This is a genomic window from Mesorhizobium sp. M2D.F.Ca.ET.226.01.1.1, assembly GCF_004022705.2.
Lineage (GTDB): Bacteria > Pseudomonadota > Alphaproteobacteria > Rhizobiales > Rhizobiaceae > Mesorhizobium.
Map to the genome: position 1 here is coordinate 19,484 of NZ_RZOY02000022.1, position 50,765 is coordinate 70,248.

At 59.1% G+C, this 50,765-nt stretch carries 32 protein-coding genes, 9 pseudogenes and 1 riboswitch; of the genes and pseudogenes, 17 read left to right on the forward strand and 24 right to left on the reverse strand.

Going from position 1 to position 50,765, the window contains the following annotated elements; genetic code table 11:
• Together EN869_RS31780 and EN869_RS31785 are read right to left on the reverse strand one after the other, a co-directional pair.
• Positions 1-1,175, reverse strand: a 1,175-nt coding sequence (locus tag EN869_RS31780) for a beta-ketoacyl-[acyl-carrier-protein] synthase family protein (RefSeq protein ID WP_135916121.1), incomplete at its 3' end; no start/stop codon positions are given.
• Positions 1,176-1,457 (reverse strand): acyl carrier protein, encoded by a 282-nt coding sequence (locus EN869_RS31785; RefSeq protein ID WP_029356603.1) that lies wholly within the window; start codon positions 1,455-1,457, stop codon positions 1,176-1,178.
• Positions 1,458-1,893: 436 nt separating this feature from the next.
• On the opposite strand from EN869_RS31785, the pseudogene EN869_RS35705 reads away from it, so the two are divergent.
• Positions 1,894-2,231 (forward strand): annotated as a pseudogene (locus EN869_RS35705) (LysR family transcriptional regulator); the annotation flags it as partial.
• A 442-nt stretch (positions 2,232-2,673) separates the two neighbouring features.
• Here the strand turns inward: EN869_RS35705 and EN869_RS31790 are convergent.
• Positions 2,674-3,896 (reverse strand): annotated as a pseudogene (locus EN869_RS31790) (IS110 family transposase).
• Between the two features lie 258 nt (positions 3,897-4,154).
• Between EN869_RS31790 and EN869_RS35305 the strand changes: the two are divergent.
• Positions 4,155-4,360, forward strand: a pseudogene (locus EN869_RS35305) (integrase core domain-containing protein); the annotation flags it as partial.
• A gap of 238 nt (positions 4,361-4,598) precedes the next feature.
• Positions 4,599-5,516 (forward strand): LysR family transcriptional regulator, encoded by a 918-nt coding sequence (locus EN869_RS31795; protein WP_063170390.1) that lies wholly within the window; start codon positions 4,599-4,601, stop codon positions 5,514-5,516.
• Positions 5,517-5,564: 48 nt separating this feature from the next.
• Here EN869_RS31795 and EN869_RS31800 read toward each other — a convergent pair whose 3' ends face one another.
• The 11 genes from EN869_RS31800 to EN869_RS31850 all read right to left on the reverse strand — a co-directional run bounded on the left by EN869_RS31800 (position 5,565) and on the right by EN869_RS31850 (position 17,495).
• Positions 5,565-6,368: a TIM barrel protein gene (locus EN869_RS31800; RefSeq protein ID WP_029356612.1), complete on the reverse strand. Its 804-nt coding sequence runs from the start codon at positions 6,366-6,368 to the stop codon at positions 5,565-5,567.
• A 164-nt stretch (positions 6,369-6,532) separates the two neighbouring features.
• Positions 6,533-7,594: a LacI family DNA-binding transcriptional regulator gene (locus EN869_RS31805; protein WP_126097315.1), complete on the reverse strand. Its 1,062-nt coding sequence runs from the start codon at positions 7,592-7,594 to the stop codon at positions 6,533-6,535.
• Between the two features lie 275 nt (positions 7,595-7,869).
• A complete protein-coding gene (locus EN869_RS31810) occupies positions 7,870-9,153 on the reverse strand; it encodes a dicarboxylate/amino acid:cation symporter (protein WP_210326678.1) in 1,284 nt (427 codons plus the stop codon).
• A 392-nt stretch (positions 9,154-9,545) separates the two neighbouring features.
• Entirely contained in the window at positions 9,546-10,307 is a 762-nt protein-coding gene (locus tag EN869_RS31815; protein WP_024505871.1) for a sulfotransferase, read from the reverse strand.
• Between the two features lie 289 nt (positions 10,308-10,596).
• Positions 10,597-11,385, reverse strand: a complete 789-nt coding sequence (locus tag EN869_RS31820; RefSeq protein WP_029356621.1) for an ABC transporter permease — start codon at positions 11,383-11,385, stop codon at positions 10,597-10,599.
• Between the two features lie 3 nt (positions 11,386-11,388).
• A complete protein-coding gene (nodI, locus tag EN869_RS31825) occupies positions 11,389-12,303 on the reverse strand; it encodes a nodulation factor ABC transporter ATP-binding protein NodI (protein ID WP_024505873.1) in 915 nt (304 codons plus the stop codon).
• Positions 12,304-12,563: 260 nt separating this feature from the next.
• Entirely contained in the window at positions 12,564-13,889 is a 1,326-nt protein-coding gene (gene nodC / locus EN869_RS31830; protein ID WP_032899868.1) for a chitooligosaccharide synthase NodC, read from the reverse strand.
• A 15-nt stretch (positions 13,890-13,904) separates the two neighbouring features.
• Entirely contained in the window at positions 13,905-14,564 is a 660-nt protein-coding gene (nodB, locus tag EN869_RS31835; protein ID WP_126097314.1) for a chitooligosaccharide deacetylase NodB, read from the reverse strand.
• Entirely contained in the window at positions 14,561-15,151 is a 591-nt protein-coding gene (locus EN869_RS31840) for a NodA family N-acyltransferase (protein WP_024505875.1), read from the reverse strand. Before EN869_RS31840 ends, nodB begins: the two co-directional genes overlap by 4 nt.
• Before the next feature lie 853 nt (positions 15,152-16,004).
• Positions 16,005-17,213, reverse strand: coding sequence for a beta-ketoacyl-[acyl-carrier-protein] synthase family protein (locus EN869_RS31845; protein WP_135906886.1), 1,209 nt, complete (start codon positions 17,211-17,213; stop codon positions 16,005-16,007).
• Positions 17,214-17,495 (reverse strand): acyl carrier protein, encoded by a 282-nt coding sequence (locus EN869_RS31850; RefSeq protein WP_029356603.1) that lies wholly within the window; start codon positions 17,493-17,495, stop codon positions 17,214-17,216.
• Positions 17,496-17,865: 370 nt separating this feature from the next.
• Here EN869_RS31850 and EN869_RS35310 point away from each other — a divergent pair.
• Positions 17,866-17,994 (forward strand): annotated as a pseudogene (locus EN869_RS35310) (LysR family transcriptional regulator); the annotation flags it as partial.
• A gap of 104 nt (positions 17,995-18,098) precedes the next feature.
• Here the strand turns inward: EN869_RS35310 and EN869_RS31855 are convergent.
• Positions 18,099-18,245: pseudogene (locus tag EN869_RS31855) on the reverse strand (multicopper oxidase domain-containing protein); the annotation flags it as partial.
• Positions 18,246-19,238: 993 nt separating this feature from the next.
• On the opposite strand from EN869_RS31855, the gene EN869_RS34675 reads away from it, so the two are divergent.
• Positions 19,239-19,508 (forward strand): hypothetical protein, encoded by a 270-nt coding sequence (locus tag EN869_RS34675; protein WP_024504272.1) that lies wholly within the window; start codon positions 19,239-19,241, stop codon positions 19,506-19,508.
• Between the two features lie 594 nt (positions 19,509-20,102).
• Here EN869_RS34675 and EN869_RS31865 read toward each other — a convergent pair.
• Positions 20,103-21,056 carry a TauD/TfdA family dioxygenase gene (locus EN869_RS31865; protein ID WP_024504271.1) on the reverse strand — a complete coding sequence of 318 codons (954 nt, stop codon included), beginning with the start codon at positions 21,054-21,056 and terminating at the stop codon, positions 20,103-20,105.
• Between EN869_RS31865 and EN869_RS35315 the strand changes: the two are divergent.
• The 3 genes and pseudogenes from EN869_RS35315 to EN869_RS31880 form a co-directional block, all read left to right on the forward strand.
• Positions 20,971-21,156: pseudogene (locus EN869_RS35315) on the forward strand (pyridoxal-phosphate dependent enzyme); the annotation flags it as partial. The gene EN869_RS31865 and the pseudogene EN869_RS35315 sit on opposite strands and share 86 nt — an antisense overlap.
• Before the next feature lie 275 nt (positions 21,157-21,431).
• Positions 21,432-21,595: pseudogene (locus EN869_RS31875) on the forward strand (thioredoxin domain-containing protein); the annotation flags it as partial.
• Between the two features lie 41 nt (positions 21,596-21,636).
• Positions 21,637-23,091, forward strand: coding sequence for a glutamate synthase subunit beta (locus EN869_RS31880; RefSeq protein WP_024504270.1), 1,455 nt, complete (start codon positions 21,637-21,639; stop codon positions 23,089-23,091).
• Between the two features lie 464 nt (positions 23,092-23,555).
• Here EN869_RS31880 and EN869_RS35320 read toward each other — a convergent pair whose 3' ends face one another.
• On the reverse strand, positions 23,556-23,921 hold the full coding sequence (locus EN869_RS35320; protein ID WP_245454714.1) for an extracellular solute-binding protein: 366 nt from the start codon (positions 23,919-23,921) through the stop codon (positions 23,556-23,558).
• A 1,054-nt stretch (positions 23,922-24,975) separates the two neighbouring features.
• On the opposite strand from EN869_RS35320, the pseudogene EN869_RS31890 reads away from it, so the two are divergent.
• A pseudogene (locus EN869_RS31890) lies at positions 24,976-25,196 on the forward strand (insulinase family protein); the annotation flags it as partial.
• Positions 25,197-25,253: 57 nt separating this feature from the next.
• Positions 25,254-26,312, forward strand: a complete 1,059-nt coding sequence (locus tag EN869_RS31895; RefSeq protein ID WP_024504268.1) for a class I SAM-dependent methyltransferase — start codon at positions 25,254-25,256, stop codon at positions 26,310-26,312.
• A gap of 606 nt (positions 26,313-26,918) precedes the next feature.
• On the opposite strand, the gene EN869_RS31900 is transcribed toward EN869_RS31895, so the two are convergent.
• The 3 genes from EN869_RS31900 to EN869_RS31910 are packed head-to-tail and all read right to left on the reverse strand — an operon-like array spanning position 26,919 to position 31,497.
• Positions 26,919-27,974: a hypothetical protein gene (locus EN869_RS31900; RefSeq protein ID WP_126057630.1), complete on the reverse strand. Its 1,056-nt coding sequence runs from the start codon at positions 27,972-27,974 to the stop codon at positions 26,919-26,921.
• Positions 27,971-30,037, reverse strand: a complete 2,067-nt coding sequence (locus EN869_RS31905) for a hypothetical protein (RefSeq protein ID WP_126057629.1) — start codon at positions 30,035-30,037, stop codon at positions 27,971-27,973. Before EN869_RS31905 ends, EN869_RS31900 begins: the two co-directional genes overlap by 4 nt.
• A gap of 2 nt (positions 30,038-30,039) precedes the next feature.
• Entirely contained in the window at positions 30,040-31,497 is a 1,458-nt protein-coding gene (locus tag EN869_RS31910) for a metallophosphoesterase (RefSeq protein ID WP_127230880.1), read from the reverse strand.
• A gap of 59 nt (positions 31,498-31,556) precedes the next feature.
• On the opposite strand from EN869_RS31910, the gene EN869_RS31915 reads away from it, so the two are divergent.
• Positions 31,557-31,886: a hypothetical protein gene (locus EN869_RS31915; RefSeq protein WP_186815491.1), complete on the forward strand. Its 330-nt coding sequence runs from the start codon at positions 31,557-31,559 to the stop codon at positions 31,884-31,886.
• A 21-nt stretch (positions 31,887-31,907) separates the two neighbouring features.
• Here EN869_RS31915 and EN869_RS31920 read toward each other — a convergent pair whose 3' ends face one another.
• Entirely contained in the window at positions 31,908-34,592 is a 2,685-nt protein-coding gene (locus tag EN869_RS31920) for an AAA family ATPase (protein ID WP_126063811.1), read from the reverse strand.
• Between the two features lie 671 nt (positions 34,593-35,263).
• Between EN869_RS31920 and EN869_RS31925 the strand changes: the two genes are divergently transcribed.
• Genes EN869_RS31925 through EN869_RS31935 form a run of 3 tightly spaced genes read left to right on the forward strand, consistent with a single transcriptional unit; the run spans position 35,264 to position 44,995 of the window.
• Positions 35,264-41,227, forward strand: coding sequence for a DUF3320 domain-containing protein (locus EN869_RS31925; RefSeq protein ID WP_126057627.1), 5,964 nt, complete (start codon positions 35,264-35,266; stop codon positions 41,225-41,227).
• A 13-nt stretch (positions 41,228-41,240) separates the two neighbouring features.
• Positions 41,241-42,365, forward strand: a complete 1,125-nt coding sequence (locus EN869_RS31930; protein WP_126057626.1) for a DNA repair exonuclease — start codon at positions 41,241-41,243, stop codon at positions 42,363-42,365.
• A complete protein-coding gene (locus tag EN869_RS31935) occupies positions 42,362-44,995 on the forward strand; it encodes an ATP-binding protein (RefSeq protein WP_126063810.1) in 2,634 nt (877 codons plus the stop codon). Before EN869_RS31930 ends, EN869_RS31935 begins: the two co-directional genes overlap by 4 nt.
• 21 nt (positions 44,996-45,016) lie before the next feature.
• Here EN869_RS31935 and EN869_RS31940 read toward each other — a convergent pair whose 3' ends face one another.
• From EN869_RS31940 to EN869_RS35325, 3 genes and pseudogenes are all read right to left on the reverse strand, one after another.
• A complete protein-coding gene (locus EN869_RS31940) occupies positions 45,017-45,394 on the reverse strand; it encodes a DUF5615 family PIN-like protein (protein ID WP_126057625.1) in 378 nt (125 codons plus the stop codon).
• 4 nt (positions 45,395-45,398) lie between these two features.
• Positions 45,399-46,049: a DUF433 domain-containing protein gene (locus EN869_RS31945; protein ID WP_126057624.1), complete on the reverse strand. Its 651-nt coding sequence runs from the start codon at positions 46,047-46,049 to the stop codon at positions 45,399-45,401.
• Between the two features lie 533 nt (positions 46,050-46,582).
• Positions 46,583-47,105, reverse strand: a pseudogene (locus tag EN869_RS35325) (SMC-Scp complex subunit ScpB).
• Positions 47,106-48,003: 898 nt separating this feature from the next.
• Between EN869_RS35325 and EN869_RS35710 the strand changes: the two are divergent.
• From EN869_RS35710 to EN869_RS31965, 3 genes are all read left to right on the forward strand, one after another.
• Complete coding sequence (locus tag EN869_RS35710) at positions 48,004-48,465, forward strand: hypothetical protein (RefSeq protein ID WP_306283303.1); 462 nt, start codon at positions 48,004-48,006, stop codon at positions 48,463-48,465.
• Positions 48,466-49,127: 662 nt separating this feature from the next.
• Positions 49,128-49,355: a hypothetical protein gene (locus EN869_RS31960; RefSeq protein ID WP_245454713.1), complete on the forward strand. Its 228-nt coding sequence runs from the start codon at positions 49,128-49,130 to the stop codon at positions 49,353-49,355.
• A gap of 121 nt (positions 49,356-49,476) precedes the next feature.
• A riboswitch (TPP riboswitch) is annotated at positions 49,477-49,593 on the forward strand.
• Between the two features lie 103 nt (positions 49,594-49,696).
• On the forward strand, positions 49,697-50,765 hold a 1,069-nt coding region (locus EN869_RS31965; RefSeq protein WP_189342947.1), incomplete at its 3' end, for a phosphomethylpyrimidine synthase ThiC.

Genomic DNA, 50,765 nt, shown 5'->3' on the forward strand with positions numbered 1-50,765 from the left:
CCGCCCATGGCGAAGGCGTTGCTCATGGCGACGCGCACCTTGCGCTCGCGCGGCACATTGGGTGTGATGTCGAGGTCGCAAGCGGGATCTGGCTCGCGATAGTTGGCGGTCGGCGGCACGACGTCCTCTTGGATTGCCATCACGCAGGCGATCATTTCAAGCGCGCTCGCTGCGCCGAGGCAATGCGCGTGCGTGGACTTGGTGGAAGAGATGGACATCGAATAAGCGTGGTTTCCAAACACACGCTTGATCGCCGCCGTTTCAGTCTGATCATTGCTCTTGGTACCGGTGCCGTGCGCGTTGAGGTAGTCGACGTCCTCGGCATTCAGCCCGGCATCGGCAAGGCAGGCGCGCATCGCCGACGCTGGCCCCTCGACAGATGGCGCGGCGATGTGAAAGGCATCGGCGGAAAGGCCGACGCCGGCGATCTCGGCAAGAATTGTGGCACCACGCCTCGTGGCATGCTCGTAGCTTTCCAGCACGGCCATGCCCGCACCCTCGCCCAGCACCAGGCCCTTCCTATCGGCGGAGAAGGGCCGGCAGGTATCGGGTGAAAGCACGCGCATTGCTTCCCATGCTTTCAGCACGCCCCATGCGAACGGCGCGTCGCTGCCCCCGGAAACCATTACGTCGGCCCGGCCCAGCTTGATCTGATCCACCGCCGAGGCGATCGCATGGTTGGCCGAGGCACATGCGGAGGTCACCCCGAACACCGGCCCGCGCAAGCCGAGGCGCAAGCTCACCTGGCCGGCGGCGGCGCTTGGCATCGTTTTGGGTACAGCGAGGATGCCAACTCGCCTCGCGCCGTCCAAAAGGAGGGCCCGGTAAGTTTCCTCCATTACATCCCAGCCCAAGCCGCCGACGCCCACTGTAGCGCCGAAGCGATGGGCATTCCCTTCGTCGCAGGAAAGTCCGGCCTGCCGCATGGCTTCGCGCGCTGCAAGCACGGCGAGCAAGCTGAAGCGGTCCATGGAGATGAGATGCCCCCGGTTGATGTCGTGCTGGGGCAGCGCCTTGATCTCAGCGCCGGTCATGCCCTCCAGGTCATGAAGCTCGGAATTGGCGAGCGGGCCGATGGCGGAGCGGCCTTCGCGCATCTCTTTCCACATAGAGGCGGCGTCAGTGCCCAGTCCGCACAGGCCGCCCACTCCGGTGATAACGACGCGCCTGTCCATTCAAGCCTCCTTCGCAAGCAAGCCGCGGACGGCTTCCACGACGTCGCCGACATTCTTGAGATTGGACCAGGCATCGGCCGTGTTCATGTCGATCTTGATGCCGTAGGCCTGCTCCACATCCCAGAGGACGTCCGCCAAACCCAGCGAATCGAACCCGAGCGCGTCCAGTTCCGTGGCGATTGTTATCTCGCCGACGAATGACGCAGGCATTCCCTCACCGCTCTCCGACTCGGCGCGTTTCTTGATCAGGGCAATGACGTCCGTTGCGAATTGATCGGCCATTCTGTTTCCTGTCTTTCTTTCCCGCGTTTCGACCTGGACGCGGCTCAGTTCCTGAGGCGCGCCGCGTCGCGAAAGCCACGACGCTTGTGCGTCTGACAAAGCCCAATGCTCATAAAGCCGGATCAGGTCCGGCCGGTGTGTGGCGTAGGTGCAGTATGACGATGTGAGCCGCTACACCGTGCGCGTCTCCCAGTCTGTCCATAGGCTCGGAAGAAGTCGGACAGTTTGACATGGCCGGTCAGTTGCAACTCCCTTTCCCAGCACTCCACTGCCCGGTAGAGCGCATGAAAATCTCCTTTCGGGCGGTTTCTTAAGACGCTCGCCACGCTATGAGGCAGTGGGGCATCGGTGTGCGTCAGGTGCTTCTGCCCATGCAGGATTCCAGAACATTGATGAAATCGTTTGTTTCGATGAAAGGCATCCACACTTTGGATAGTTGACCACGCGTTTCAAAGGTCGTGAACTACATCTCCTCGTTGTGCTCGACGCACTCCCGACAGAGCGCAACCTCATGGGCGCGGCATGCAGGATTAACCGAGCCCAGCCGGTCATGAGTGCGGCCGGCGCTCGGCTGCTCGATTATTTGCGCGATGAGCTCGCGACCATGTCCGCGGAGGTATTCAAACTTAACGCTGCGTCCGGGAGCTCTTGCCCTCCAGTTCGCGACGCTCTCCCGCCCATCCAGTGCTCGTTTATTTCGTCGGATAGTTTGACCCGGCTCTACCGAATCGCCGCTTCAGGATCATTCTTTCCGATTTCGTCACGCTCGTATTTCTGCCGCGTCCTACACCGATTGGGCGCGAACAAAACTGAGCGCCTTGGAACCCGAACCCGTGCGTCGTGACCGGGAGCATCCGGGGCGAACTCATCCGCTCGGGGGCATCGCATCACCGGACGGCGACAGGCACGGTCGACCGGCATCTCGGCATCGGCTGGGAATTCGTCCATGGTCTGCATTGGCGACGCTTCCTGAGGCCACGTAGCCCTTATGCCAAGCTGGGCGCCCGGGTCGAGCGCGTAATGACGACAATTGCTTCGCTACAGGTCAAACGCTTTCCGGGCCACCTGCAAAGTCTTCACCCGGCCGTACAGCGCCCAAGACCACTGATGTGATCGACAAGAGCCTTTTTGATAAATCTGCGCTATTCTCCTGTCGCGCACGGACGACCGCGTGGCGAAGAGCAGGGTCCGAGATGAGAGCCCTGCCGCGCAGCTTCTATCGTCGCGCCTCGTTTGCGGCATCCGTGCCTACCCTCTTCGGACCTCGTGGGTTCCAACCGGCGACGAGGCGTGCATAGGCGCCCTCGGCCTGCTCCACCCAGCGGCGCTCTTCTTCCCGGTGGCTCTTTATGTTGTAGGCGTGCGCTCCCTTTTGGCCGCGCACAGCCTTGCTCCCGGCCTTGAGTTCCACATCGCGCAAGCTTCTTGGCATGCAGGGAGGGTCGAGCCCACGCGTAACTCTCGCCCTTCTCAACAGATGCCAGATCACGACAGAGAGTTTGCGTGCGGTTGCCACGGCCGCGACATGCTGTCCGCGCCGGGCTCGCACGCCGCAGGGAGAAGGCTCGCAACGGTCCGGGAGCACGAGCGGCCGCCCAGGCCGCCTCGACGAGCATGCCGCGCGCATGACCACGGCCTTGCTTGGTGATCCGCCCATGGTAGGCCGGACCTGGCCGGACTGCCGGACGCTTGGGTTCAACCCGAGATAGTCACGAGCTTCTGCGGATCGTCGAAGCGCGACACGTCGCCGATCGCCGCCTTCATCGCCAGCGCGACGGTGATGTCGACGCCGGGAATGGTCATCAGCCGCTTCACGCCTTCATCCTCGAGAGCCGAGCGGACAAGATCGCGTTCGATGACCTGGAGGTCTTCGCCCAATCGGTCGAACTCGCGCAGATGCCCATCGATCGCGAGGCGCTCGTCCTGCGGTACGACCTGCTCGATTAACCAGGTCCGACCCTTGGCGCCGCACAGGTCGGCATGCGGGCAGGACGGGATCAGGTGGCTATGAAGGATCGACTGGATGACGCTCTTCAATCGAGATCTCTGTCGGACAATCTGATTGCGCCGTGTCACCTGTCGACGCAGAGCCTGCGTCGGCTCGTCCGCAATCCAGACTTCTGGCAAGAAGCCGCTGGCATAGAGCTGCGCAAGAACGTCGGCGTCGATCGTCGTTTTGATCTTGGCATAGGCAACGATAAACACCTGTTTCGGGTTGGCGATCCCCACCTTCTTCACATGCGGCGCAACCACAGCTGCAGCGGACGTCGCGTTGCCGGTGGCCTCGATCACCCCGACATCGTTCGGCGACAGCTTCGCGGCGAACGCCGCCAGCAGATCGCGCCGCATGTCGACGCGGCCGAGTCGCCTGAACCTGCCCTCCTCCCATGCCACTGCTTCGGCGAAGGCGCGGTGAATATCCAGTCCGATGATAAGCATGCCCGTTCCTCCTTCTTGGCTCGGTCAAAGACGGGAGCTGGCGGGCAACACGACATCTACTGATCCGCGCTCGCAGCGCATCCGGGAAAGTCGCGAGGGGCGGCCATGTAACGAGCTCGGGCTCTCAGCCCACGGTCTATTGACGGCCTGCCTGCACCTTTGTGCTCCCGGTGCCCCACGTCCCGGATGGGCTCACCATAAGGGCGTTCCAAAACAAGAACAGCAGGACGAAAAGGCACCACAGATCACATACCGGATAGCGGCAAGGCCAAGCGCTTCGTTCAGACAGGCTTGCGCCAATGGGCTTAGGCCGAGCCTACAACAGCTCTCAAAAACGCTGCCGGACTGCTGCATTGGCTTCGCCGATACAATTGGCACAGGCCTCACGGCAGCTTAGGATCAAACCGCCCATCAGTCGCCTCGGACTGGAAGGGTGCACCCTATTAGGTTCCACGCCTAGCTAGGTCGGGGCCGCCGAAGACGCTGGTTGATAGCCCGGCGCCATCGGCCCGGCGTTTCAAACTGCCAATCTCTGACCTGCACAGTACGAACGATTGCTCGCTTCGGCAGATCACGCGGCTCATATGTCGGACCTTTACGTCATCCATCATAAACTTTTTGCGACAAAAGATTGCAAGAATGCTAAATTGTTAAAGTCGTTTGTTTCGGTTAAAGGCATCCATCCCATGGATGGCTGATGACATGCGTTTCAAAGGACTTGATCTAAATCTCCTCGTTGTGCTCGACGCACTCCTGACGGAGCGTAATCTCTCGGCGGCGGCACGCAGGATCAACCTGAGTCAGCCCGCCATGAGTGCGGCCGTCGCCCGACTGCGCGATTATTTCCGCGATGAACTGTTTACGATAAGAGGTCGCGAACGATTTCTAACCCCGCGTGCGGCAGCATTTGCCCCCGCAGTTCGCGACGCTCTCCAGCACATCCAGTGCTCGATTATTTCTTCGGATCCGTTTGACCCAGCTCGAGCCGATCGCCTCTTCAGGATCATTCTTTCCGATTTCGTCACGCTCGTGTTTTTCGAAAAGCTTGTGGAGCGTATTTCACGGGAAGCCCCCGCCGTCAGCTTCGAACTGCTGCCTGTCGACGATAGCCCCGATGAGCTTCTCCGGCGCGGTGACGTCGATTTTCTAATTCTACCGGATATGTTCACGTCGAGTGTGCATTCAAGCGTTGCGCTGTTTGACGAGAAGCTCGTGTGCGTAGGCTGTCCCACAAACAAGCAGCTGCCACAGCAGCTTACATTCGAGAGATACATGTCGATGAGGCACGTCGCGGTCAGGTTCGGGCGTACGATGAAGCCGTCTATCGAGGAATGGTTTTTGCTTGAGCATGGCCTTAAGAGACGTGTCGAGGTCGCCGTGCAGGGCTTCAGCATGATTCCACCTATGGTGTCCGGCACAGCTCGTATAGCGACCATGCCCTTACGGCTGGTCAGGCATTTCGAAAAAACGTTCCCCCTGCGGGTTATCGAACTTCCGCTGCCATTTCCCACATTCACCGAGACCCTCCAATGGCCGGCCCTCCACAATAGCGATCCGGCAAGCATCTGGATGCGGGAGATAATGATACAGGAGGCATCTCGGATGGCTGCCCCGCTGTGAACCCACGGAAAATTCAGGCGCACCTATAGTCACTACTCCTGTCACCATCTACTCTGACGACAATAGCCCTCGCCGGATAAAGTCGATGCTGGCGGCAAGTGCGCCTGCGAGATCGTCCAGAGAATGGACTTCCTCGACCAGCTCGAACGAGAAAGGTCCCGCGTAGCCGCCATCCAGCAGCGCCTGAATCTGGCTGCCATTGTCGGAACCTGCAAGAAAGCGATCGGGGTAAATCCAGAAGGTCGGGTCGTTTACGCTTGAAATGTGCACCAGGCCGGTAAGCTCGCAGAACAGGCATGTCTCCCCGGCCAGGGTGTGGTGGAACGTGTCGTGCACGAGGCGAAAGACGGACTGGCCATCAACCGCGGCAACGGCCTCGGCCGCTTCCTTCTTTGATCGAAGCGAGCAGGTTCGGAAACCCAGCGGCTCGATGAGACCGATCAGACCCCGCGACTGGAGGATTGGCTTGATCTCGTTTAGAGCGAAACGAAGATTGTCCTGGCGCTCGCTATTGGTGGGCCACGAGCTGCGGTTGGCCGGCACCAACACGAGCGTCTCCGCCCCGCACGCCGTCGCATAATCGGCGAGGTTGCTTGCCTCGGCCTGACGCGTTGGAGTCCAGTCGTTGAACCGCTGCAAGGCGTTGACAGAGATGATCGTGACGCCCGCTTCGGTAGCGGCAAACCGAACGTCCGCAGCCGGAATGCCGCGTGCGACAGGATTGCTGAAATGAGGGTAACGGATTTGGACGTCGGTCAGGCCTTGGTCACGGGCAAGCGCGAAAAGCGCACTGACGTCAAGGCGGGGCGCCGCCATGTGATCGAGTGCAAAGCGGGGCGATACCTGGCGCATTGCTTGACTTTCCTTCCATGAAGCGCGGCTGCCATTTCGGCATCCGGCTTCTTTCAAGACGGAACCACGCCGGTTCACAGATCGGACAGAGACGGCCGAGTCAATCGAGCTTTCCTTTCATCGGTGAAAGGAAAATGGGCGCTCATGATAGAAATCCATCAAGGTCAAATATTTTCCGGAAGATAAATGTCGAACGGCAGAAATGTCTGCCCCGGGCTCTCCGCGACGCCGGCTTTGATGGCCCGCTCCATTGCCATTATCAGCTCCTGGCAAAGTCGGCGCATTGGCGTGCCGACCGCCATCGTCAAGATGTCATCCGCAAGCGCCCCACGTGACTGCGGCGTCATTTCACTCACGATCGCGACGAGATCCTGACCGCTCCCCTCTTCTCGGAGCGCGGAAATTGCTCCCTCTATACCCCCGCCGGCCATATAGAAGCCGACGAGCTCTGGTTCCCGCTGCATAAGATCCAGCAATTTTTCGTAAGTGAGCTGCCGTTCATCAAGGTTCACGAGCGGATCAAGCACCTCGAATTTGGGCGCGTTCTCACGAAAATAGGCACGAAAGGCCGTTTCCCGCGTCGCATGCGCCTGGAAGCGATGGCTTCCGACAAACACCGCCACCTTGCCGGGCCGTTTTGCGGCCTTGGAAAACACCCAAGCGGCAGTCCGTCCGACCTTGCTGTTGTTGAGGCCGATGTAGCCCTCGCGCACGCCATCGGCGAAGTCGGATAACAGCGAAAATACCGGGATACCTTTCGCCTTGAGCTCCTCGACTGATGCTGTGATTTTCGGGTGATCGGCCGCCACCATGGCGATCGCCTGGCAGCGGCTTCCAAGGTCCTTAAGAAGCGGGAGCAGGTCACGCGGCAAATGTGACTGCGCGAACTCGATGATCGGAAGGCCGTGGAAGGATTTAGCCATACTGACCGACTCTTCGATCTTGCGAGCGAAATCTTGGTAAAAATCGTGGGCAGGTTTTCTCAAGATGAAGCCCAGCTTGTAGTGCGGCAGGTGCTGCTGCAAGCGCTGTTTGATGAGACCGGCAGCATGATAGCCGATCGCGTGCGCGGCCGCATGGACCCGCTGGGCGGTCTCCTCTCGCACCGGAAGGCGGACGTTCAGAACCCGATCGACTGTTGCTACGCTGACTCCGGCTTCGCGGGCGAGATCGGCAATTGTGACGCGCTTTCCCCTAGCGATTCTGATCGGCCGGTCCTCCGTCATCCGGTGCGATCCCGCGACGGCTTGGGGCGGCAAGCTGAAATAGTTCCCCCACCCCGCGGATAGCGCATTCGACGAACAGCGCTCCATGCGCACCCAGATGAGTCTCCGTGAACCGTTCGTTTGCTTAGGGGCTTCATGGTGTTGTATTACTCACTGCGTTAGTACTCTATTTCCAGCGCTCTTTGGAGGCTGGCAATTCGACTGTTGTGTCAAGGCCGCTACTTACACGTCGCGCTGTTGCGATCTTGCTTGCGGGGAGCCAGTTTGATGTAACCCTAACCGCGGAAAGCGGTTTCCATCCGTGACTGGTCCAATTCGCCTTCCCAGCGAGCGACAACGAGCGATGCCACCGCATTACCGACTAAATTCGTCAGCGCGCGGCATTCCGACATGAAGCGGTCCACGCCAAGAATTAGAGCCATTCCGGCAACGGGAACACTCGGCACGACAGAGAGAGTAGCGGCCAATGTGATGAAGCCGGCGCCGGTGACGCCTGCCGCACCCTTCGAGGAAAGCATCGCAATTAGCAGCAGGAGGATCTGATCGGCAATTGACAAATCTGTGTTCGTCGCCTGGGCGATGAAGAGGGCGGCGATCGTCATGTAGATATTGGTACCGTCCAGATTGAATGAGTATCCAGTAGGGATGACGAGACTTACGACCGAACGGGCGGCGCCGGCCTTCTCCATCTTCTCCATTAGCGAGGGCAGCGCGGCCTCCGAGGAGGACGTTGCCAGGACAAGCAGCAGCTCGTCCTTGATGTAGCGGACGAGAGAAAAGATCGAGAAGCCGTTGTAGCGGCAGACCGCGCCGAGAACCCCGAACACGAAGAGGAAGGCGGTAAGATAGAACGTCGCGACCAGTATCGCGAGGTTGGCCACCGAACCGATTCCGTATTTGCCGATCGTAAAGGCCATTGCGCCGAAGGCGCCGATGGGTGCAGCCTTCATCAGAATGCCGACGAGCTTAAAAATGGGGGCGGTAAGCGCCTGGAGAAAGGTAACGACCGGCCTGCTCGTCTCTCCGGTCATCGCCAAAGCAATGCCGAACAGGACCGAGAAGAACAGGACTTGCAGGATGTCGCCTTCCGCGAAGGCACTGGCAATCGTTGACGGGATGATGTTCATCAGGAAGCTGGTCACGGACTGCTCGTGAGCCGTGGCCACATAGCCCTTAACGGCTTGGACATCGAGCGAGGCCGGATCGATGTTGAGGCCAGCGCCAGGTTGAACGATATTCGCGACAATCAGTCCGACAACGAGTGCAAGTGTCGAGAAGGTGAGGAAATAAACCATCGCCTTGGCGGCAACTCGGCCGACCTTCTGCAGATCGCTCATGCCGGCAATGCCGGTCGCAATTGTCAGGAAGATGACAGGTGCGATAATCATCTTGACGACTTTGATGAAGGCATCGCCGAGCGGCTTCAGGCTCTGGCCGGTTTCCGGATAGAGGTAGCCAATTGCGGCTCCCAGGACTATGGCGGCAAGCACCTGCACGTAGGTCCGGGCAAAATGGGGCTTGCGGGGCGCTGCGATCGCGCGGGGGACTCTTGGAACCAACACCGTTTCTCTCTCCCTGACCGGATCGGGGTGGGGGCTCCTCCTTCTCCCATGCTGCGCTCCGGTCGAGCGCTGCTGTCATCTCGGAGCAAGCGCCGTGCCAACTGGAGGCCTGTCCCGTCCAGCGAGATTGGTGCGGGTTGCGCACTGGAACCCTCCACCTTTGCCGGAATTTGCACTCAAGGCTCGCCAAAGATCGCGTCTGAAGAAGTGCTTCGCCAGAGAGGGAATTGACCAGGTCGCCTTGCGGCCGTGTCTTTGATGTCTGCCGCAGATCGACTGCCGGCCGATATCTCTGTCGTCTTGGTGACTTTGGTTTGTCAGTTTTGCGACGGAATGCGCGCAAACTGCAGGATATCCTACACGCCCATCAGAGCACGCGGTACAAGCGATTAAGCGTAGGAGCGCATTGAATCTCCGAGGTCAAAAAATCTTGAATAAGGTCCGCGTGCGAAGTGAATCCGCAACTCGTCAAAGTTCTCCACCGTTTGATCAAGCGGTCGCGTTTCCTGGCGCTGCAAGATGGCGTTATCTGATGGCTCAAGCGCTGGAACGCCCAGGAAATCCCAAACCGCTCCCAAGCATTGGGCAGGTTCGTGAAGTAGGCTCTCGTATTCCATTACAAGCAGGTTGGTCGACGTGAAGGAGTCCATAACGCGAGCGTGAAAATCGTCGGCGGCTTTGAAATAAGCCTCACAGTCGGCGATTGACAACCTGACGCTCGGTGGCCGAGCGGTATCGTTGTCCGAGCTGAACTTCAGCCACTGACCGCTTTCCCTGGCCTGCACAAAGGATCGGAGCGATTCCAATACGTTTCGGCGAACAACGAGGATGACCTTGAGTGCTGGCCAACGAGCTAATTCCGCAAAGAATGCTGGACGCTCGCGAAACTGAGGTTCATTGATCTTGCAGCCAAGATGCGTCACATTCTTGTAGTCGCGCATAGGGCAGCGCACATAGGCAAGCTCAAGAAGCTCGCGATCCGTGCCTAGCAGGCGATCCGTGCTGGGCCAATTGGGATCATATTCGTTTAGCAACTCACCGTTACTCAGAACGGTCGGATGCTCGTTTAGCAATTCTTCTAAATAGTGTGTTCCGGTCCTTGGCATAGCAAGGATCACAAAAGGCTCAGGAGTTGGTTCGTTGTGGGTCATTGCATGTGTATCCAACTAAATAATGGCCGCGACGGTCTGGGGACGCGCACAAGAAGCTTGGCTGCTATCGCTTGAACGCTCCGGGTGGGTCCGCGCGCCTCACCACCCAGCCTGTACTCCGAGGTGTGGTCGCGAAGATGGGCGCGTGCCTGCAGCGGCTGGGTGGCGCCCGGCTTCGGCGTTGTTGTACCACTCGCGATTCCTGGCACACGCATGCCTCCGGGCCGCTGGGGGCAGTTTGCAATCCGGCATTGCGGACCTCCTTCTCGTTGATGGGCGTAGGTAAGCGTCAACGCATTAGTCGTCGATGAAACAGTCCAGCCGACAGAAAAAAAGGCAATACAGCGAACATGCAAAGTGCGCCTATATGCAGCCCTACATTGTCGCCCAGGCGGCCGAGCATCACCGGACGGATTAGATCGATAGAATTCGCCAGCGGCGAGAAGGCCGCAATCTGCTGAAACACTCCTGGCAATTGGCCGACTGGAAAAACCGCGCCCGAAAGGAACAGCATGGGTGTGATGACAAGCGTCTGATAGAAAATAAAATAGTGATAACTGGGCGCGAGCGCGATGACGAGCATGGCCAGGCTCGCAAAGGCGAACCCGGTGAGAGCGATGACCGGCAGCACGTAGAGAACCGACGTCCACGCGGCATAACCTAGCGCGGCGGCAACAATCGCAATTGTCGTACCGGCCAGAAAGGCCTTTGTGGCTGCCCAGGTCAATTCACCGAGAACGATGTCGCCGAGGGTAAGTTGTGTGTGCAGGATTGCTTCCCAAGTGCCCTGATCGCGCATTCGACCGAAAACCGCGTAAATTGTTTCGAAGGTTGATGCTGTCATCGCGCTCGTCGCAACCATGCCGGCTGCCAGAAAGGCGATGTAGGATGCACCTTCGATGCGGCCTACCAACAGTCCAAGGCCAGTGCCGAGCCCGAAAAGGTAAATCATCGGATCAGCAAGGGTGCCGAGCATTGAAGCAAATGCCACCTTCTTCCATGCCAGATGATTGCGGCGCCACACCGCGATCCAGTTCCAGGCGTTGGCGGGTAGAGCGGCCGCAAAACGTTCACCCATTGCTCACTTCTCCATCTCACGTCCGGTTAACCTCAAGAAAACGTCCTCCAGACTGGGTGGACGCTCTAGAATACGCAGACCCGCTCGACCGCGAAGCTGGATGCGCACATCCTCCGGCTCAGGCGCATAGCAAAAGAGCGTCTCGCCGCTTACCTCGACACGCTGAACGTACGGTCTGATCAGCGAAATCAGCTCCTGTGGATTGCCGCCGAAGATCTCGATCACGTTGCACCCAATGTACTCGTCGATCAGCGCATGAGGACTGCCCTCGGCGATCTTGCGTCCCCGCTCGAGAACACACAGCCGATCACAAAGCCGCTCAGCCTCTTCCATGAAATGGGTGGTCAAAATGATCGTTTTTCCGCTCGCCAGCAGGAAACGAAGTCGCTCCCAGATCAGATGGCGGGCATGCGGGTCGAGGCCGGTCGTGGGCTCATCCATCACAAGCAACTGGGGGTCGTTGATCAGAGCACGTGCCAGCGTCAGGCGCCGCTTCATCCCGCCGGATAGCAGGCCGACACGTGAATCCGCCTTGCTCTCAAGGCGAGCGAACTCGAGGAGCCGTGGGATGACGGCGTTGATCTCTCTTGTACTCATGCCGAAGTAGCGCCCGAACACCAACAGGTTCTCGCGTACCGTAAATTCCAGGTCGAGATTGTCGAACTGCGGGACCACGCCTATGCCCTTGCGGGCCAAGCGGCTGCGTGCCGGCACTGGTAGACCGAGGACTGTTATATCACCCGCGTCAGGCCGGGTCATACCGAGGAGCATACGCGCAATCGTGCTCTTGCCTGCGCCGTTCGGCCCCAGCAGACCGAAGCACTCTCCCGATGCAACGGTGAAGGACAGCCCGTCCACAACGAGCTTGTTTCCGAATAATTTGGTTACGCCGGTAAGGTCGATTGCTACATTGGACATGCGTCTATCTCAAGCGGAATGAGTCCGATTGGCCACCGGCAGCTTACTTGCGAATTCTGGTTCAGAGCAGGCCACCGCCTTGAGATGGCACCTTTGGAAAGTCGCGGCCGGAGCGACGCGTGTATCGCTTCCGCCAAAGAATAACGTCAAGATGCCACGTGTCGCTTCCAGATAGTTCCCGTTCTGACCATAGGTAACTCGAAAGCTTCACCCCGTGTCGACTGACACAACTTACTCGGTCACTCGGCGCTGCAAGGCCGTCAGACTTCACCAGCTGTGAGCGAAAGATCTGCAGTATGAAGTGACTCCGCAATTCCAGAATTGCCCGCAGCATTTGCTCCGGCAAGCGGCATCGCGCTTGTGATTTCCTTTGTGCTCCTGTTGGGCAGGGGAACACTTTTACGCGACAGCCAATCGCTATTGCTCAATGTACACAGGGCGTAAGCCTTCAAGGGGATCAACAGGAATATCCTGATTAACGCGTGCATTGAATAGCCGATGAATCGAAGCTGCCGAGTGCGGAAAGATAACACCGTAGATCTGATTATGGTCATCGTGACAATAGCCAGCACCGTCCACCAATTTACTGTATGTGAAAATAGTAGCTCACCGAGCGCCGTTACTACCGCGATGCCGAGCAACAATGGGCCGAGATTCTCTCCCATCACATCCAAAGTTAGATAGCGATCCAGGCCACGCAGTAGACCTCGCGCAAGCATCGTGTCCCGGAAGGTGCTTCGTGCCCAGCGGAGTTGTTGGCGCAAATAAGGTCCCATCTTGTCCGGAACGACTGTCGCCGCGACGGCACCTGGAACGTACTCGGTTCGAAAGCCTGCTTTCAGCATGAGGATCGTAAGATGACGGTCTTCACCGAAGTCGCTTGGTTTCCCCCTGAACAGCTGCGTCTCGTATTGATCCAGCAGAGAAAGGAGACAAGACCGGCGGTACATTGCACATGGGCCGCAGCAGCACATGACCGCACCAAAGCGACCTTGCGCCGCGCGCTCCTCATTGCAAGCCAGCCAGTATTCCATATCGATCAATCGGGTCAACCAAGTGTCGCTGCGGTTGTATGCCGTCAGCTGGCCCATGGCCGCTCCGACCATGGAATCCCGCATTTTTACTGCAAGCTTTGTGATGACGTCGGACGCAAGTGTCGTGTCAGAGTCGACGCTGAGCACGAAATCTCCAGATGAGCGGCGGATGGCGGCGATCTGCGCCTTGCGTTTGCCAACATTCTCGCGGAGCAGAATGAAATTGAATCTCGGGTCGCCCTCGTAGGCGTGATGTACCGGGATGACGGCATTACGATTTCCAGAACCGTCGTCAACCAGATAGACCTGAAATGTTCCGGCGTAATCTTGATTTGCAATGGAAGCTAAACACGCCGCGAGTGTGCGCGGGTCCTCATTGTAGCAGGGGATAATGACATCCACGCTCGGCCAACGGTCGGATCCGAACAAGCTTTCCGACGGCGGCGTAACATTTTCCGGTTGGGAGTAGACCGCTTGCATGCCTCTGTAAACAGTCGAGAGCACCGCATAAGACGAAACGGCAACAGTACTGGCTGTGGTGAGAAGGTCCATAGGATCTCTGTTTGTTCAGGGGTGTTGAGGAAGTGATCGGATTACAAATCCGCGGCCGTGCAATTCTGGAATTAGGCGTGACAACGCTGTCACCGTCTGGTCGCGCAGACTGGCTTGATTGCCTGGTTGCAATTCGTCGGGAGCGCACCCGTCGTGCAACAGCACGATTGCGCCCGGCCGGATATCGGCGAGCACTCTGTCGACGATGGCGTCAACGCCGGGGCGAGACCAGTCGCGTGGATCAATGGACCAATGGACGGGCGCCAATGCCGCACCCGCTGATGCAGCGATTACTTCTTCGGTCCAGATGCCATACGGTGCACGAAAGTACCGAACCATGGCCTGCGGGCAAGCCATCCCTATGACTCTGTTTGCCTCAACTATCTGGCGGTCGACTTCGACGGGCCCGCATTTAGCCAGGTCCGGATGAGTCATCGTGTGGTTGGCTATACCGTGCCCGTCTGTAATAATTCGGCGAACGAGTTCCGGCTCGTCGGCCGCGTAGGCCCCAACAACGAAGAAGGTCGCCGGCACCTGATGTTGCGCCAGCACATTGAGTATCTGCGGTGTGAAAAATGAATTGGGACCGTCGTCAAACGTCAGATAGACGCTGCGCTCTGCAGTGCCATCGGCATTGTCACTCTGCCCTTCGCATATGTAGTCCAGAGGCTTCATAGTTCCGGACCGTTCCGGTCGATCAGGGTACCGGACGGCCACTCGTCCATCGAGCGTCCGATCGGCGAAACCAACACGAGTACGTCTTCCAGGCGCGTGGGCGGCAGGTCGGGATGCACATCTGGACGGGTCGATCGTACGCGAACGCCCGACACAATGTTCGCGAGGCCGGCTCTGCAGAATCTTTCGACATGGTTTCGCAGCGCGTGCCGAACCGTGCCGAAAGCGAATGGAACACCCAACTGATGGAGCACTGGGTACGCCACGCGCATCGAAAAACCGATTCCGAGCCCTTCAAGATCCGGACGAACCGCGTACAGGCCCAATTCAGCGACGATCAAGTCGACCTCGCCAACTTTGATGAAGCGCCGCAGCATGCCGATGTGAGCCGCTACCCCATGCGCGTCGTAGCCGATTGCGCGGAATTCCGGCCTCGCGCCGGCCCAACTGCGGCCGCCTTCGAATGGCTCCGCGTTGAAGGCGCCAGTCCGTCCATAGGTCTTTCGAAAAAAGTCGGAGAGTTCGACATGGTCGGCCAGTTGCAGCTCATTTTCCCAGCACAACTTCCAATCGACATTCGGGCGCATGGAAGACCTCACCTTGTAGCTGTCTGGTTGAGATAAATGTCCAAGCATTGGTTAAATAATTGGCGTCGCGCCAACGGGGCGTAACTTGTGGAGACCGCCGAAAGACCAAGCCGCAATGCAGATGCGACTGACTTTGTACGCCCCGCACACCAGATGATGCTCCTCGGATCCAACGCAACCATCGGAACTACCTATCTTTCCAACTTGAAGCGCTTCTATGGGACCTGCAGCAAAAACGGTAAAATCCTTTGTTTAGATGAAAGGTATCCACGCTTTGGATAACTGGGCGAATGCGTTCCATATGGCTGGTCAATTATCGTCGTCACGCTCGAGGCACTTCTGACGAAGCGCAAAGCTCACGCCCGCGGCACGCGCGGCCGTTGCCGGGCCGCGCGATTATCTCCGTAAGAGCCGAGCGGAGCTCAGACACGACGATTGATCAGAATCTGATTCGCGGGTTCAGTATCTCTTTCGTGTATCCAGCTCTGGGCTGTCCTTTGGCGGGAGTTAGGTTCGCCCAGGTTCTGAGCCTGGGGCGTCGGCCCGTTCGCCGCACAGGCTCCTTCGCACATCGTCGAGGCCGAGAAAGAGGGGGCCACACAGCTCCCCCTGTACTTTCCACCACCCGACACCAGCGCTCACCCAGGGCGCCGGCCTTGCTCACCTCAACGGATAGCGCACTCGCGCCGCTTCACGATTAAAAGAATTCTACAAGCAGATGCCTGTTTGATCGTGAGACGTCCGCTGCCAATTCCCGCATCGCAGAGGCAGCCAATAGCGCTCGCTTCACATAGTGGTCCGGCAAGCAGCTAGATACGACAGGTGACCTCAAATGAGGCGTCTTGCATGGCTTCTACACCTGCCTGAATGCCAGAACTGCGTTCGTGCCGCCCATGGCGAAGGCGTTGCTCATGGCGACGCGCACCTTGCGCTCGCGCGGCACATTGGGTGTGATGTCGAGGTCGCAAGCGGGATCTGGCTCGCGATAGTTGGCGGTCGGCGGCACGACGTCCTCTTGGATTGCCATCACGCAGGCGATCATTTCAAGCGCGCTCGCTGCGCCGAGGCAATGCGCGTGCGTGGACTTGGTGGAAGAGATGGACATCGAATAAGCGTGGTTTCCAAACACACGCTTGATCGCCGCCGTTTCAGTCTGATCATTGCTCTTGGTACCGGTGCCGTGCGCGTTGAGGTAGTCGACGTCCTCGGCATTCAGCCCGGCATCGGCAAGGCAGGCGCGCATCGCCGACGCTGGCCCCTCGACAGATGGCGCGGCAATGTGGAAGGCATCGGCGGAAAGGCCGACGCCGGCGATCTCGGCAAGAATTGTGGCACCACGCCTCGTGGCATGCTCGTAGCTTTCCAGCACGGCCATGCCCGCACCCTCGCCCAGCACCAGGCCCTTCCTATCGGCGGAGAAGGGCCGGCAGGTATCGGGTGAAAGCACGCGCATTGCTTCCCATGCTTTCAGCACGCCCCATGCGAACGGCGCGTCGCTGCCCCCGGAAACCATTACGTCGGCCCGGCCCAGCTTGATCTGATCCACCGCCGAGGCGATCGCATGGTTGGCCGAGGCACATGCGGAGGTCACCCCGAACACCGGCCCGCGCAAGCCGAGGCGCAAGCTCACCTGGCCGGCGGCGGCGCTTGGCATCGTTTTGGGTACAGCGAGGATGCCAACTCGCCTCGCGCCGTCCAAAAGGAGGGCCCGGTAAGTTTCCTCCATTACATCCCAGCCCAAGCCGCCGACGCCCACTGTAGCGCCGAAGCGATGGGCATTCCCTTCGTCGCAGGAAAGTCCGGCCTGCCGCATGGCTTCGCGCGCTGCAAGCACGGCGAGCAAGCTGAAGCGGTCCATGGAGATGAGATGCCCCCGGTTGATGTCGTGCTGGGGCAGCGCCTTGATCTCAGCGCCGGTCATGCCCTCCAGGTCATGAAGCTCGGAATTGGCGATCGGGCCGATGGCGGAGCGGCCTTCGCGCATCTCTTTCCACATAGAGGCGGCGTCGGTGCCCAGTCCGCACAGGCCGCCCACTCCGGTGATAACGACGCGCCTGTCCATTCAAGCCTCCTTCGCAAGCAAGCCGCGGACGGCTTCCACGACGTCGCCGACATTCTTGAGATTGGACCAGGCATCGGCCGTGTTCATGTCGATCTTGATGCCGTAGGCCTGCTCCACATCCCAGAGGACGTCCGCCAAACCCAGCGAATCAAACCCGAGCGCGTCCAGTTCCGTGGCGATTGTTATCTCGCCGACGAATGACGCAGGCATTCCCTCACCGCTCTCCGACTCGGCGCGTTTCTTGATCAGGGCAATGACGTCCGTTGCGAATTGATCGGCCATTCTGTTTCCTGTCTTTCTTTCCCGCGTTTCGACCTGGACGCGGCTCAGTTCCTGAGGCGCGCCGCGTCGCGAAAGCCATCACGCTTGGGCAACTGACAAAGCCCAATGCTCATAAAGCCGGATCAGGTCCGGCCGGTGTGTGGCGTAGGTGCAGTATGACGATGTGAGCCGCTACACCGTGCGCGTCTCCCAGTCTGTCCATAGACTCGGAAGAAGTCGGACCCGGTCAGTTGCAACTCCCTTTCCCAGCACTCCACTGCCCGGTAGAGCGCATGAAAAATCTCCTTTCGGGCGGTTTCTGTTCTGCCCATGCAGGATTCCAGAACATTGATGAAATCGTTTGTTTCGATGAAAGGCATCCACACTTTGGATGGTTGACACGCGTTTCAAAGATCGTGAACTACATCTCGTCGTTGTGCTCGACGCACTCCCGACAGAGCGCAACCTCATGGGCGCGGCATGCAGGATTAACCGAGCCCAGCCGGTCATGAGTGCGGCCGGCCGGGTCGGGCGATAGGCAGTCATGCCCTGCCCTTCCTGCGGGTCAAGCACTCCGAAAAAACATTTCCCCCATAAATGCTAGATCTTCCGTTGCCTTTTCGCGGGCTTCTGCGTGAGGTGAGGCACGCCATCCATGGCATGTGGCACACGCACGCGATGCCAGTGCACGGTCGTTTTCTCGGCAAGGCCGTTCTCTACCTCGACCCGCACGCGCTCGCCCTGACGGACCCGGATTTCCGGGCCTGGAACGGGCCTTCGGCGCGCAATCGAGCCCGGTTCACCCGGCCCAATGGCGTCCACTTTGGGGGCGCATGCACTGCAGACCCGCTGGACCTGATCCGGGAGAGGATGGGCGCGGCGATTGGAATAGCTATGAAAGCGCATCGGACCGTGGAACTGCGCGCGCAGACTTTCGGAGGAAGGCTCGCTTTTAAACGTTATCGTGCAACTCTGACCGTTCTTCGCCTTGGCGGGTGCCGCGGAAGAATCCCGGGTTCTGCGAGCGCTGCGAGAACACCTGCGGTCGATCCTGTACCACAATCTCGCGAAGCTCGATGCTCTCTACAAACGATGTCTTGGATTCTCACGCCCTTATTTCAGCACTTCGCTCGCTTGCCCGACTCGGCCGCGGTCAGCCTTCACCGCCAATTTTATTGGCGCAGCGACGTTCCTATCGGTTCAGGCGAAGCTTCTTGAACCTGCCGCTCTCTCGTTGCCCTGGCACGATTAATCGTCCTCTCAGTCTGTCATTGGCGGAGTCGCTCCTGAGGCGCGCGCCGGCGAGTTCGAGGAGCGCGTGGCTATCTCCTCGGTCCAGCCGGATTCCGCTGCGCGCTCAGCCAATTCCTGGAAGGCCGATTCCAAGGCGAGCTGGCATTGAAGGCCGCGGTCCGGATGGTCGACTAGCTTGGTTCCACGATCGCAATGCTTGATCGCTTCATTGCAGGCCATGGGCTCTCGCCCTCTCCTTTTGCCACACGAGGCGCCAGCTCACGTGTTGTGCGCCCCGGCAACCGCTTTCACCAGCCGCTCCAGCGATCCCGCGCGCTCCAGCTCCGCAAAGAATGATGCGGCGTGACGCTACCCAGCCGGTGCTTCTCGGCCATTTGCACACATAGGGATAGTCGACCATGAAATCGGACCGAGGCGAGGCGTTGGACGTTTCAGTCTTGGTCTGAATGCGCCGCCCACGAGCCGATCGGCCTTCTCGATGATTTGGCGCACCCTCGTTGTCGACAAGCCATGTTCCTGAGCCAGGTCGGCGAAACTCTTGCCCTTCAGAAAGCCGTCGACCAGGGCTATGTTCCTATCGACGGTCGGCTAAATCCCAGCAGGCGCGCGCAGTTTTCCGGCATCATTCCGTTTGTTCATCCGCTTGTCCGCGCCCCCTGCAAATCCTACCGGGCCAAATCGGTGCTTGGAAGACCCACTCATGTCATGGCCTCGGGAAAGTACAAGGCCGACGGTTATGTGAATACGAAAGATGCTGGCGATCACCATGATCGTTGGTGACCGCTGACCTCCCCAATGTCGGCTTCGACGGCACACCGGGAGCTCTCGGCAATGTTGAATAATTCCGTTTGAAGATGGTTGACTTCGTCGTCGAGGCTCGATCCATCAGGATCGGTATCGACGATTCTATATTTGAGAAACCCAAATTCGTTTGACTCGCGCAATTCGCTGTACGGCGTATCATCGCAAGCGCGGGATTCCGACATCCTGCGAAGTGCCCGCGTTGCTGGAATCGATTTTGCGGAAGTAAAAAGGCCCCGGCGCTGGGTCGGCGCGCAGGGCCTTCAGGCATGTACGAGCTACCAGCATGTCCAGTTATGATCGTGCGCTATCATAATGAACAAACGGTGAATGATCGCTATCCGAGGTGCAGGGCGGGCGAGATGGTGGGGCGGTGGGGGACCTGTACCGCTGCAGCGGGGCCACGAGCAGCGACTCGAGCCATGCGCCACGCTGCAGGACCTCGATTTCGGGCCAAGCCTCGAGCCCGCAACTCGCCTTGCTTCTCGGAAATCATAAGGCTTTGTGGGGCGGTTAAGCAGCGCGATATGGCCGCGGCGATACGAAGTTTTCATCTTTACCCTGTTCAGACGGTCAGGCTGCCTTCGCCGCCGGCTTGGCTGCCTTGACATGGGTTATACTGCGGCGACCGTCGACGCCGATCGGAACGTCACCGTCAACCGTAGCGCGACGCACAACCCGGTGCTGGTCGCCATAGTCGTTGACCGCATAATGCTGGTTAGCACGGTTGTCCCAGATAGCGACGTCGCCTACTTGCCAGCGCCACCGCACGGTATTTTCCGGGGCAGTGACGTAGGACTGGAACACCTCGTAGAGTTTGGCGGAATCGCTCTTGGAAAGGCCGACGAGGCGCTGCACGAAATTGCCGAGCAGCAGCGACTTCTCCCCGGTTTCCGGATGGACGCGCACGACCGGATGCTCGGTCTCGTAGATCGTCGATGTGAAAACTTCCTCGAAGTGCTTCTTCTCTTCGGCTGTGGCGCGCGGGCGCACGGCTGCGTAGTCGTAGGCATTGCTATGAATAGCCCACAGATTGTCCGCCAATATTTTGAGCGGCGCCGGCAGATTCTCGTACGCGGCGTGCGTGTTGGACCAGATCGTGTCGCCCCCCGCCGCCGGAATGACGACGCCACGTAGGACCGAGAATTTCGGATAGGCATCGACGAAAGTCACATCGGTATGCCACTGGTCTGCCCTGCCACCGCCACGGCCGGAATCGAGATTGAGGATTGAGGCCGTGCCGGCTGCCGGCCCCTGCGTGGGATGAGGTACAAGGTTACCCAGACGCCGCGCGAACAATTCCTGCTCCGCATCGTCGAGATGCTCCTGGCCGCGGAAGAAGATCACCTTGTGTTTTAGAAGAAGCTGGTTGATGGCTGCTATCGCTGCGTCCGAAAGGTCTCCACCAAGGCGAACTCCTCTGATTTCAGCTCCAACACGGCTGGTCAGCGGTACAACGTCGGAGTCAGGAATTCTCTTCGTCAAGCTCGAAAGCCAAAATCCCGGCGGATCGATCAAGGATCGCATTGCGTTGTCGATGATCGTTAATGCCGAACAGCGTGGCCAGCTCGCGCCGGGCGGTACAATCATCGAAGCGACCGCTGGCAACACAGGGCTCGGCCTGGCCTGGCGGCACGAAGCGCGTGATCGCGTGTCCAAAAGCTGACAGCGTCAGACAAATGTCAGGTTCATTACAACCAACATCTGGGCACTGACGAGGTTTTTCGAAGCAATGGGCGCTAACTGCGCGCTGAGCGCGTTGGCATGGCTTTTGAGACTGAGTGACTGTGACTGCACTTAATGGGGCAAGACGAGCGATGCGCTCCTCCCTGAACCCGTGTGCCGTCTCTGAGAGGAAACCAGCTCGTGCAGAAACCTTTGGAAATAGCTTTGGACCGCAACGTGGTATTGCAGATGGAGTCCCCGGCTCCTTCGATTAGAGTCGAGAACTGGCTGCATGGCGAGCCCCTCACGAGCTTTGAGCCCGGCAAGTGTACATAGTCGAATTTTGGGCAACTTGGTGCGGCCCATGTGTGGACGGGATGCCCCATCTGATCCAGCTGCAGGGCGTCGCCAGGCGCGCCATCTGGACAGCAGGAGCTGGACTATGGGCAAGGTAACAGGCTTTCTCGAAATCGACCGGCAGGTGCACAAGTACCAGCCGGCCTCCGACCGCATCCGGCATTTCCGTGAATTCACGCTGCCGATGTCGGACAAGGAGGTCGAGAAACAGGCCGCGCGCTGCATGGATTGCGGCATTCCGTTCTGCCACGGGCCAACGGGCTGTCCCATCCACAACCAGATCCCGGACTGGAACGACCTCGTCTACAATGGCGACTGGGACAATGCGATCCGCAACCTGCATTCGACCAACAATTTCCCGGAATTCACCGGCCGCATCTGCCCCGCACCTTGCGAGGAAGCCTGCACGCTGAACCTCGAGGACATTCCCGTCGCCATCAAGACGGTCGAGCAGGCGATCGCCGACAAGGCTTACGAGACCGGCCATATCAGGCCCTATCCGCCGGAGAAGAAGACCGGCAAGCGCGTCGCCGTCATCGGCTCCGGCCCGGCCGGCATGTCGGCTGCCCAGCAGCTCGGCCGCGCCGGCCACGACGTCCATGTCTATGAGCGCGAGAGCCGGCCCGGCGGGCTGATGCGTTACGGCATTCCCGACTTCAAGATCGAGAAGCACTATATCGACCGGCGCATCGAGCAGATGCAGGGCGAGGGCGTCACCTTCCATTGCGGCGTCAATGTCGGCGTCGACAAGCCGGTTGCCGAGCTGCTCGCCGAACATGACGCGGTGCTTTATTGCGGCGGTTCCGAAACGCCGCGCGCGGCCGGCATTCCCGGCGACGATCTCGGCGGCGTGCATGACGCGATGCCCTATCTGGTGCAGCAGAACAGGCGTGTCGGCGGCGAACCGATCCAGTCGGTGGCGTGGCCGTCGCATCCGATCCTCGCCGGCGGCCAGCATGTGGTCGTCGTCGGCGGCGGCGATACCGCGTCCGACTGCGTCGGCACCGCCTTCCGCCAGGGCGCGGTCCGCGTCACCCAGCTCGACATCCGTCCGCAGCCGCCGGAAAAGGAAGACAAGCTTTCGGTCTGGCCCTACTGGGCGACCAAGATGCGCACCTCGTCCTCGCAGGCCGAAGGCGCCGAGCGCGAGTTTCAGGTGGCGACGCTCGAGTTCATCGGCGAAGACGGCCAGCTGACCGGGGTCAAATGCTGCGAGGTCGACGAAAAGCGCAAGCCGATCGCCGGCAGCGAATTCGTCATTCGTGCCGATCTCGCGTTCATCGCCATCGGCTTTGCCGGGCCAGCCGCTCGCGGGCCGGTGTCGGAACTGGCCGGCCAGATGAAGATCGCCATTGACAGCCGCCGCTCGAAGAATGTCGAGGCCAATGACCGGGACTACAGGACCAGCGTCGAAAAGCTCTATGCGGCGGGCGACGTGCGGCGCGGCCAGTCGCTGGTCGTCTGGGCGATCCGCGAGGGCCGCCAGGCGGCGCGCGCCATCGATGAGGCGCTGATGGGATCGAGCGTGCTGCCGCGCTGAGTCCGTCTCGAGACCCTACTTGTGCGGCCACCTGAAGGCGCTTTCCGCCCTTCCGCTGCCCCGGGCAGCTTACGGACTGATCGCCGTGGTCGTTTCGGTTGTGGCCCCGGCCGCAGGCTGCCGCCTTGGCGGCCAAGAAAAATCGTCGGCGCGGCCGGGCGAAGCAGCGCTGGGTTTAAGTGCTTGGGGTGACACGGCGTGATCTCCGCCGTTGGCGGGAACAGGGCAGTGCAATAGTACTGCCCTGTTCCTTTTGATCAGAGGCCAGTGCGGATTTCTTCGGCAAGCGCCCTCAACGTCGTCTCGACGTCATCGCCGTTTGCCATCTTCTGCATCGCCACGGCCCATGCGTTCATGGCTTCGCCGAAGCCGACACGCGGTGTGAAAGCCAGCGCGGCTTGATCCTGTATCTTTTTGAAGCTGTCAACGAAGTTGTTGAACTCGGGCTGCGAAGCGTACTTAGTCTAGGTATCGTCCTGCCAGGTCGACGTGCGCGGCGGATTGACGAGCTGGCCAGCAAGGGCACCCTTGAGCGCCACCTGCTTGGAGGTGGCCCACGGGATGAACAGCCAGGCCGTGCCCTTCTTTTCGGAAGCCGCGTTCATGGCGAGAGCCCAGATCCAGATGTCAGAATCCAAGCTCGTGGCGCTCGGTGCGTGCAGCGGCGGAGCGAAGGCGATCTTGCCGGATGCCGGCTTCCCCGCAACATCGTTCCAGAAGCCGAACATTTTTGAGTCGATCGTCATCGCGGTGCGGCCGGACGAGATGCCGTCCACGACCTGGTTCCAGTTATCATTGGCGAAGGAAGGAGCCGCGCACTTCTTGATCATGTCCGAATGTAGTCGTATCCAGCATCGGTAAGCTTCGGATCACTCAGGTATTTGTCCAGCAGGCGCCACTCGGAGCGAGGTCCTACGCGGGCTGAATGCCAGTGCCGAACACATCCCATGCTGGCGACTTCGTCGTCAGTTGGATCGTCATCTTGTTCCAGTAAGAATCGTCTGGGTAGAGTTCCGGCGTGACCTTGATGCCGGGTCAGCTTCTCGAACTCCGGAAAGTTGCGCAGCGAGAGCATCCGCATAGGGGTGGATGTCGTAGGCCCAAGTTATGCTGGTCCCTTCGAATTGACGCCAGTTCACGGTGTCGGCAGCGGCCGAATTAGTGAGCGATGCCGAAACGGCAAGAAACGCCAAGTCAAAAGCAAGCTGTTTGCGTAGCGACGCGCACCTGTAACGAGTACGGGGAATGAGCGACCCATGTAATCCTCCCTGGGGCATTTTGCCAATTTTTGGGTCCACTCCTCCATCCCGAGTTTGCTCATAGCCACAATAAGCGGTTTCCAACGACCTCGCTCTGAATGCACCAGGCCAACTGGGTAAAAACGGGTAACCGGCACTTAAAGGCGATGTAGTATCGCCACCAGAAATACTGCTCCGTGGTGCTGGCCTTTGCCTGGGGGCGCAACACGGCAACTACCCGCTCAAAACGGTTGGTCCTCTACCTCTTATTCACCGTCGCTTTCCTCGCGGCCTAACCCGGCCGGAATATCCGTTGCCAGAAAAAGGCCTCGCGGCCGGTTCGAGGCGCATCCCTCCTCCGAAGCAGCACGCTCAAGTATCGTCACAAGCCCCGAGCGCTTCGCGTTCGGCGATGTCCAAATTCCGACAATGTCGGATACAGTCAGATCTACTGGATTGCGTTTGAATGGTTTTCTCATTTGGCACAGTACATGCGGGTCATCCGCAAAACACGTGACCGACCAACAAGAGTTCGCATGATCACCTTACCACAACATACAGCCGCCGCGGAACAATCACTTGGCCCCTGATCGCCCGCCCCGGCACCACAACCGGAGTCATCGATGTTCTGACAGGCTGCCCAAGGATACCTGCTGCAACAGGGCTTGCCCTGGTGACGACCACTCCGGCTCCGCCGGTTACCGACGAGGGCAAAGTGACGGATTTCCTGCTTTTCAACGGCATGGAGGTGGCTGTCATTCCCGACCACCGCGCCGCTCGTCACCGATATGGTCTGGTGCAGGATCGGCAGCGCGGATGAGCCGCCGGGGATATCTGCATGTCTTCGAGCATCTGATGCTCAAGGCGCCTCATGACGAGCACGGCTCCGTCGCCTGGAGAGATTGAACCCAAAGGGAGATTCAGATGTCTGAAGCGAATCAGGAAAAGTTGGACGCATTCTTGGGGAAAATGGTCGGCGATCTCGGTGCGATCGCAACGGGCGCGGGAGTCCTGCTGGGGGACAGACTCGGCCTGTTTAAGGCATTGCGCGAAGGCGGCAAGATGACGGCCGCCGAACTTTCGACACGCACCGGCACCCAGGAACGCCTCGTAAGGGAATGGCTTTCCGGGCAGGCGGCGGCGGGTTACGTCGACTACGATGAAGCGAGCGACAAATTCTATCTCAACGCCGAGCAAGAGCTGGTGTTCGCTGATGAAGACAGCCCGGCCTTCATGGCAGGCGCATTCGAGTTCCTGTCCGCGCTGTGGCTCGATGAAGAAAAGGTGAGGCAGGCATTCCAGTCCGGCAAGGGCGTCGGGTGGCACGATCATAGCGCGTGTCTGTTTCGCGGTACGGAACGGTTCTTCCGTCCAGGCTACAATGCCAATCTGATCGACTCCTGGCTGCCGGCCTTGGAGGGCGTCGTCGAGAAGCTCGAACGCGGCGTGGACGTCGCGGATGTTGGATGCGGTCATGGTGCATCGACCGTGCTCATGGCACAGGCCTTCCCCAATTCGCGCTTCGTCGGCTTCGACTATCATGCCCCCTCGATTGAGCGCGCCCGCAAGGCGGCCGAGGTAGCCGGCGTCGGCGTTAACACGCGGTTCGACGTGGCGGCCGCCAAGAGCTATCCCGGAACGTATGACCTCGTCACATTCTTCGATTGCCTTCACGACATGGGCGACCCGACGGGCGCCGCCACCCATGTCCACGGATCGCTCAAGCCGGACGGCACGTGGATGATCGTCGAGCCGTTCGCGCATGATCATCTGGCGGCGAACCTCAATCCCGTCGGCCGCGTTTACTATGCCGCTTCCACTTTCGTGTGCACGCCCGCATCCGTGTCGCAGGAAGTCGGGCTCGCGCTTGGAGCCCAGGCCGGTGAGGCGAGGCTGCGCAAGGTTGTGACCGGCGGCGGCTTCAAGCGATTGCGTCGCGCCGCGGAGACACCGTTCAACATGGTGCTGGAGGCCCGCCCTTAGCGTGGCCGTCGCCAGAAATTGCAGCTCATCGCATTTGATTGAAGATCACCGCCAAAAATCCGGACGCATCGGGGACATTTTCAAGGCGCCTGGGTTCACGCAGAGGTCGCTGCCGAGTTGTGTGCCAAGAGTCCCATACGTTGCGGCTCAGAAAGGACCCGACGCACGGCTACGAACATGCCCATAGTGATGGCCGCTATAATCACATATGCCCACCATGGCGCGTTCACAAAGCTGGTAAGCCACGTCGCACCGAACGCGCTTACGACAAAAACGAGAGCCTCGATAAAATGACTGAGCCTGTACACATTCAGTCGTCTCATCCTCATACCACCCATCCAAAGACTGAGCTTGTTGCGCTACTGCGACAGAGCCTAACATATTGGAGAGCGCTCACTATTTCTATGCTAAACAGTCTCGCCTGAGTATATGTTTTGAGTCGCTAATTATGGAATTCTGCCAGTCTGCATTTCCCCTGATCTGATGTAGAGCAGCTTCTAAGTGGGAATTAGTCCCCCATCGACCGGATCGGGCGACACGAACATGCGCTGAAGGCTTGGCGGAACGGCTACTGGGACCATGATGCTACTCGAATGCAAGATCGTGTCAGAACGTCCCGGGAAGGCTGCAGGCAGGGGATGTCAGGTCAATCAGCCTATAGATATGATACCGCCCATTCGCTGAGACTTCACGATGGGCATAGGAGGTGGGAATTCGTGCCTTGAGATGGACGCGGCTGTCGGAGCAGGCGAGCACGGCAGCAGCGATGGCCTGAACCTTCGGGCCGCTGACAAAAACGTTCACCACCGCACGCGAGCCGAACCCGTCGAGATACGTCTCGAAAGCATCGAGGTGGGCCATCAGCCCGAAAGCCTGGATGTCGCGAACTTCGCCATCTTCGAGCCGGTGGGTTTCACGTACCTTGGCCACCTGTTGATCGAGCAAAGCATCGATATGCGCATTCTTCTCGCTTCTTGGGACGAGGAGCGAGATCCGTTCCGGACTGACGATATCGATCAATCCGTAGAATACGTCGGCATCTCCTCCGATCCCCACGAGCAGGACTTTCTCTTCGCCCATTCCTCCGCTGCCTTGAAGATGAGGGACGGTGACGTATCGGTCCAAGCCGCTGGAAAAATCCTCTTTGCCGATCGCGTTCCCGTAGATACCTTCGGCGTACCCGAATTCGAGAGACTGAATCGACATTTTCTTGAATGCCACCGCAATCAGCCATTGGATGTAGATTCGCGGCATCGTCGAGCACTCGACGAAAACCTTCCGCAGGCTTCCTTCGTATGAGCCACATGAAGCGGCCATCTGAGTGAGCAGGTGATCGAGGAGATTGATGTTCTTCTGATACTCGATGGAAGGCTCGAGGGTGATCGCAGTCACTTCGACGCCCCATCGGGTACCCATAGCGATGAGCTTTCGCCGGTTTTCTTCGACGGCTGGGACGTTCGCTTCCTTCAGAGCAAAGTCCAGAACCACGATTTTGCCGACCTTCAGGTCAAGATGGTTTTCGAACGCGGCGAAACGCGTTTCCCATCCAAGCGCGACGATCGCGATATCTGCCTCCATCGTTTCGCAGGTACCTGCATCTCTCGCCTTCTCAGTGACGGCCAGATGGCCGAAGACTCGATACTCGACAGTTGAAGCGGTCATTCGAGATCGCTCTCGAAAAGCGAGTGCTGGAATTCGGTCTTGAGTGCGGGCCGCGCGACGAGCTCCTTAAACACCGAGTCGGCCCAGTCTTCTGGGAGCCGATGCCTGGTAAAAAGCAGGTCGACCATCTGCGCCGCAGGGATTGTGTTGATTTCGTACGGGCCGCGATAGGAGAACCCGAAGTAAGGTGCAAATCGCCGATGCAATCTGATCAGCATCTCCTTCGATGCGGGGTCGGCGCGGTCCACCTCAAAGTTGCCGGCGGCGGAGACCTCCCGGATAAACCCATCCCTTTCCGCCCGACGCAGGACCTCGTCCAGTTTTCCGCTGGGTTGCTCCAGTCGGTTCACCAGCGAGCGCATTTCCTTTAGATCAACCCTGAAAATGCCTCTCTCTGTCGTTCCTAGAGCATTTTCTTCGGCAAACTCTGTCTGGAGGCGAGCGGTCAGGTAACCCAACGCCCGCACCATGCGCACGCTCTCTTCTTCGTACGGATGTGAAAGCGCCTGAAGTCCATCAAGCTTCCGTTGAGAGGCGGCGTTCACAGCCTGTCTCTGCTGTTCGAGATGAATCTGTAAATCCGAGTTGATGAATTCCACCAGTTTTCGTGGATCACTGGAACTCGGAACACTGCGGCGGAAGATCTCTCCCATTATATCAAGGAAATCGCGTATACAGACGTCGCTCAATGATGTGATGATCTGGTGCCCTACGTACGGGTAGTCATGCAGACGCAGCATCTGGCACGCTTTCAGAAAAGCCCATCCCTGTTTCCGGGCGATCGACCTCTTCAGATTTGAAGCATCCGCCTTGCTCATGGGCCGGCGCTTGATTTCCGGGTTCATGAGCGCGAGCGCCAGCCCTTCGGCATAAGGGCGCGCTTTTCGATCAAGAAGGAATTGCTGCTGATCCGCCGTCCTCAAATTCACGGAGAGGAATTCACGTGCTGCATCAGCGAGTGCCACAAGCTCTTCTCTGCCCTCGGAATGACCCGATATGATAACCCGCTCGATGATGTCATTGACGGAAAGCCGCCCCAGCCGGTTTTTGAGCGAAAACGCGCTGAGCGCATCGTTGCGCTTGAGATCACTCCGCAGATGGTCAGGAAGCGCATAGTAGAGCCGAAGCGACGACACGTTCTCGCACAGCGTGGCGAACTCCCTCGGATCGACTGAATCAAGATTCTCGACGTCCCGGTCAGCATTCGAGAGCGACTGGCCGGGTATGATCGTCCGGATCGTGTCGTAAAGGCCGCCGATGTAGGCGAGGACCCATTTCACATTGCCGCGCGTCTTCCTCACCAAGGTGTTCAGGAACTGCTGTTGGAGCGGTGTCAGTGCCTCACAGTCGTCAATCAGGATCTTGAAGAAGGGCGCCCTGTCACCGGCGAAAGATGGGCCATTTAAAAGTGGGGTGATCGCGGTCGCGACCTTGTTAATGATCGCGCCAGGGTCTGTCGCTCTGAAGCCGGTCGCTCCCTCATCGGCGGCAAAGAAGAACGCGTTGAAGCATTCGTCGACGTACCGGGTTATCCCACCCCGCAGCTCATCTATGCTGAAGAAGTCGAGACGGGCAGGTTGGGGTATGAAGTGCAGCACTTCGCGATGCAGTGCCAAGGCGACGTCCCTATCTTCAGAGGCCCGGTATTTCAAGTGGCTGTCGCGTCTGAGCTGGCTGATGCTCTCGAGCAGGCGTTCGACTATCTTCAGCTCCAGATAGTGAGAGAAGATTACGAATTGCCGCGGGATCACGGCGGCCGTGTCGAAGCGTATCCGCTCCGGAATGAGGTTCAGAACCGCGTTGTCGATTAGGGGCGAAAATGTCTCATTGAGCTGGAAGAAGACGCCATACCAGCCGAGCTTGCCGACTTGGTCCGCGAGACTTTTGTCTTCGAGGATATGAACTGTGGAAAGCGAGCGAAGAATACTGGTCTTGCCGCTGCCTCTCGTCCCTGCGACGAAGACCGGCTTGGCGGCGGCAGAAATCAAGGCCGACTTCTGACTGAACCACAGTATCGGGCGACTTTCGTACTCGATCCTGTTGGGGCCGAACGGATTCTCCATCTCTATTCGTCCCTTACCTTAATGCGCCAAGCCGAGTTTGCCTTCGTGAGGCCGTCTATCTCGACGAAGCGCGCCGCTTGGAGCATCAGAAGAGAGTCTTCCAAATCTAGCCCGAGCTCGGCGGAGGCGGCAATCTCAGTGATCTCGTCCCAGAAGAGTAACCCATTCCCGCGCCTGGTGGCATGGTCGCGCAGTCGGCGCATCAGGTCAAACGTGCCGTTGTTCAGAAAGGCCTTGCCGTTGGACATAGTCGAGATGAAGCAATGTTCGCCTTCCATGACCGTCCCGTCGGCGACATTGGTGCGGTAGGGTATAAGTCGGATGCCGACGAGCTCTCCCTGATCGGTCGTGAAGAAGACGAGCTCATTGAAACCTGACTGTATCTCTGGTGCTGAGATGCAGATCAATTTGCCGTCCGGAAACCTTGGATCGTTGACGATCTCGACCGGATCGGCATGTATGTGTCCATGCAGGTAGACGATAGGCTTGTTGCCCTGCAGCAGCTGAGTTCTGACAAATCCGCTGTTGAGCATCTCCGCGTATGGCGTAATGCGCGGAGTCTTTTGTGGCAGCAGATTGTGATGGCCGATCATGATGCCGTAACGCATGTCGGGCTGCTGGAGCAATTCCTGTAGGCCTGCAAGCATCTCACGCGAGATGTATGGCGTGTCCATCTGACCGTAATACTCGTCGTCGGACGCCTCCTTGTCTGGATCGCTGGGAGGTGTCGCGGGCGAATGTCCCGAGGTGTCCGGCGAGCCGAGATCTACAGGTTCTGTAGAAGGACCGAGTGCCTCGAGACGATCACGAAGGAACGCGGGAAGGTTCTGAAGCTCCCAACTGCCTATCGCTGTGTTGACGAGGATGAAGTTTGCGCCTGCGGATCCTGTCGGAAGTCTGAAGTGCACGGGTTGGTCCACGGGAACGGTCTGCCAACCCAAGCGGGCGGCTAAACTCGCCATTTCGCTGAATTTCTCAGTCGGTCCAAGTTCGCGCGCGTCATCACGGTTCACATCGTGATTTCCCGGTACGAATATCAACGGAAGCGCCTTTGAACTGCGCCCCTGTGCGCGGCAGAGCAACGTGAAATGCTGGAATGCCGAAGCAATGAAAGTCTTGTCGCCACGGCTCGTGAAATCCCCCATGAAGGCGATCGAATCCAAGGGCTTCGAAGTCGTCAGCCGCCGAAGCTTCGTCAAGACGGCACGCAGCGAAGACGCGCGTAGCTTCTGCGTTATTTTCGGAGCGAACTTGCTATCCTTGGCATCGATGTTGCTAGAGGAAGGATGCCAATCCGGATAGTGAATATCGCCTACTTGAAGGATTCGCACCCGTCGCATAACTCGCCCCCCCGCCGAGAGCCATAGACTAATCCGTTCGCTTTTGCCAAGCGCGAAACGATCATCCGACCGCATCGCCTGGAAAGCGCGTTTATCTTTTTGTTGGTAATGGAGAGGCACGACGCAATTGTGCCCCCGGTTGCTTGTCTGCCCACCAAATGGGCACTCAATCTGGGCGCATGGCTTATGATTTCTCGAGTTTGTCCCATAACGAGTTTGAGGATTTGGCCCGCGACCTCGTAGGTCGCGAGATCGACAAGCGTTTCGAGGCCTTTCCCGAGGGACCGGACGACGCGATGGATGGTCGACATGCCCTTGCCGGCGGCGACATTGTGCAGGCGAAGCACTACCAGCGGTCAGGCTTCTCGGCGCTGAAATCCAAGATGAAGAGCGAGCGCACAGCCATTGATGGCTTGGCGCCCTCGCGATACTTCCTCGTCACGTCGGCTTCGCCCGCGGCAGGCGGACACCGGCATGCGCAGCAGGATGAAGCCAGTGAGGGCCAGTAATACACGACAATAGTCATTAGGCTAGAGTACAGTCGCCTTGGGAGGCTGTTCGAATTCAATCCGGCGCTTTTCGGCATCCTTTTTTCGTTTGGTGGTGTCGATACGATATTGGTCAATTCCATCAAGATCGCTCTTCATATCGTTTGGTGTTGGAACTGGAATGGCCTTGGCGGACGCCATGTCATGTCCAGAACGCTCCGAAACTCGCTTCATGGCCCAATAGATTCGCTTGTGGTCTTCGTCCTCGACCACCACACCCTTCAGGCTCTGTGTCTTGACATCGCTGTTAAATCGCTCGACGACTTTACCGAGCAGGATTTCTTCAACGAGCCTCTCCCAGGTTTCCCGAAGATCGCTGTAGAAATCCTTCGCTGACCTTCGCCAAGCATCGGTGGTGAAATCAGTGGCGCCGTCGAAGCTCTTCAGGCGCGTCTTGAGAGTCTCGATGCGCTTCGTGACAGACTGTGCGATCCACGGCTCGTCAGTTTCGCTAATCAAGCCAAAACCGGCAGATTCGGACTTGTTGATGTAGTTTCGAACAAGGGGAATCGGCGGATTGGCCTGCGCAGCTGCGTCAACCACCTCGTTGAAGAACAGAAGATTATGGGTGAAAATAATAATCTGACGTCCTGTGGCCGCTTCTTTTACGAGCCTTGCCGCGACCCGCCTGATCCGAACATGGTCGAGAGATGACACGGGGTCGTCGATGATCATGCCTTGACGCGATGTGTCTCCTCCGACCTCGGCTAAGAAACAGGCCAGGGCAAGCGCGCGCTGCTCTCCTTCGCTTAAGACCTTGCTGTTTGAGATCGCTTTTGCCGCGTTGAGCCCGACCTCGAAATAGCTCTGCCCATCTTGACTACGATCATTAACTGCGAACGGGATGTGCGTTAACGCCAGAGTCTCAATCTCGGCGACGACGCGCTTTTCGAGATCCTGCATGACGAGGCTTCGTCGAAGCGACGTCATCTGCCGTGACACCGAGCCTGTTTCGACAGCATCGCAGCATGAGAGAAGCTTGCGCCGCTCTTCGAGATTCGCCAAGCGCGCGAGAACGATGGTGAGATCGTCGCCCAGTTTTTTCCGATCCTTGAGTGTATCGCGACGAGCTCGATCGGTAGCGCGGTTCCCGTCGTCGGCCGCTGCCTTGTCGTCCGTCAGCGCTTCGGCCTCTAGCGCCTCCGCCTCCGTTCGGAGTTTCGATGCAACTGGCGCCGCAAGTTGCGGGAACGCAGCGTACTCGGACAGCGCAGCCGCAACGACAATTGCATCACGCCTTTTACCTGCCTCGACATAATATGCCGAGATCAGGGCCACCATCGCCTTGCGTGCGGCGGACAGATCGCCAAACTCTCCGAGAGCCGCCTCAACCGCCTCCCCGGTCGCAATGGTGAGTCCTTTGATTTGGCGCAGGGCCTCTTCATGGGCAATAGATGCGACTTGCGCCGCCTTATTTGCGGCGCCCGTTACGAAGTCATTGAAGGATTGGATCCGCCCCGCGGCGTCCGCCGTCATCGGCTCCTGGCAGAGCATGCAACGATCGCCTTCCTGATCTGGCAAGTGCTGATGATCGATGCCAGTGACGCTCGCTAAATAGGCTCGTGCATGGTCGAACATATACCGCCAGGGAGAAAGCCCAACGCCGCTCAACGGCATAGTCGCGAACGCTCCTGAGGCGGCAAGTTGTGCAGCCTGCGCTGTAGAATCGGCTGTTGCATATAGATTGCGATAAATCTCGAGGGCCGCCGCTGAGAGAGCCGCGTCGATCTGTTCAGATGCAGTCAGCAGTTTTTCCAAGGCCGCCTTGGCACGCCGACGCTTTGTCGCCATCGTTGAAGGGTCGCTTGCCAGAGCCTGTTCGAGGCCAGCGAGATCAGCCATGTCCTGCTCTGAGAGGGCAGCGAGGTTTTTGATTTCGGCTGCGGAAGGCATCACGTCCTTTGACTTGATTTCGAGACGAGCCAGCAGCTTTACGACCGCGCCGGCAGCTGTGTACCCACTCGGCAATGGTGTCTTTAGGTTCTTTTCGATCGCTTTGATTTCTTCCCGGAAGTCGGCTTCGAGCTCGGTGCGGTGACGTCCATGGCTTTCGAGAAGCGCGATGGCTGCGGGCAGAAAACCGATACGGTTTTGCTTATCGACGTAGAGGCGAGCGTTCGCGGAGTCGAAAACGGAGATCCGTGCAATTGACGCGGGGGGCAGCGTTCCGTCCTTCCAGGTTATGGGGGTCGGTTCCGTAGCACCCTCTTCGAGAAACCGGACAAGCACTTCGGCTGGCGGTTTGGTGCCGATCTCGAACACGTTGCCAAGAAGATCATCCGCCGTCAGACTACGGCAAAGCTTCTTCGCGATCCGGCAATAGCCGCTCTTTCCGCTTCCATTGTCGCCGTAGATAATGGTGATGCCATCGGTGGCGAAACGCAGTTGCTGCTCTTCGGCGAGGCGGTTCAAATGCTTGACGGGGCCGAGTGAGCAAAGCACCGCGCGCGGCTCGTTCGAACTGTTGGCCCTCAAATGCTCCGCCGAGAGCGGAGAGCATTCGGGCAGATCAGCGGTAAATCCACCGACGTGGCGGACCCGAGCTGTTACACCGGCCTTATCCTCCTGCTCGAGGTTGAAGCCCGGCCGCGCGGCGTGTCTTCTTAAGGCATCCCTAATCCAGTCGGGCTGCTTATCCGCCCATTCCAAAAGTCCAACCTCGGCCATTCCTGCCCCCCGAATCTTACCATCATTATACTTATTGATTAGTCCAGATTCGATGAATTCGCTTGTCTGGACAAATTTTCCTCGCGATCGCACATAGAGTGCTGGAGATGTACCCAATAAATGACCTCCCCCCGCGCCGCTAGGTCAGCAAACAAATGCTTCAGCGATCAAACGTCTCCACAACGACATCAGCAATCAAAGGCATTGGACCGCGCGCACGAATTTAGGTAGCCGGCAACGCGTACGAGGAGATAGAGCTGGAAGTGCGTGCCTTTCGATAGTCTATGGGCGGAATTCGACCGCCTCACCGATAGGCCGATCGAGGTTCGCCGTCACTGTCGGGCTGGGTCCGAGTCCGCGATAGGCGCCACGACAGCGCTCGCGATAGGCGCGCAACGCTTGGTCCATGGCGCCCGGACCGCCACACATTTGCGGATGACGTCCTGCCCGTCTTGGGTTTCAGCAGCGTGCGCCGGCGCTCCGATTTCCGCGACTTTTGGATCCCCTCCAATCGTGACGACCGATTATCGCCTGTCTCCATTTCGACCGTTATCTGGGCGGTAACACTTTTAGAAATCTATGCTGCTGGACATAAGCGGCGACCATACCGAGAATTTACTTTCAAATTCTGGCGGCAAAGTTCTATCGTAAATGAAAATAGGGGATGGGGTATGGAAACGAGTTCGGAGACTGGCGATGCTGCCGGTATATCAGCCGCGCCCGTAATAGAAGTCGTGGCGGACATCGCCGCCAGCTTTACATATGCGTCCTTCCAAAATGCTATTCCGGTGATCCGGTCTATCGCGCTCAACAACCCGACCCAGCAGGGTTTCGAAAAATGCACTCTCGAGCTGACATCGAACCCCCCTTTTTTGCGCGCCAAAAGCTGGACAATTGATCGGATCGTTGCTGGCGACCGGCTTCCCTTAAGCGATCGAAAAATCGATCTCGACGCCGGCTATCTGGCCGGTCTCAACGAGGCTGAGCGCGGGGAGATAACGTTGCGCCTAACCTCAGGAGGCGCAGTGCTGGCCGAGCAGCGCGTTGCGGTGCGCCTGCTTGCCCGCGACGAATGGGGTGGCGTCGTCGATATGGCGCAATTGCTCGCCGCATTCGTCATGCCGAACGACCCGGCGATCGCAGGACTGCTGCGTTCCGCAGCGGAGCTGCTCGCAGCGCATGGTCATCCTTCCAGCCTCGATGGCTATCAAAGCGGCAATCCGCAACGCGCATTCATGCTGGCGGCCGCAATTTATTCGGCCATTGCTGGCCTATCGCTGCATTATGCAGAGCCACCTGCGAGCTTCGAAAGCCGCGGCCAAAAAATTCGACGTCCCTCAATTATTACGGCAGAAAAGCTGGCAACCTGTCTCGATACCAGTCTGTTATTCGCGTCCGCCCTGGAGGCGACGGGCTTGCATCCCGTCGTTTTGATGTTTCAGGGACACGCGGCCGTCGGCGTCTGGATGACACAAAGGACGCTCGCCAACGCCATTGAACCCGATGCCATGGAGGTCCGCAAGGCGCTGGCATCGCGCGAACTCATCGTGTTTGAGACGACAGGCGTGACGCATCGGCCGGCGATGACGTTGGAGGCTGCCCAACACGCAATCGAACAGCGGCTCGACGAAACGCAGGTAGCCACCTTTGTCGCAGCCATCGATATACGCCGCTCGCGCAGCGGCGGCATCACACCGCTTGCTTCGCACGAACCGACGCGCCGCAGCGTGGATGCAGAGGCGGCAACCGAAATCGCGTTGCCGTTGCCAGCCGCACCGGCCGTGGTAGCCCTGCCGGTCGAGATCGTCGAGGTAAAGCCGACGACAGCGGCCGGACGGATCGACCGCTGGCAGAAAAAGCTCCTCGATTTGACACTGCGGAACCGCCTGCTCAATTTTCCGGACTCCAAGAAGACAATTCCGTTTCTTTGTACTGACGTCGGCTACCTCGAGGACCGTCTGATGGCAGGCGCTTCGATCCGGCTGATTTCGCTCCCCGAACAGAATCCACTGGGCGAGCGGGATGCTGTCCTCTATCGCGAGGTGCACGGACGTGACCTCCAGCGTGGCTTTGCCGCGGAAGCGCTTCTGCGCGACGAGCTCCCGTCGACGCTCGATGGGCGTCAATTGGAATCCCGGCTGATCGATCTTTACCGGCAAGTGCGCAACGATTTTGCCGAGGGCGGCGCGAATACGCTCTTCCTGGCGGTCGGCTTCCTGCGCTGGAAGAAGAAGGCCGAGGACGAGCGCAGCTATCGCGCGCCATTGCTGCTCGTACCGGTCAAAATCGAGCGCCGCAGCGCAACATCGCATTTTACCTTGCGCTTCCATGAAGATGAACCGCGATTCAACGCAACCTTGTTGCAGTTTCTCGAACGCGACTTCGAGCTCAAACTGCCACAGTTTTCCGGTGAGCTGCCCGAGGACGAAAGCGGCGTTGATGTGCCGAGGCTGCTCGGTCTTATGCGCCAGGCAGTGCGCGACGTCCCCGGCATGGAGGTGGTGGACGAGACGGCGCTGTCGACCTTTTCCTTCGCCAAGTTTCTCATGTGGAAGGATCTGGTCGAGCGTACCGATGCGCTGCGCGAAAACCGTGTCGTGCGCCATCTGATCGACACGCCGGAGATAGCTTTCGAGGGCAATGGCGCATCATTCCGCGACGAGCGCGAACTCGACCGGCACTATGCCCCGTCCGACATGGTTTTGCTGCTGCCGGCCGACTCCTCACAGACCGCCGCAAGTCTTGCCGCCGCTGAGGGTCGCGATTTTGTCATCATCGGTCCTCCCGGCACTGGCAAGAGCCAGACCATTGCCAACATGATTGCCAACTGTCTTTCAGTTGGCAAAACCGTGCTGTTTGTGGCCGAGAAGACGGCGGCGCTCGATGTGGTGTATCGCCGCCTGCGCGAACATGGCCTGGGCGCGCATTGTCTCGAACTCCATTCCAGCAAGGCGGACCGACGCAACTTTCTCACCCAGCTCAGGATCAGCTGGGAAAGCGGCGTGCGCGTGGACGCAGCGGAGTGGATTGCGATCAACGAGCGGCTTCGCGTCCGTCGCGACGAACTGAATGCCTATGTCGAAGCGCTGCATCGGCACCATGTCAATGGTCTGACGCCTTATCTGGCGCTCGGCATCGCTCTCAAGAACAAGCGGCAGCACGCTCCGAGATTGTCCTGGCCATCGCGCGATTCCCATGACGAGGCAAACCGGCTGGCGCTGGAGCATATTGCCGCCGAAACAGGTCTCGCATTTCAGTCGGTGGAGATGCGGTCGGTCTTGCGTCTTATAGATGTCACCGAGTGGACGTCAGGCTGGCAGGACAATTTGCTCGAAGGGGCAAAGACCCTCAAGAATGCGTCCGAGGTTCTAGCGACCGCACTCGACGCCTTCCTGGTGAGCATCGGCCTGCGCGCCAAAGGCGACGCGTCAAAAGCGGAGCTCGAAGCGCTGCGAAAACTAGCAGCGGCACTCCAGGACAGTGCCGGCTATGACGTCAGCATTGTCTTTGATCGAGATTTCGCCCAGTTGCGGGGAGCCCTCGCCACTCTCAATGAGGCAATCGGAGACTATCGCAAGTCTCGCAAGGACCTGTCGGCCCGCTATGACGAGGCTGCCGTTGCGCGCATACGGGTGGAGGACATAGAGCAGCAATGGCAGCAGGCCGCTTCTGCATTCTGGCCAAACAGTCAGTTGGGCAAACGCAAAGTCCAGAAGCTGCTTCAAGGCTATGTCACAGAGGGGGTAGCCGATCCTCAGCACGACTTGCTGCTGTTGCGCCTGATGCAGGACCGCCGGGCCACTGTCGAAGCCAACATCCTATCTGGGAAGCCGATCGGATTTGCCGCACTTGATACCGACACCCACCGTATCGATCAGATACTCTCGATGGCCGAAAGGCTTCGACAGACGCTACGCCTGCCCGGCCTCGGCACGGAGGATTTCAAAGCGCTCCTGCAAGCAACCGCCCCGAGCCTGCGAAGCGGTGCAGCAGATAGCACGATGCGCTATGGGGCAGCCCGCTTCCTTGCGGCTTCTGCAGCATTCGAGGCTGCCAAGACCCAATTTGCGATCCCTGCTGGAAAGACGCCTTCTTGGGCAGAACATGATAACCCGCTGACCGAATTGACGACTGCGATGGGAGACTTGCTCGACGCCCGTCATCTTCTCCGGGACTGGACTTCGTGGTGCGGCATTCGTCGCAGGGCTGTCAGTCACAATCTGGGAGCGTTGGTCGACGATATCGAGGCGGGTCTAGTGCGACCAGCTGAAGCTCAATCCGCGTTCCGCCTGGCCTATGTACGCTGGTGGCTGCCGGCCACGCTGGATGCCGATCCGGTGCTGCGGAATTTCCGTCGCTTCCAGCACGAGCACGCCATCGAAGATTTCCGGGAAATCGACGATCTTGTCCGCGCTCAAGCAAGCCTTCGCGTCATCAGTGCCATCGCTCATGGTTTGCCGGCTGTGCAAGGCGTCCCGCGCAATTCCGAGTTGGGCCTGTTGCGCCATCAGATGGAATTGCAGCGGCCCAGCCGGTCAATCCGCGAGATGATTGGCGCGATGCCGACGAGCTTTGCCAAGCTCGCGCCGTGCATGCTGATGTCCCCTCTTTCAATCGCTCAATATCTACCGCCCGACCAAGCCCTGTTCGACGTGGTGATTTTCGACGAAGCATCGCAGATCACCACCTGGGACGCCGTCGGTGCCATCGCGCGAGCCCATCAAACCATAATCGTAGGCGATCCCAAGCAGTTGCCGCCCACCAATTTCTTTGGCCGCAACGAGGAGGACGAGGAAGTCGTCGAACACGAAAAGGATCTTGAGAGCATTCTCGACGAAGCCAAAGCGGCCGGCATCCCGGTACGTGACCTGCGCTGGCATTATCGTAGCCGCAATGAGTCGCTGATCGCCTTTTCCAACCATCACTACTATCAGAACCGGCTCATCACATTCCCTTCGCCAACGGTGGAAGATCGGGCAGTTCAGCTGCGAAAAATCACGACCGGCATCTATGACCGTGGCAAAAGCCGCACCAATCGAATCGAAGCCCAAGCGGTAACCGACGAGGCGGTCAGCAGGATGCGGCGTTGGCTGGCCCTACCGGAAAAGGACCGACCCACGCTCGGAGTCATCACTTTCAACGCGCAACAGCAGTCGCTCATCCTCGACCTTTTCGACAAGGCACGCCAGACAGAGCCGGAGCTTGAATGGTTCTTTGCCGACGAGCGTATTGAGCCCGCCATCGTCAAGAATCTGGAAAATGTCCAAGGGGACGAGCGTGACATAATCCTGTTTTCGATCACCTTTTCGCAAGATAATGCCGGCAAGCGCAGCATGGATTTCGGCGCGCTGAATCGGGACGGCGGCGAACGCCGGCTGAATGTCGCGGTGACGCGTGCGCGGCAGGAACTGATCGTATTTTCAGGTTTTGCCGCCGACCAGATCGACCCCAACCGAACCAAAGCGATCGGCGTACAGCATCTCAAAGCCTTTCTCGATTTTGCCGAACGCGGCGCTGTGGCATTGCCAGCGCAGGAACGCGGATCGGTCGGAGCCCTGGAATCCCCTTTCGAGGAGGCCGTCGCTGCCGAGCTTGAGAAGCGCGGATGGACCATCGTTCCTCAAGTCGGCATTTCGGGCTTTCGAGTGGATATAGGGATCCGGCATCCCGATCTCGCCGGCGCCTATCTGGCTGGGGTCGAATGCGACGGCGCGACCTATCACAGTTCTGCCACGGCGCGAGATCGAGACAAGGTCCGCGAGCAGGTCCTGCGCGGCCTCGGGTGGAACATTGTCCGGGTATGGTCAACCGATTGGTGGTTTGATCTCGAAGGTTGCACCGAGAGGCTTCATGCCAGCCTGGCCGCGCTGCTCGAGGAAAGCCGTCGCAAACAGGCTGAACAACAGGAAAGTGAAGCCGCGATCCATTGGGACATGGGACATAAGGTCGACCCCATGGACCCATTGCCAGCCGAAGACCTAGCATCGGCCGGCGAACCGGAACATCCGTCGATAAAATCAGAGCCAGAACTTGTCGCCGCTCCCCTCGCGACGGGAGAGCGCCCATCGGCATCTGCAGGAATTTTGCCTGCGGCCGCGCATTCGACGCATGATACCGTACCGACGGGCGGCCGTTATCGCCTGACTGATCTAACCGGATTTTCCACCAGCCCGGATCAGTTTTATGACTTCGTCTACCGAGGCACGCTGCGGTCCATGGTCGACGCGGTGATCGAGCAGGAAGGACCTCTGCGAGATGACGTCCTTGCGCAGCGCATCGCACGGGCGCATGGCTGGCTCAGAACGGGCAACAAGATTCGGGAGCGGATCGACCTGCATCTGCGCGAGTTCGATAGAACTGAAGAATCCAGCGGCAGCTTCCTATGGAAGAGAGGGACGGTGGTCGACCTGCTTGATTATCGCATGCCGTTCGATGCCGATGCCCGCCGGTCCATTGCCGACATTCCAATCGCCGAGCTGGCCGCTGTCGTCGTTGCGAACGAGGACATTCTGGAACAGTCCGACCCCGCTCTCGACCTTGCACGTCTGCTCGGTGTCGAGCGACTTGCGGCGATTTCACGCTCCCGGCTGGATGAAGCCATCGATCGCGCCCAGCGCAACCTGGCATCGACATAGTCTCGGAGACTCCATGTTTCGATTCATCCACAGCTCCGATCTTCATATCGGCAAGCGGTTCGGCAACATGCCAGAGGATCTGCGCGGGCGGCTCCGTGAAGCGCGCCATGGCGCGATCAGCCGGCTGGCAGAGCAGGCACGCGTCCATGGTGCATCCACCATACTTCTGGCCGGCGATACGTTCGATACCGAAACGCCCACTCCAGCGATGTTGCGGCAGGCCATGGCCGAGATGAGCCAGAGCGCGCCTCTGCGCTGGATATTGCTGCCTGGCAACCATGATTCCCTGTTGGCTGATCAATTGTGGAGTGCAGCGGACAGCGTTGTGCCGGACAATGTCCTGCTGGCGACGCGGCCCGAAACCCTGACTATTGGCGCGGACGTGGCGCTGCTGCCTGCACCTTGCACCACCCGCAGACCCGGTCGCGACCTTACCGAGTGGATGAACAGCGCCGCGACGCCGCAAGGCGCCATCCGGCTCGGCCTTGCTCATGGCGCTATTCAGAACTTTTCCGAAGATTCAGCAGCGTCCGATGTCATTGCACCAGATCGCGCGACTAAGGCCGGCCTCGATTATCTGGCACTTGGCGACTGGCACGGACCCGTCACCATCAATGAGCGCAGCCGTTATAGCGGTGCGCCCGAACCTGACCGTTTCAAGCATGATACACCCGGTCAGGCCCTTGTCGTTTCCATTGCCGGGCCTGGCGCCGTGCCCGAGATCGTGGCCGTTGAAACAGCTAGCTTTTCCTGGAAAACCGCTCCCCTGCATCTGCTGTCTGGCGACGACAGCGCCGCGGCATTTGAAGCGTTGCTTCCACCGGCTCATCTGCGGCGTCAGACTTTGCTGCGAATTGCCGCGTCTGGCCGGGTGCGGTTAAGTGGGCGAACGATCCTTCAAGCGGCGATCGCGGTAGCCGCGCCCGACTTCGCCTATCTGGAACTGGACGGGGACGGGCTCGCGACCGACTGCGAAAGTGGCGATTTGGATCGGATCGACCGCTCTGGTGCCCTTCGCGAGGCAGCGCAGGCACTGTTGGATGAAAGCAGCGACGAAACCCGGTCGGCTGTCGAACGCGACATATCGCGAGAAGCACTGGTTCGGTTGTTCAGCTATTGCGAGGCGATGGGATCATGAAACTTACGGCCCTTCGGCTCCACAACGTCAAACGGTTCGCCGGGCAAGGCGTCGCCATCGAAAACATCGGCGACGGCGTCAACGTGCTTTGCGCGGTCAATGAGTTCGGCAAATCAACCTTCTTCGAAGCGCTGCACGCACTCTTTTTCCAGCCTCACACGGGCACACCCGAAGGCGTGCGACTGTTGCGGCCTTACAGTGGGGGCAATCCGGTGGTGGAGGCCGACATCACCACTTCAGAAGGACGCTATCGACTTGCCAAGCAGTTTTATGGCGGCAGGCTGGCCAGCGTTATTGACCTCGACGGCGGGCGACTGTTGGCTCAAGCCGATGAGGCCGAAGCCTTTATCGGCAAACTAATCCATGGCGGAAGCGCAGGACCGGCAGGATTGCTCTGGGTTCGCCAAGGGGTCACCGGCATCGAAAGGCGCAGCAAAAGCGAGGAGGACGGCGAAAAACGCGTGCGCGAAAGCCTACTGTCCTCGGTTCAGGGGGAAGTTGAAGCCCTGACCGGCGGGCGACGCATGGCCGAAATCGCCGCGGCATGTGAAGAAGAACTCTATAGCCTGGTTACGTCAACGCTGCGTCCCAAGAGCGGCGGTCTCTATGCGGCAGCGCTCGACGAGCGTGACAAGCTGGTGAAAGACGAGCAGCGTCTCAGCGCCGAAGTCACCGGTCTGCGCGATTCGCTCGACAAGCGGCGCATGGCGTTGGCGCGTCTGTCTGAGCTTGAAAACCCCGAAGAAGGCGCCACTCGGCGGGAAGCCATCTCGGCCGCGGAAGCCGCAGTCGAGGCCGCCAAATCGCACAGCGAAGCCTTGAAAGCCGCCGAGGCGGAAGCTGCCCTTGCCGCAATTCACCACGACGCGGCGCAGCAGGCCCTCGATAGTTTTCGGACCGCGCTCAAACGAGCCACGGATTTGCGCCAGCAGTCGACGATTGCGCAGCTTCGCCGCAGTGAGGTTCTCGATCGGCGCGCTTCTGCCATTGCCGAAAACGAACAAGCGATGGGCGAAGTTCAAGCAGCCGAACTGGAAGAGCGCGAAGCACGCGAATTGCTCGCGCGGCTGGATGCGACTCTTTTGGCGCGTGACGCTGCCGAACAACTGGCCGGCTCGGACAACCGGTTGAAACAAGCCGAAGTCGCCAGAACCCAGATCGAAGATGGAGAGGCAGCACTGGCGATGCTGGCGGTGCCGGAACAAGCTGTCGAGCAACTCCAGGCGCTCGAAATCGAGATCGCCAGCCTTCGTGCAGCTCACCTGGCAACCCTGCCGACGCTATGCATGGAATACCGGGACGGCGCCGCCGATTTGGTGACCATCGATGCCAAGCCCTTGCCCCATGCAGAAGACCAAAGCTTTGCTGGCACCGTACGCCTGGATATTGCCGGCATCGGAGCCTTGACCCTGCGATCGAATCGGCCGCAGCAGGCCGACCGGACCATCGAAGACGCCGAAGCGAAGCACCGCAGCCTGCTTGCGTCCCTCGGTGTCGATAGCCTCAGGACGGCACGCCAGCGCCTAGTGGAAGCGCGCGACAAAGCTACCGAACTGGGCTTGGCGCGTCAGCGACTTGCCGATCTCGCGCCCAAGGGGATACAGCAATTACACGAGGAGCTTGCTCGTCTGAGTGCCCTCGGGGCCGGGGACCTCGAACTCAAAGTCGATCCAGAACAGATCCGGCAACATCATGCCGCAGCCGAGCAGCGTGTGGCGACAACACGCAACAGCGTGCGCGAGGCCTTGCCTTTGCGCAGCCATGCCGACGAGGCTGTCATGGCTGCGGAGACGGCTTATGTCACCATCCAGGCGGAACTGACCAGCCTCGAGGTCATATTGGGACCCGATGCAGCGCGCGAGGAAAAGGGGCGCTTGCTGCTCACCGAGGCCACCGCACGACAAAAGCTGCGCGAAGCGGCCGAAATGCGCGCTGCTCCCCTGCGCGACGGCGCTCGCGATCTCACCAGCGCTGAAGCCGTTCTGCGCCGCGCCCGTTCGGTTCAGGATGCCGCCACACAGGAAGCAAGTCAGTTGCGTGTAACCCTGGCCGATCTCAATGGCCATATTCGCACTCGGTCCGACGACGCGGTGGAAGAAGCTTTGCGCGAGGCCACAGAAAAATTGGAAATCGCTGGAGAGCGAGCGAGACGCTTCGAATTCGAAAAAGCCGTCCTCGACCGGCTGCGCACGACGCTGGTCGCTGCGCGCTCGACGGCACGCGATCTTTATCTGAAGCCGGTCATGTCCGAGCTGCGACCGCTGCTTGGATTGCTATTCGATGACATCTCCATAGTGTTCGACGAGAACACACTGTTGCCACAGACCGTTCGCCGCAATGGTCAGGATGAGGATGTCGATAGGTTGAGTGGCGGCATGCGAGAACAGCTTTCGGTTCTGACACGTCTGGCCTTCGCCCGTTTGCTTGCCCGCGACGGCCGACCCACACCGGTTATCCTGGATGACGCTTTGGTTTATTCCGATGACGACCGCATCGAGCGCATGTTCGACGCTTTGCATCGTCAATCACACGATCAGCAGATTCTCGTTTTCTCCTGCCGCCAACGCGCGTTTGCAAAACTCGGCGGTAACATTTTGCAGATGAGCGACTGGCAACCGGGTCGGTCATAAGCGGAGATCGCGCAGCCTCAGCTAGGGCGACGGCAGATCGTATCGTGTTACGATTGCAATGCCGTTTTCGATCTCGATTTCGATAACTTCATTAATCAGGAATTCCTCTGGGCCAAGATCCTCGAGGAGAGCATCGAAGAGCTCTCTCTGTTTTTCAGGCCCGACCTGAGGGACGACGATAATCAGGCCGGCGTGAACCGGTTCTTTGGCATAGAGCTTCCTGAAGTCCTTAGCATTGTTGGTGACGAAGGTGAAATCCTCATCGATAATGAGCGGCATGAGGTCCCAGTCGGTTTCGCCGCTTAGCCCAAGCCAGTTGACGTGGTTTGCTTCATGTCCGCGTTCTTGGGCTACCGCAACCAGAGACGTGTGCAGGCACTCATCGATCAGAAACCTCACGAGGTCACACGCGTCTCGACCTGGCCGACGGACCTGGGTCGCCCTTCAAAACCACGCGCTTCGACGACTTTATTTTCACGCCCTGCTCGACCAGCTTCTTAGGCCGCCCACGAACCGGGTGCGCGGCGACCCACATTCTGGCGAGCTCAATCACGCGCGGCGTTAGCTTCGGATATCCCTCCAGAACCTCCGCTTCATCTGCGCCCTGCGCTAGCATCGTCGTGATCATACGAACAGGGATGCGGGTTCCTTTGAAGACAGGCTCTCCGCCCATCACCCCTTTAACGCGGCCGATGGCGGCCTCCGCTTCATCAAGATCCACGATGCGCGCTTTGAGCTGTTTACGTGCCTCGGCGACGTCGACGATCAGCAGGTCGTCGGCCCTTACGGTCTTGGCCCTTGGGGCAGCTTTGATTTCCTCGAACAGGCGGTAGCGACGATCAGCGGGCAATGTCGCACCCACGCCATACCAAAGCTTGAGCCGCAGCAAATCCTCGCCGGTCAATGCCCGTCGGACGACCCCACCGATGCGCCGAGCAGTGCTTGGCACAGTATCGACAATGCGTTTGTCGATCGCATTGTGCACGGCCTTGATTCCTATCCCGCTGACGGCGGCTGCCTCTGCGGGGGTGTAGATGCGAGCAAGTGTGCCCATTATTCTTCTCCTTATAAAGAATAATATAGGCCGTTTGACCCCCTCCGTAAAGGCACGCGTCTTTGGAATCACGGCGGTTAGCAAAGGCGGTGGTGAGCCGAGAGGCCTCACAAACCCTTGGGGCTCGAGATGGCAGACTCGGCGCAGTATAATTGCGCTAACTATCGAATTTGCAGTTGGCGACAAACGACACACGAGTTCGTCGCGGACTTTTAACTCTGCGAAGGCGCGTCTTCGAGCGCTTTGAAACCCTACACCCATCTGCAGGCCATCTGTATCAAGCTTTGGACCAAAACCGTTTCCATCGCTCACGAGCGTTCTCTCTGGGGGTCTCAAGTGGGGCTTGCCCATGGCCACGAATTTTTGGGCGACAGCGGTGCAGAGGCCGCATACCGCTGCCTGCTTGACGTCGCTGACCGTGTCCATGTCCGAAATTTGCCTACAAATTTCGGACGCCCTTGGGCGCGCTAGATTCGCTATGGAAAGCTGGAAGCACTCGCAAGCCCGGTGGCCACAGCGTCTGCAGCGCCAAGCTATTCCTCCGTATCCAAACCCGCATCCTCATGGCCACTAGCCAACTCTGGCATAATTTCACCAGCAAGCAGCTCATCTCTGCTCAGCAGCCCGGCATCCTCGAGCGCCTCGCAGTCCGGGAGATCGCGAAGCGTGTCGAGGCCGAACTCGAGCAGGACGCTTTTGTCGTCACATAGGTGTAGGGAGCGCCGGGCGTCGGACTGCGCGGGTTCGACGCGATCAGGCCGGTGCCGCAGATGGCCGATCAGGTCGCGACTGATTACTTCCCGAAAACCGACGACAATTCGGCGCGGGTAATCGGCTGGAAGTGCCGATGCACATCAGCATCAGCACGTCCGACCACGTCAGGTCCACGGCACGCCCGCTGCTTCCGCAGGCGCGGATGGCATCGGCATAGGCCGGCCGTGTCAGGTGCTTCCAGCCGCCGGCGACAGCGACGAGGTCATAGGGCCGTCCGCGCAGCTCTCGGATGTCGTCGATGAGAAGGTCACGGGCGAGCTCGCGGGAGAGACTGCACCGCAAGCGCGTCCCGCGCGCGCGAACTGCTCGATCAACTGATCTCAGACGACGACGAATCTCGTCCAGATTCCAAAAGCGGTGGCCGCAGCGGCGCTTTGCGGGCTCGCGTTACCACAGATCGCAGAACTGTGATCTCGCCTTGTGCCCGAGACCGCAATCTGGGCTCGCGACGAAGCATATCGCTTGCGATCATCAAAGGACGCGTCGACGCCGTCGGTTGCCTTTTCCACCGCCGCCTCACACATCGTGTTGGGGCTGAAGAGCTACCTGCAAATCCTCGCAACGGGCGCGGCCGCATCCTTGATTTTACAAATTGACACGTCTTGGTTTTTAGAAAATGCCACGTGCGATGATGGCGCCAAAAAAAAATGTCACGCGAGATGATCATGCCTGAGGTAAATGGTCCGCCAAAGTTGGGAAAGGTATACCGGTTGAATGGTGGATAGGTACGCCGGATAAAAAGGGCTTCGGGTTCCGGAAGACGAACTAATCGACGGATAGGCGCTGCTCGTGAGGGAAACTGCATGCGCATTACGGTTATGACCATCCAGGGATGTCGGATATGATCTTGAATAGTGACATTGCAGGCCAAAGAGCGGCCGAGAAGCTAGCAGAGGGCCTGAAATCGCAGGGCAAGCAGCAATACGAAGAAAGGTCGAGGGAACGCGAACGAGATGTGTCTCGTTAGGTCGCACGTTGCACCAGGGGTGCGTCGGAAGGCACTCCGCCGTGTCCTGAAGAGGTAGCCTGCACTTGAGAATAGCCACGGTGGTACCTTATTTTCGGCTGTGAAGCACACGAGACCCGCGACGTGAGACCCAGTTGCTCAATACCCAGTTGCTGGGTGAGCGTGCATGACTGCCAACGGAAGGTCTTGCACGCACCCTCGCGATCTTGAGCAATGGTCGCCATGACTTTCTTCTTGCAGGCTTTTGAGTGGCCCAGCCTGCAATCACCAGACCCCACCGACTCTAAAGAGCGTGGCAGACGGGATAGTCGAGGTTGCCCGGCACAATTACGCTCAAGGCTTGCGCCGCCCAGAGGACACGCTGAAAAGGCAGCATGGGCGCGCAAGCACGCCATTCACGAGAGGTTCGACATGAAGACTATGCAAGAAAAAGACATTCCGGCATTCGTGCAAGCAGTTGTGGAGGCCGGCTGCAACATTTGCGCGATTGGCAACTTGGGATATGTCTTTGGCGATGCTGATTTGACGCCGGCGCAACGGAGGTCCGTCGAGCCACAGCTGCGCAGGATTGCTGAGATCTACGGCGAACGCGATCATCTCATGGACGAGATAGCTGTATATCTGCGGTCGATCGGACGCCATGTCGAGGTTGAGCCGAAGACAGGTGTTTCCTGATGGCCGCGATCGATCGCGTTCCGTAGTCGCCATTTCTATTGGGTAACGAGCAGCCGTCTTCCAACCTCTGAAACAAAAAAGAGGTGACCCCCAAAGGCCGCTCTCGAGACCGCAAGTCTGAGCCGCTAACGCATTGCGATAACCAGGCTGTCCGAACTGGGCGTCGATGCCTTCCTCGACCAGGTCGCGGTAGGCGGCGATCTCATCTACCGCATGCATAGCCAAGCCAGAGAAGTTTTCGGCAGCGGAATTCTCGGTCGCTTCCCCTTTTATGACTAGAGGGTGCGGCCGATCCGGCCGCGACGATCTCGCAGGGATTGCCATATACGGCAACACGAACACCGGCGGATCAATACTCGGATAATGGCGGCCGGCTATGTAGCGATCGATCGCGCACCAACATATCAATGCAATAGCTTAGTTGCTTTCAAAGGCGGGTCTCTACGAACTGCAAGCAAGCTAAACGATTGCGTCAACTCTTCCTCGCAGAGCGAAAACTCCGCGCCCACGCGATTTCTCTGCTGGAACAGCGGCACATCCTCAGCGCCAGGACACGGCCGCCGCCGTCGGGTTTTACGAAGCCGGTGATTGCATAAGTTGCCCGCAAGATATCATTGGTATCGGGAACGCCGCCGATGCCGCATCCTGAATAGAGCGGCCGCTTGCACCTGCCAGCCCGACGACCAGATCATATCTGCAACTCCATCTACCTGGACGTGGTGCAAATCACCTCGCTGAAGCCGCAAATCGTCGCCTTCGACCAGGATAACCACATCCGTGACCGCCTGAGCTACTCGGTCGATCTCGACGCACATGGCCGATACAGTTTTTCCATCCTTCACGAAGCGAATGAGACTTTGGCCATTCCAGCCCTGGTCTACGGGGCGTGACTTGTCCCCGATGCATGCGCGAGCTCTCCGCTCGGCCGGCCGCCGGACGTCGCCACCGGCCGAAGGCGCCCGAAGGCGCCCGAAGGCGCTTGACAAAGCAGCACCGGCCCATTCAACTTGAGGCATTCACCAGGGGAGTCCCGGTAAGGGGCTGAGATACTGCTGGCTTTCGCGGCGCAGTGACCCGTTGAACCTGATCCAGTTCATACTGGCGTAGGGACGGTGCAAGCGCTTTGCGGGAGTTTACGCCCGAGGTCCTGCTGCAGCAGGTCTACAGAAGCGTCTTTTCATCCTTCCGGCACAGAACTGGGTCTCCAATGCATGAGCAAAGGAGCCTCACGATGAATGCCCTCACCCCCGCCGTGTCGACGGGACCACTGCCCGCCTCGCGGAAAATCCACAAGCCCGGCGTCCTCTACCCGCAGATCAGGGTGCCGATGCGCGAGATTTCCGTCCATCCGACGGCCGGCGAACCGCCCGTCACCGTCTACGATCCGTCCGGCCCCTACACCGATCCATCAGTCCAAACCAGCATCGAAAAAGGCCTTGCCCGGCTTCGCCACGAATGGGTCACGGCGCGTTGCGATGTCGAAGCCTATGACGGCCGCCACGTCCGGCCGGAAGACAATGGATTCGCCACCGGCGAGCGCCTGACACCGGAATTTCCGATACGCAATCGGCCGCTCAAGGCCAAGCAGGGCAAGGCGGTGACCCAACTTGCCTATGCGCGCGCCGGCATCATCACGCCAGAAATGGAGTTCGTAGCCATCCGCGAGAATCTCGGCCGCGAGGTGATGCGCGGCAAGCTGCAACGCGACGGCGAAGCCTTCGGCGCGGCGATCCCAGATTTCGTCACACCCGAATTCGTGCGCGACGAGGTGGCGCGCGGACGCGCAATCATTCCCGCCAACATCAATCATCCCGAGAGCGAACCGATGATCATCGGGCGAAATTTCCTGGTGAAGATCAACGCCAACATCGGTAACTCGGCTGTCACATCGTCGATGGCCGAAGAGGTCGAAAAGATGGTGTGGGCGATCCGCTGGGGCGCCGATACGGTGATGGACCTGTCGACCGGCCGCAACATCCACAACATCCGCGACTGGATCGTGCGCAATGCACCGGTGCCGATCGGCACGGTGCCGCTCTATCAGGCGCTCGAAAAGGTCGGCGGCATCGCCGAGGACCTCAACTGGGAGGTCTATCGCGACACGCTGATCGAGCAGGCCGAGCAAGGCGTCGACTATTTCACCATCCACGCCGGCGTGCGGCTGCACTACATACCGCTGACCGTCGACCGGGTCACGGGCATCGTCTCGCGCGGCGGCTCGATCATGGCCAAATGGTGCCTGCACCATCACCGGGAGAGCTTCCTCTACGAGCATTTCGAGGAGATCTGCGACATCGCCA

Excerpts from the sequence above, each read along its gene's own strand:
- EN869_RS31785 (WP_029356603.1), bottom strand. The coding sequence starts at position 1,457 with ATGGCCGATCAATTCGCAACGGACGTCATTGCCCTGATCAAGAAACGC.
- EN869_RS31795 (WP_063170390.1), top strand. The coding sequence starts at position 4,599 with ATGCGTTTCAAAGGACTTGATCTAAATCTCCTCGTTGTGCTCGACGCA.
- EN869_RS31800 (WP_029356612.1), bottom strand. The coding sequence starts at position 6,368 with ATGCGCCAGGTATCGCCCCGCTTTGCACTCGATCACATGGCGGCGCCC.
- EN869_RS31805 (WP_126097315.1), bottom strand. The coding sequence starts at position 7,594 with ATGACGGAGGACCGGCCGATCAGAATCGCTAGGGGAAAGCGCGTCACA.
- EN869_RS31815 (WP_024505871.1), bottom strand. The coding sequence starts at position 10,307 with ATGACCCACAACGAACCAACTCCTGAGCCTTTTGTGATCCTTGCTATG.
- EN869_RS31820 (WP_029356621.1), bottom strand. The coding sequence starts at position 11,385 with ATGGGTGAACGTTTTGCGGCCGCTCTACCCGCCAACGCCTGGAACTGG.
- nodI (WP_024505873.1), bottom strand. The coding sequence starts at position 12,303 with ATGTCCAATGTAGCAATCGACCTTACCGGCGTAACCAAATTATTCGGA.
- nodC (WP_032899868.1), bottom strand. The coding sequence starts at position 13,889 with ATGGACCTTCTCACCACAGCCAGTACTGTTGCCGTTTCGTCTTATGCG.
- nodB (WP_126097314.1), bottom strand. The coding sequence starts at position 14,564 with ATGAAGCCTCTGGACTACATATGCGAAGGGCAGAGTGACAATGCCGAT.
- EN869_RS31840 (WP_024505875.1), bottom strand. The coding sequence starts at position 15,151 with ATGCGCCCGAATGTCGATTGGAAGTTGTGCTGGGAAAATGAGCTGCAA.
- EN869_RS31845 (WP_135906886.1), bottom strand. The coding sequence starts at position 17,213 with ATGGACAGGCGCGTCGTTATCACCGGAGTGGGCGGCCTGTGCGGACTG.
- EN869_RS31850 (WP_029356603.1), bottom strand. The coding sequence starts at position 17,495 with ATGGCCGATCAATTCGCAACGGACGTCATTGCCCTGATCAAGAAACGC.
- EN869_RS34675 (WP_024504272.1), top strand. The coding sequence starts at position 19,239 with ATGTTCCTGAGCCAGGTCGGCGAAACTCTTGCCCTTCAGAAAGCCGTC.
- EN869_RS31865 (WP_024504271.1), bottom strand. The coding sequence starts at position 21,056 with ATGCGATCCTTGATCGATCCGCCGGGATTTTGGCTTTCGAGCTTGACG.
- EN869_RS31880 (WP_024504270.1), top strand. The coding sequence starts at position 21,637 with ATGGGCAAGGTAACAGGCTTTCTCGAAATCGACCGGCAGGTGCACAAG.
- EN869_RS35320 (WP_245454714.1), bottom strand. The coding sequence starts at position 23,921 with ATGATCAAGAAGTGCGCGGCTCCTTCCTTCGCCAATGATAACTGGAAC.
- EN869_RS31895 (WP_024504268.1), top strand. The coding sequence starts at position 25,254 with ATGTCTGAAGCGAATCAGGAAAAGTTGGACGCATTCTTGGGGAAAATG.
- EN869_RS31900 (WP_126057630.1), bottom strand. The coding sequence starts at position 27,974 with ATGACCGCTTCAACTGTCGAGTATCGAGTCTTCGGCCATCTGGCCGTC.
- EN869_RS31905 (WP_126057629.1), bottom strand. The coding sequence starts at position 30,037 with ATGGAGAATCCGTTCGGCCCCAACAGGATCGAGTACGAAAGTCGCCCG.
- EN869_RS31915 (WP_186815491.1), top strand. The coding sequence starts at position 31,557 with ATGGCTTATGATTTCTCGAGTTTGTCCCATAACGAGTTTGAGGATTTG.
- EN869_RS31920 (WP_126063811.1), bottom strand. The coding sequence starts at position 34,592 with ATGGCCGAGGTTGGACTTTTGGAATGGGCGGATAAGCAGCCCGACTGG.
- EN869_RS31925 (WP_126057627.1), top strand. The coding sequence starts at position 35,264 with ATGGAAACGAGTTCGGAGACTGGCGATGCTGCCGGTATATCAGCCGCG.
- EN869_RS31930 (WP_126057626.1), top strand. The coding sequence starts at position 41,241 with ATGTTTCGATTCATCCACAGCTCCGATCTTCATATCGGCAAGCGGTTC.
- EN869_RS31935 (WP_126063810.1), top strand. The coding sequence starts at position 42,362 with ATGAAACTTACGGCCCTTCGGCTCCACAACGTCAAACGGTTCGCCGGG.
- EN869_RS31945 (WP_126057624.1), bottom strand. The coding sequence starts at position 46,049 with ATGGGCACACTTGCTCGCATCTACACCCCCGCAGAGGCAGCCGCCGTC.
- EN869_RS35710 (WP_306283303.1), top strand. The coding sequence starts at position 48,004 with ATGGTCGCCATGACTTTCTTCTTGCAGGCTTTTGAGTGGCCCAGCCTG.